Here is a 54,971-nt window from a genome sequence, read left to right on the forward strand (position 1 = left end):
CGCACACCCGGGATCGACGAAAATTCGTGCAATACACCGTCGATCTGGATCGCAGTAACTGCCGAACCCTGGAGCGACGACAGCAGAATGCGACGCAGCGCGTTACCCAGGGTCTGACCAAAACCGCGCTCCAGCGGTTCTGCCACGATCGTACCAATACGGCTGGCATCAGTACCCGGAGTAACATCAAGCTTCGTCGGCTTAATCAGTTCCTGCCAGTTCTTTTGAATCACGAGACCCACCTTCGCAACTGGAGCCTATGGAAATGAGGGCAAACATAGTGCCCCCACGAGAAACGCGAAGAGGCCCGGTCATCCCGGGCCCAAACGCGGGGTCGTCCGCAAGGATCGACGCGATTAGACGCGACGACGTTTACGCGGACGGCAACCGTTATGCGGAATCGGCGTTACGTCTTTGATCGACGTAATGGTGAAACCGACAGCCTGAAGCGCACGCAGTGCAGATTCACGTCCCGAACCCGGGCCTTTAACCTGTACTTCGAGGGTTTTCATGCCGTGTTCAGCAGCTTTTTTACCTGCATCTTCGGCAGCCATCTGTGCAGCATACGGAGTCGATTTACGCGAACCGCGGAAACCCATACCACCAGCGGTCGACCAGGAAATGGTATTCCCCTGAACGTCGGTGATGGTGATCATGGTGTTGTTGAAGGTCGCGTTTACATGCGCGATACCGTTCGTAATGTTCTTGCGCTCGCGGCGACGCACGCGAGTCTGAGGAGCTTTCGCCATTGTCGTTCCCCTACCTTACTTCTTCTTGCCAGCAATCGGCTTAGCCGGGCCCTTACGGGTGCGAGCGTTGGTGTGGGTACGCTGACCGCGTACCGGGAGACCGCGACGATGACGCAGGCCGCGATAGCTGCCCAGGTCCATCAGACGTTTAATGTTCATTGCGGTTTCACGACGGAGGTCGCCTTCGACGGTGTAATCAGCGTCGATAACTTCACGAACCTTCAGAACCTGGTCATCAGAGAGCTGATGAACGCGGGTTGCGGATTCGATTCCGACCTTTGCGCAAATTTCTTTGGCTTTAGCCGGGCCAATACCGGTGATGTAGGTAAGCGCAATCACGACACGCTTCGCGGTCGGGATGTTTACGCCAGCAATACGAGCCACTATGTGAACTCCTGTTTCCTGTTAACAAACCCAGGGGCAGATCCGGTAGGGTAGGACGCTGCAAAAGCGGGCCAGCATTACTGCCAACCCGCCAGCAAAAAAACGCCCTGCCCGGGAAATTACCCCAGGATGGCTTCAATCTCGCGCGTAACTTCGTCGATTTCAGCCATCCCGTCAACTGTTTTCAGCTTACCGACCTTTTCATAGTAAGGAATGATCGGTGCTGTCTGCTTGTGATAAGCTTCCAGTCGCGAGGTGACCGTCTCGGCGGTATCGTCCGCACGGCGTTTAAATTCGGTGCTGCCACATGCGTCACAGACACCTTCCTTGGCGGGTTTCTGGAACTCGTCATGATAGCCCTGCCCGCATTTCGCACAGGTATAGCGCCCGACAACACGGGCCACCAACGCTGCGTCATCGACACGCAGTTCAATCACATAATCAAGTGCCAGTCCCTTGGATTCCAGCATGTCGTCCAGCGCTTCTGCCTGAGCGGTCGTGCGTGGGAACCCGTCCAGAATGAAACCACCCTTGGTGTCATCCTGGTCAAGTCTTTCAGAAATCAGACCGATCATCAGATCGTCAGATACGAGCTGCCCCGCATCCATGACTTCTTTTGCCTTCTGCCCCAGTTCCGTGCCGGCAGCAACCGCTGCGCGGAGCATGTCGCCCGTCGAGAGCTGGATCATGCCGCGTCCTGTTTCAAGACGCTTGGCCTGGGTACCTTTCCCTGCGCCGGGAGGGCCAAGAAGGATAATGTTCATCGTCTTCCCCCTGAATGCGGTGGTCGCTCGTTAGCGGCGGCGACCACGCAGTTTGGATTTCTTGATCAGGCCTTCATACTGATGAGCCAGCATATGAGACTGAATCTGCGCAACGGTATCCATGGTTACCGTGACAACGATCAGGAGGCTAGTCCCACCAAAGTAGAAGGGAACAGACCATTCCGCGATCAGAAGTTCCGGCAGGATACAGACAAATGCGAGATAAGCTGCACCGATAACCGTCAGACGGGTCAAAATGAAATCCAGATAGTTGGCTGTATTTTTACCCGGACGGATGCCCGGAATAAAGCCACCATGTTTCTTCAGGTTGTCTGCCGTATCTTCCGGGTTGAAGACAACCGCGGTGTAGAAGAAGGCAAAGAAGACAATCAGGCCGATATAAAGCGCAATATAGAGCGGCTGGCCACGCCCCAGCAGTGCGGTCGCAGTGGTCAACCATGCCGGGGCATCAACACCGGTGGTGAACTGGGCAACCGACAGCGGCATGAGCAGCAGCGAGCTTGCGAAGATCGGCGGAATAACACCGGCGGTGTTGATCTTGAGCGGCAGGTGCGAGCTCTGACCTTCCATGACCTTCATGCCGACCTGGCGTTTCGGGTACTGGATCAGAACACGGCGCTGTGCGCGTTCAACAAAGACGATGAAGGCAATAACGGCGATCGCCAGAACGATGATTGCAACGATAACCAGGGCAGAAATCGCACCGGTACGCCCCAGTTCAAGGGTGCCTGCAATCGCGCTTGGCAGGCCGGCAACAATACCGGCAAAGATGATCAGCGAAATACCGTTACCGATGCCGCGCTGGGTGATCTGTTCACCAAGCCACATCAGGAACATGGTGCCACCAACCAAGGTGATCACGGCAGTAATGCGGAAGAACATGCCCGGATCCGGAACCGCAGCACCGGTTGAACCGGTCATGCTTTCAAGACCAACAGCAATGCCCCACGCCTGCACGGTCGCAATCAGCACCGTCAGATAGCGGGTATATTGATTAATCTTTTTACGACCCTGCTCGCCTTCTTTCTTGAGCTGCTCAAGCGTTGGCGAAACGGTCGTCATCAACTGAATAATAATCGAGGCCGAGATGTACGGCATGATATTGAGCGCGAAGATCGTCATACGACCCAGCGCACCACCGGCGAACATGTCAAACATGCCCAGAACGCCGCCCGCATTCTGACGGAAAATGTCAGCAAGAATGGACGGGTCGACACCCGGAACCGGAATATAGGTTCCAAGACGGTAAACAATAAGCGCGCCCAAAGTGAACCAGATACGCTTTTTAAGCTCGGTCGACTTTGAAAAAGCGGACCAATTCAGGTTCGCGGCAAGCTGCTCGGCGGCCGATGCCATGCACTCATCTCCCAATACACATAAACTGGAGGGTCCGGTCCCGTCTAATGGAACCGGACCCTCTCGAAGTCAATCTAGGCTTATTCTGCGGATTCTGCAGCAGTGACCGGTGCAAGAACCTTGACCGAACCACCGGCTTTCTCAACAGCTTCGACAGCTGCTTTGGAAGCACCGGAGATCTCGATGTTCAGTTTCGCTTTCAGTTCGCCTTTAGCAAGAAGACGCAGACCGTCTTTCTGCGGACGGGCCAGACCTTTTTCCGCAAGAACAGCGACAGTGACATTCGCACCATCTTCAAGAACACCGTTATCAACGGCGGTCTGAAGGGTACCAAGGTTCACAACACCGAACTGTTTCTTGAACGGGTTTTTGAAGCCGCGTTTCGGAAGACGGCGATAGACCGGCATCTGCCCGCCTTCGAAGCCATTGATGGCTACACCTGAACGGGACTTCTGACCCTTCTGACCTGCGCCAGAAGTTTTGCCTTTGCCCGAACCGATGCCGCGACCGACGCGGGTGCGCGCCTTGCGGGCACCCGGGTTATCGGCGAGTTCGTTGAGTTTCATCGTTCAACACCTTTTCGATCTGGGGTCAATCAAGCCTCGTCCACACGGACGAGGTGCTTGACCTTTGCGATCATACCGCGAACAGCCGGAGTATCTTCCAGCTCACGAGTCCGGTGCAGTTTGTTCAGGCCAAGACCAACAAGGGTCTGGCGCTGATCAGCCGGACGTCCGATCGGCGAACCCGTCTGGGTAACGCGAACGGTCGCTTTTTTCTTAGCAGCCATATCGAATTACTCCTTTTCGAGAACGGCGGCAGCAGCCGAACCGCTATCGCGACGGGCAACGACGTCACCGACTTTCAGGCCACGCTTTGCAGCGACCTGACGCGGGGAAGCACCGTTGACCAGAGCGTCAAGGGTTGCGCGGATCACGTTGTGCGGGTTGTTCGAACCGGTGCATTTGGACACAACGTCCTGAACGCCCATGGTTTCGAAAACCGCACGCATCGCACCGCCTGCGATGATACCGGTACCAGCCGGAGCAGAACGAAGGACAACCTTGCCTGCACCGAAATGGCCCTGCGTATCATGGTGAAGGGTACGGCCTTCACGCAGCGGAACGCGGATCATGTTACGTTTAGCAGCTTCGGTAGCCTTACGAATCGCTTCCGGAACTTCACGGGCTTTACCCGTTCCGTATCCGACGCGACCGCGCTGGTCACCGACAACTACCATTGCGGAGAAAGCAAAGCGACGGCCGCCCTTAACGACTTTCGCGACGCGGTTGATACCAACCAGCTTGTCGACGAGTTCGTTTTCTTCACGGGCTTTCGGCGCCTGCTGCTGTTGATTCTGGTTACGTGCCATGGTCGTGCTCCTTAGAAGTCCAGACCGCCCTCACGGGCGGCATCGGCCAGAGCTTTCACCCGGCCATGGAACAGATACCCGCCACGATCGAAAACGACCGTTTTCACACCAGCTTTGACTGCGCGTTCGGCAATTGCCTTGCCAACGAGTGCAGCGGCGTCGGCATTGCTGCCTTTCGCCTTCAGATCTTTCTCGGCGGTCGAAGCAGCCACCAGGGTGGTGCCTTTTACGTCGTCGATGATCTGAGCATAGATGTGGGCGTTCGAACGGTGCACGCTGAGGCGCGGGCGACCGGCCGCTTTCTGGCGGATCGCAAAACGAACGCGACGCTTGCGGCGTTCGAAAAGGCTTCTCACGTTTTTCATCGTGCCTGTCCTTACTTCTTCTTGCCTTCTTTGCGCAAGATATACTCGCCTTCGTAGCGGACACCCTTGCCTTTGTAAGGCTCCGGACCGCGCCAGCCGCGTGCATTTGCAGCGAACTGACCGACGACTTGTTTATCTGCGCCAGAAATGGCGACGAGGGTCGGCTTTTCAGCAACGACGGTAAGACCCTCAGGGATCTCCATTTCTACGTCGTGTGAGAAGCCAAGCTGCAGAACAAGTTTCTTGCCCTGAACCTGTGCACGGTAACCAACACCGGTGATTTCCAGCTTTTTGGTGAACCCTTCCGAAACCCCGGTGACGAGGTTCGCGATGTTTGCACGGGTGGTACCCCAAAGGGCACGGGCGCGCTTGCCATCGTTTTTCGGTTTCACGAAGATCTGGTTATCTTCCTGGGTGACGGATACGTCAGCACTGTTCAGCGGAAGGTTAAGCTCACCGAGCTTGCCTTTTGCACTGATCTGCTCTTCGGTCAAGGTGATGGTAACGCCGCTAGGCACGACCACCGGATTTTTTCCTACTCGCGACATCGTTGGCCCTCCTTAGAATACCTTGCAGAGGATTTCGCCGCCGACATTCTGCTCGCGAGCCTCCTGATCCGAAAGAACTCCTCGCGGAGTGGACAGGACTGCGATGCCCAGACCGTTATATACCTTCGGAAGATCTTTGATCTTCGAGTATACACGACGACCCGGGGTCGAGACGCGGTCGATCTGCTTGATCACGGCATCGCCCTCAAAATATTTGAGTTCGATGGTGATTTCGCTGACGCCCTTGCGAATTTCATTAATGTTGTAACCGCGGATATAACCTTCGCGCTGGAGAACATCCAGCACACCGGTACGCAGTTTCGAAGCCGGCGAAACGACGCTGGATTTACCAACGCGCTGGCCGTTACGGATACGCGTAAGCATATCCCCGACTGGATCAGTCATTGACATGTGATGTCCTCCTTACCAGCTCGACTTCACCATGCCCGGGATCTGACCACGCGAAGCAAGTTCACGAAGCGCGATACGGGACAGGCGGAATTTGCGATAGACACCACGCGGACGACCGGATACCTGGCAGCGAATACGCTGACGGATACGGGCCGAGTTACGCGGCAGCTGGGCGAGTTTCATCACAGCAACGATACGATCCTCAGGGGTCGTTTCGCGATTTGCGATAACCGCTTTAAGGGCGGCACGCTTGGCAGCATATTTTTTTGCCAGGCGTTCACGTTTGAGTTCACGCTCTACAGCGCTTTTCTTGGCCATGGGCCAACCTCCGTTAGTTTCCGAACGGAAGATCAAAACCCTTAAGAAGGGCAAGAGCTTCATCGTCGGACTTAGCCGTGGTACAAATGATGATATCCATCCCGCGGACAGAATCGACTTTGTCGTATTCTACCTCAGGAAAGACGAACTGTTCTTTCAAGCCCATGGCGAAGTTGCCACGACCATCGAAAGATTTTTTGTTCAGGCCGCGGAAGTCACGAACGCGCGGAAGCGCGATGGTGACCAGGCGGTCCAGGAACTCAAACATACGGTCGCGACGCAGGGTCACTTTACAACCGATGTTCATACCTTCACGCAGCTTGAAAGCCGCAACCGACTTTTTCGCTTTGGTGAAGACAGGCTTCTGACCGGTGATGGCAGCGAGATCCGCAGCCGCACCTTCCAGCTTTTTACGATCCTGGGTGGCGTCGCCGACACCCATGTTGATCACGATTTTCTCGAGGCGCGGAATCTCCATGGTGTTCTCGTAGGAGAACTCCTTCAGGAGTGCGTCACGCACCACTTCTTTGTAATGTTCGCGCAGGCGCGTCATTTTTCCGTCCCTCAGTTGTCGATGACTTCGCCGCTGAGCTTCGCTACGCGAACCTTGCGACCATCATCGAGGGTCTTGAAACCGACGCGGGTCGGCTTGTTTTCTTTCGGGTCAACAATCGCGACGTTGGAAACAGCAATTTTTGCTTCCTTTTCGACGATGCCACCAGCATCAGCACCGGTCGGGCGCTGGTGACGTTTCACCAGATTGATGCCCGAAACCAGAACTTTGTTCTCGGTCGGGAAAGCGGCGAGAACTTCGCCGGTCTTCCCTTTGTCTTTACCCGTCAGAACAACGACGCGATCGCCCTTTTTAATCTTGGCAGCCATTACAGCACCTCCGGAGCGAGCGAAATGATCTTCATGTAACCCTTCGAACGAAGTTCACGGGTTACCGGGCCAAAAATACGCGTGCCGATCGGCTCGCCATTCGCATTAATGAGAACGGCAGCGTTACGGTCAAAGCGGATCGCCGAGCCATCGGCACGACGAATTTCCTTTGCGGTGCGAACGATGACAGCTTTGTGAACTGCACCCTTCTTAACGCGGCCGCGCGGAATGGCTTCCTTGACGGAAACCACGATAACATCACCAACGTGAGCGGTTTTGCGCTTCGAGCCGCCCAGCACCTTGATGCACTGGACGCGGCGAGCGCCGCTGTTGTCGGCGACGTCCAGATTGGACTGCATCTGGATCATGGGTTTACCCCTTGACTATGATTGGGCTGAGGACTCACTCCTCGACCACTACTTCCCAAGACTTCAACTTCGAGATCGGCTTGCATTCGCGAATGCGAACTACGTCACCCGTTTTGAAGCGGTTCTCTTCATCGTGCGCGTGGAATTTCTTCGACTTACGCACGTACTTTTTATACAGCGGGTGCATGACCTGGCGCTCCACTCGGACCACCACGGTCTTGTCGTTTTTGGTCGAAACGACTGTCCCCTGCAATACACGCCTCGGCATGTGTATATACTCCTCTGCGTGTCCAGTTAGGCCGCGGTTGCACCCTTCTCGTTACCGAGAAGGGTTTTAATGCGGGCAATATCACGACGGACCTGGCGGACCCGCGCAGTGTTCTCGAACTGCCCGGAAGCCTGCTGGAATCGCATATTGAACGATTCTTTACGCAGGTCCAGAAGCAGCTGCTTCAGTTCGTCAGCGCTTTTAGCGCGGAGATCAGCAATTTTCATCACTAATTACTCCCCTTCACCAAGACGGGTGACAAACTTGGTCTTGATCGGCAGTTTTGCCGACGCCAGCTCGAAAGCGCGGCGTGCAAGATCCAACGGAACACCGTCGAGTTCAAACATGATCCGACCCGGTTTAACGCGTGCCGCCCAATATTCAGGCGAGCCTTTACCTTTACCCTGACGGACTTCGGCAGGCTTCTGCGAGACCGGGAGATCCGGGAAAACGCGAATCCACACACGACCTTGACGGCGGATGTGGCGGGTGATCGCACGGCGTGCCGCTTCGATCTGACGCGCCGTTATACGCTCAGGCTCCATGGCTTTCAAGCCATAAGCGCCGAAATTAAGATCCGTACCCCCCTTGGCTTCACCTTTAAGGCGGCCTTTGTGGGCTTTACGGAACTTTGTGCGTTTCGGAGAAAGCATATCTGGATCTCCTTACTTGCGGCCTGAACCAGCCGACTCGAGCGCTTTACGCTCGGAAGCCAACGGATCGTGAGCCATGATTTCGCCCTTGAAGATCCAGACCTTCAGACCGCAAACACCGTAGGTGGTGTGTGCTTCCGAAGTGCCATAATCAACGTCCGCACGCAGGGTATGCAGCGGAACGCGACCTTCACGGTACCATTCGGTACGAGCGATTTCAGCGCCACCAAGACGACCAGCAGCATTAATACGAATGCCACCGGCACCGAGACGCATTGCGTTCTGAACCGAGCGCTTCATAGCGCGACGGAACGAAACGCGGCGCTCAAGCTGCTGGGCGATGTTGTCAGCGACCAGCTTGGCATCGAGTTCCGGCTTGCGGATCTCGATGATGTTAACCTGCACTTCGGCATTCGCCAGTTTCTGCAGATCATTCTTGAGCTTCTCGATGTCCTGGCCTTTCTTCCCGATCACAACGCCCGGACGAGCGGTGTGGATCGAGATGCGGGCTTTCTTCGCCGGACGTTCGATAATCACCTTCGAAACACCAGCCTGCTTGAGGCGGTCGAAGATGAAATTGCGGATCGCGAGATCTTCGTGAAGAAGACCAGCGAAATCGGACTTGTTGGCGTACCAGCGGGAATCCCAGGTACGGTTAATGCCAACGCGCAGACCGATTGGATTAATTTTCTGACCCATTACTCGGCCTCCTCACGTTCGCAAACGACGATGCGCATGTTGGAGAACGGCTTCAGGAGTTTACCAACACGACCGCGTGCACGGGCGCGCCAGCGCTTCATTACGAAGGCCTTACCAACAGATGCCTCTTTAACGTAGAGACGGTCGACATCGAGCTGATGGTTGTTTTCGGCATTAGCAATTGCCGATTCCAGCAGCTTTTTGACGTCCTGCGAAATACGTTTATTGGAGAAGGTCAGCTCTGCCAAAGCAGCTTCTGCCTTCTTACCACGAATCGACTCGGCGACGAGGTTGAGCTTACGCGGGGAAATGCGTACTGCCCGGAGCGAAGCCGCAGCCTCGTTATCCGCCAGCCGACGGATGTCAGCTTTCTTACCCATCGTTACTTCCTCTTCGCCTTTTTGTCGGCCGCGTGACCATAGTAGGTACGGGTCGGCGAGAATTCACCGAACTTGTGACCAATCATGTCTTCGGTCACCAGCACCGGCAGGAACTTCTGGCCATTGTAAACCCCAAAGGTGAGGCCTACGAATTGCGGCAAAATCGTCGAGCGCCGCGACCAGGTCTTAATTACCTCATTCCGGCCTGAGGCACGGACAGTATCGGCTTTCTTAAGAAGGTATCCGTCAACAAACGGACCCTTCCAAACGGAACGCGCCATAGTCTAGCCTCCTCCGTTAGCTCTTGTGACGACGGCGCATGATGAGCGCGTCGGTCTTTTTGTTCGAGCGGGTACGTTTGCCCTTGGTCGGCTTGCCCCACGGCGTAACCGGATGGCGACCACCCGACGTACGGCCTTCACCACCACCATGCGGGTGATCGATCGGGTTCATGGCAACGCCACGAACCGAAGGACGCTTGCCAAGCCAGCGATTACGGCCGGCTTTACCAAGGTTCGAGTTCTGATGGTCCGGGTTGGACACGGCACCGATGGTAGCCATGCATTCACCACGAACCAAACGTACCTCACCGGAGGACAGCTTAAGCTGGGCGTAACCCTGGTCCTTACCAACAAGCTGTACATACGAGCCTGCTGAACGTGCGACCTGACCACCTTTACCGGCTTTCAGTTCGACGTTGTGGACAATGGTACCGACCGGAATGTTCTTCAGCGGTGCGGCGTTACCCGGCTTAATGTCTACGCGGTCAGCGGCAACAACGTTGTCGCCAACAGCAAGACGCTGCGGTGCGAGGATGTAGGCCAATTCGTCGTCAGAATAACGAACCAGTGCGATAAACGCGGTACGGTTCGGATCATATTCCAAACGCTCGACGGTACCGACGACATCAAACTTGGTACGTTTGAAGTCAATCATACGGTAACGACGTTTGTGACCACCACCAATACGGCGGGCGGTGATACGACCAGTGTTGTTACGGCCACCTTTCTTGCGAAGACCTTCGGTCAACGCTTTGATCGGCTTGCCCTTGTGGAGATCGGAACGATCCACGAGAACCAGCTGACGGCGACCAGGAGAGGTTGGTTTAAACTTCTTCAAAGCCATTGTCTTAGATTCCCGTAGTCACATCGATGGACTGGCCCTCTTCGAGGGTCACCATCGCTTTCTTGAAATCGCTCCGACGACCGGAAATACCGCGAAAACGCTTGGTTTTTCCTTTTACCACAGAGGTATTGACCGTCTTGACCTTCACCCCGAACAGACCTTCCACAGCAGCCTTGATCTCCGGCTTGGTGGCGTCGATCGCGACTTTGAACGCAACAGCGTTGTGTTCAGAAATCAGAGTCGACTTTTCAGTGATATGCGGGGCGCGGATGACTTCGTACATCCGCTCTTTGCTGATGATCGTCATTTGAGACGTGCCTCCAACGCTTCGACCGCACCCTTGGTCAGCACCAGGGTGTCACGGCGCAGGATGTCATAGACGTTAGCACCAATCTGCGGAAGCACATCAACCTGCGGGATGTTGCGCGCTGCGCGTGCAAAGCCCTCATTGACCTGCGAACCGTCGATGATCAGTGCAGACTTCCAGCCGAGCTTGTTGAAAGCTGCGACCAGATTCTTGGTTTTGGCGTCCGAGAATTCCGCATTATCAAGAACGATAAGCTTACCGTCTTTTGCCTTGGCCGACAGAGCGGTTTTCAGCGCGAGTTTACGGAACTTCTTGGTCAGATCGTGTGCGTGGTCGCGAACGCGCGGACCGTGCACGGTACCACCACCACGGAACTGTGCGGCTTTACGGGAACCGTGACGTGCACCGCCACTACCCTTCTGACGCACGAATTTTTTCGTGGTTGCGGAAATTTCCGACTTTTCCTTTACCTTGTGGGTACCGGCACGGCGTTTTGCCAGCTGCCAGTTCACCATGCGGTGCAGGACGTCGCGACGTACTTCAAGACCGAAGATGTCTTCTGCAAGATCAATCTTGCCGGACTTGGAAGCGTCAAGTTTGAGAATGTCGAGCTTCATGATGCTTATTCCTTATCCTCGGCGACAGCTTCTTCAGCGGCCGGGGCAGCACCCTTGAGCGCGGCCGGGAACGGCAGACCTTCCGGTGCAGCACGCTTCACGGCATCCTTGACAAGGACATAGGCACCCTTGTGACCCGGAACGGCACCATGTACCAGGATCAGACCTTTGTCGGCATCCGAGGATACGACTTTAAGGGACTGAACGGTGACACGTGCGGCACCAAGGTGACCAGCCATCTTCTTACCTTTGAAGACACGGCCCGGGTCCTGGCACTGACCGGTGGAACCATGCGAACGGTGCGAAATCGATACACCGTGCGACGCACGCAGACCACCGAAGTTATGACGCTTCATCGCACCGGCAAAACCTTTACCGATGGACGTGCCGATTACGTCAACGTACTGGCCTTCGATGAAGTGGGTAGCAGCAAGTTCTGCACCAACTTCGATCAGACCGTCGTCGCTGACGCGGAATTCAGCAAGTTTGGCTTTCGGCTCAACCTTGGCTTTGGCGAAGTGGCCACGCATCGGCTTGGATACGTTTTTCACTTTCGCTTTGCCATAACCAAGCTGAACAGCGACGTAGCCGTCGGTGTCGTTGGTACGGTTGGCGACAACCTGAAGATCTTCGACCTTCAGAACGGTTACAGGAAGGTGGGAACCGTCATCGTTAAAGATGCGGGTCATACCGACCTTCTGGGTAATAAGTCCACTACGCATTGCGGCTTACTCCCGATTAAAGTTTGATCTCGACATCGACGCCGGACGCAAGGTCGAGCTTCATAAGAGCATCGACGGTTTGCGGGGTCGGGTCGACAATGTCGAGAAGACGCTTGTGCGTACGGATTTCGAGCTGTTCGCGTGATTTCTTGTTCACGTGCGGAGACCGCAGAACAGTATACTTTTCAATGCGGGTCGGCAGCGGAATCGGGCCGCGGACCTCTGCGCCAGTGCGCTTCGCCGTATTGACGATCTCACGCGTGGACTGATCCAGCACGCGATGGTCAAACGCCTTGAGGCGAATGCGAATGTTCTGACTATCCATGTAATTATGTACCGGAGCCCTCAAAAGGACACCGGCCCCTCAACTGGAGTTGACGATTGCCGCAAAAGTGTTGCGGGCGGCTTAAATAGCCGCCCGCTTCACAAAGATCAAGAGAAAAATTATTCGATGATCTTGGCAACAACGCCCGCGCCGACGGTACGACCGCCTTCACGGATTGCGAAACGCAGACCTTCGTCCATTGCGATCGGTGCAATGAGGGTTGCGGTCATCTGAACGTTGTCGCCCGGCATAACCATTTCCGTGCCTGCCGGAAGCTCGATCGAACCGGTTACGTCAGTCGTACGGAAGTAGAACTGCGGACGGTAGTTCGAGAAGAACGGCGTATGACGGCCACCTTCATCCTTGTTCAGGATGTAGGCTTCTGCTTCGAATTTGGTGTGCGGGGTGATCGAGCCAACGTGTGCCAGAACCTGGCCACGCTCGACGTCTTCACGCTTGGTACCACGCAGCAGCGCGCCAATGTTGTCGCCAGCTTCGCCCTGGTCGAGCAGCTTGCGGAACATTTCAACGCCGGTAACGGTGGTTTTAACGGTGTCTTTGATGCCGACGATTTCGATTTCTTCGCCAACTTTGACAACACCGGTTTCAACACGACCGGTCACAACCGTACCACGACCAGAGATCGAGAACACGTCTTCGATCGGCATCAGGAACGGCTTGTCTTTCGGACGATCCGGAGCCGGGATGTAGTCATCAACAGCAGCCATCAGTTCGAGGATAGCATTTTTGCCGATTTCGTCATCGCGACCTTCCAGAGCAGCAAGAGCCGAGCCCTTGATGATCGGAATATCGTCGCCCGGGAAGTCGTAGGACGACAGAAGTTCACGGATTTCCATTTCGACGAGCTCGAGAAGCTCTTCGTCATCGACCTGGTCAACTTTGTTCATGAAGACGACGAGAGCCGGAACGCCAACCTGACGCGCAAGCAGAATGTGCTCACGGGTCTGCGGCATCGGGCCATCAGCAGCCGAAACGACGAGGATACCGCCGTCCATCTGTGCCGCACCAGTGATCATGTTCTTAACATAGTCAGCGTGGCCCGGGCAGTCGACGTGTGCGTAGTGACGGTTCTCGGTCTCATACTCAACGTGTGCCGTCGAGATTGTGATACCACGAGCTTTCTCTTCCGGTGCTTTGTCGATGTCGTTGTAGTCCTGGAACGAAGCGCCACCGGCTTCTGCCAGAACTTTGGTGATTGCTGCGGTCAGCGTGGTTTTACCGTGGTCAACGTGGCCGACGGTGCCTACGTTAACGTGCGGTTTTGTACGCTCAAACTTTTCTTTAGCCATTTCTAACTCCGTTTATTCTGGCTGGGCCTTAGCCGGCCGACTTGGCTTTGACTTCGTCCGCAACTGCCTGCGGGACGTCTGAATAGTGATCGAACTGCATCACGAACTGGGCACGGCCCTGGGACATGGAGCGCAGGTTGTTGACGTAACCGAACATGTTGGCCAGCGGTACGAACGCGTTAACAACGCGCGCAATACCACGTGAGTCCATGTCTCGGACCTGGCCACGACGGCTGTTCAGGTCGCCAATGATGTCGCCCATGTATTCTTCCGGGGTCACAACCTCGACCTTCATGATCGGCTCGAGCAGCTTCGGAGAAGCTTTCGACAGACCTTCTTTGAATGCTGCGCGGGCAGCGATTTCGAAGGCCATGACGCTCGAGTCAACGTCGTGGTATGCACCATCGGTCAGCTTGATCGAGAAATCGGTTACAGGGAAGCCTGCGATCACGCCGCTCTGCAGCGAGCTTTCCAAGCCTTTCTGTACGCCCGGGATGTATTCCTTCGGAACGTTACCGCCAACAACGGTATCGGAGAAGGAGAAGCCCGAACCCGGTTCACCCGGGGTGAAGGTAAGCTTGATACGTGCGAACTGCCCCGAACCACCCGACTGTTTTTTGTGGGTGTAGTCGATATCGACTTCTTTCGAGATGGTTTCACGATAAGCAACCTGCGGCGCGCCGATGTTTGCTTCGACTTTGAATTCACGCTTCATACGATCAACAAGAATGTCGAGGTGAAGCTCGCCCATACCGGAAATGATGGTCTGGCCGGATTCGTGGTCGGATTTAACACGGAACGACGGATCTTCCTGAGCAAGACGTGCCAGGGCGAGACCCATTTTTTCCTGGTCGGCTTTCGATTTCGGCTCAACAGCGATTTCGATAACCGGATCCGGGAATTCCATGCGCTCGAGGATGATCGGCTTGGCCGGGTCACAAAGGGTATCACCAGTGGTGGTGTCCTTCATGCCAACCAGAGCAACGATGTCGCCCGAGCAAGCGTATTTGATTTCTTCGCGGTTGTTCGAATGCATGAGAAGCATACGGCCGATACGTTCTTTTTTCTCCTTAACGGAGTTCAGAACGTAGGAACCAGCTTCGAGAACACCCGAATAGATACGTGCGAAGGTCAGCGAACCGACAAACGGGTCACTCATGATCTTGAACGCAAGTGCCGAGAACGGTGCTTCGTCGGTCAGCGGGCGCGAATCCGGCTCATCTTCGGTGTTCGGCTTGACGCCACGAACATCTTCGATGTCGTCCGGTGCCGGCATGTAGTCGACAACAGCATCGAGAAGCGGCTGAACGCCTTTGTTCTTGAACGCGGTACCCAGAAGGACCGGAACAAGTTCGCCAGCAATCGTGCCCTTACGGATGCACTCTTTGAGCTTCTCTTCGCTCGGCTGCTCACCTTCGAGGTAAGCTTCCATAGCTTCTTCGTCGCACTCGACGGCCTGCTCGATCAGGGATTCGCGGTATTCTGCGGCCTGGTCAGCAAGGGAATCACGAATGTCGCGATATTCGAATTCTGCACCGAGGCTTTCGTCTTTCCAGACGATTTCCTGGTTGCGAACCAGATCGACAACACCTTCGAAATCACCTTCGGCACCGATCGGCAGCTGCATGACAGCGGCATTGGCACCAAGGCGTTCCTTGATCATTTCGACGCAGCGGAAGAAGTCCGCACCGGTACGGTCCATTTTGTTGACGAAGCACATACGCGGAACGTTGTACTTGTCAGCCTGGCGCCACACGGTTTCGGTCTGCGGCTCAACACCGGAAACGGCATCGAAGACTGCGCAGGCACCATCGAGAACACGGAGCGAACGTTCAACTTCAATGGTGAAGTCAACGTGGCCCGGGGTATCGATGATGTTGACCCGGTGGTCGTTCCAGAAGCAGGTCGTCGCAGCAGACGTAATCGTAATGCCACGTTCCTGTTCCTGTTCCATCCAGTCCATGGTCGCGGCGCCGTCGTGGACTTCGCCGATCTTGTAGGACTTACCGGTGTAGAAAAGGATTCGCTCGGTGGTCGTCGTTTTACCAGCATCAATGTGGGCCATGATGCCGATGTTACGATACCGAGAGATCGGAGTGCGTTTTACCATAATCGACTCTTGATCTTGAGGTCTGGGTTACCAGCGATAATGAGCGAAAGCCTTGTTGGCTTCGGCCATACGGTGGGTGTCTTCACGTTTCTTGACGGCCGAGCCACGGTTGTTGGCTGCGTCCATCAGTTCACCGGCGAGACGACCAACCATGGTGGTTTCGGAACGCTTGCGAGCAGCGTCAACCAGCCAACGAATGGCCAGCGCCTGACGACGCTCGGTACGAACTTCAACCGGAACCTGGTAGGTAGCACCACCAACACGGCGCGAGCGAACTTCGACGTTCGGCTTCACGTTATCCATGGCTTCGTGGAACTGGGCAACCGGGTCTGCACCCTTGCCTTCCATGACTTCCAGTGCACCATAAACGATCTTTTCTGCGGCGGATTTTTTACCGTCGAGCATCAGACCGTTCATGAACTTGGTCAGAACCTTATCGCCATATTTGGCGTCAGGCAGAACTTCGCGCTTTTCAGCAGCGTGACGACGTGACATCTGAGCTGCTCCTTATTTCGGACGCTTGGCGCCGTATTTCGAACGACGCTGTTTACGGTCTTTGACACCCTGCGTATCGAGGGTACCGCGAATGATGTGGTAACGCACACCCGGCAAATCCTTTACACGGCCGCCGCGGATCATGACGACGGAGTGTTCTTGCAGGTTGTGGCCTTCACCCGGAATGTAAGACGTTACTTCGTAGCCGTTGGTCAAACGAACACGAGCAACCTTACGAAGTGCCGAGTTCGGCTTCTTCGGGGTGGTGGTGTAGACACGGGTGCAAACGCCGCGTTTCTGCGGGCATGCTTCCAGTGCCGGAACCATATCGCGCTGGGTGCGCGGAGTCCGCGATTTGCGGATCAACTGGTTAATAGTGGGCATTAACTTTCCCTTTTACTTCAACGGACGCCACGAGGGCGCTGCTCATATCGACGCACGACGAGCGACCACGCGTCTTTGCACTTCGTACAAAAACACGCGCGGACGCCCATAAAAGCAGGAGTTCCTGCCTCGACGGCCATCAGAGTCGCACTCAAGCGATGGGGGGCGAAAACCGCCCGCTACCGCACAAAACGGCACCGGCACAGCTACACCCCCCTAGATTCGGTGGGCGCATACTAGTGACGGCCCCCTTTTGCGTCAAGCAAAACCCTCTGGGCCTTCGAGTTGGCGCTTCAAACGCCGAAACGAGCCGGTGCGTCGATAAGAGTCCGGCTCGTTCCTGATTCTTTTAACTGTCTGGCGCGACGAACTTATTCGCCTGCCGGCAGTGAAGCGGTGTCGGCATCGGCCTGCGGACCGAAGTTGTCGCCGATTTCCTCTTCTGCCTCGATCTGTACCGATTTGTCGCGTTCGGCAGCCAGTGCACGGAAGCGGTTCATCACCGCACCGGTACCAGCCGGGATCAAACGACCCACGATGACGTTCTCTTTCAGACCGATAAGAGTATCGGTTTTGCCCGAAACAGCTGCTTCGGTAAGAACGCGCGTGGTTTCCTGGAACGACGCGGCCGAAATGAAGGAGTGCGTCTGGAGCGAGGCTTTGGTGATCCCCTGGAGGACCGGTGCGCCTTCGGCCAGTTCGCCGCCTTCTTTAAGAGCACGTTCGTTTTCGGTATCAAAATCAACGCGGTCAATGATTTCGCCAACCAGAAGCGTGGTGTCACCCGGTTTGGTGATTTCCACTTTCTGCAGCATCTGACGAACGATGACTTCGATGTGCTTGTCGTTAATCTTCACGCCCTGCAGACGGTAGACTTCCTGGATCTCGTTGACCAGGTAATCTGCCAGCGCCGGAACGCCCATAACACGCAGAATATCGTGCGGAACCGGTGAACCATCGAGAAGCTGATCGCCCTGTTCGACGAAGTCCCCTTCCTGAACGGCAAGATGCTTGCCTTTCGGGATCAGGTATTCGACCGGTTCGGTCAGACCCGAGTCTTCGAGCGGATGAACCACGACGCGACGCTTGTTCTTGTAGTCCTTGCCGAATTCGACGCGCCCCGGAATGTCCGAGATAATTGCGTGTTCTTTCGGTTTACGGGCTTCGAACAGCTCGGCAACACGCGGCAGACCACCGGTAATGTCACGGGTTTTCGAACCTTCACGCGGGATACGTGCGAGCACGTCACCAGCCGCGACCTTCTGACCGTTCTCGACCGAGAGAATAGCATCAACCGACAGGAAGTAACGGGCTTCAAGGCCGTTATCCAGGTTGATGACTTCGCCGGCCTCATTGCGCAGGGTAACGCGCGGCTTGAGGTCGGATGCCTTGGGCATGCTCTTCCAGTCGATAACCGTTTTCGAGGCGATACCGGTCGCTTCGTCATAGACTTCGCGAATGGTTACGTTCTCGAGAAGGTCGACATAGTTCACGTAACCTTCTTTCTCGGTGATGATCGGCAAGGTGTACGGATCCCATTCAGCCAGTTTCTGGCCACGGGTAACCTGGTCACCTTCATCGGTAAGAAGTTTCGCACCATACGGAACGCGGTATTTCGCACGTTCACGACCGGTTTTGTCGATCAGCATGATTTCGAGGTTACGCGCCATGACGATGTTCACGCCCGACGAGTTCTCGACAACCGCGCGGTTCTTCAGCTTCACGGTCGCATCGAAGTTGGCTTCGACACCGGAAACTTCTGCACCACGCTGCGCGGCACCACCAATGTGGAACGTACGCATGGTCAGCTGGGTACCCGGTTCACCGATCGACTGTGCGGCGATAACACCGACAGCTTCACCGATGTTGACCGTGGTACCACGTGCCAGGTCACGACCATAGCAATGGCCGCAAACACCGGTTTCGGCGTCACAGGTCAGAACCGAGCGGATACGCGCCATTTCGACGCCTGCCTTTTCGATCACATCAAGATGATCTTCTTCGACCATCGTGTTTTTCGGCACAATGACTTCGCCGGTCGACGGATTAACAATCTCGTCGGCGGTGAAGCGACCGAGGATACGATCAGACAGGGTTTCGATAACCTCACCGGAGTCGACGACGGCTGCGATGTCGAGGCCACGGTCGGTACCGCAATCATGCTGAGTGATGATGCAGTCCTGGGCCACGTCAACGAGACGACGGGTAAGGTAACCCGAGTTCGCCGTTTTCAGTGCGGTATCAGCAAGACCTTTACGAGCACCGTGAGTGGAGTTGAAGTACTCCTGCACGGTCAGGCCTTCTTTAAAGTTCGAAATAATCGGCGTCTCAATGATCGAGCCATCCGGTTTCGCCATCAGGCCACGCATAGCAGCCAGCTGACGCATCTGGGCGGCAGAACCACGGGCACCGGAGTGCGCCATCATGTAAACCGAGTTCACATTGTCACCTTCTGCCGTCGCCGAGATGACTTTCATCATCGCTTCGGAAACGTCGTCGGTGCACTGTGCCCAGGCGTCAACAACCTTGTTGTATTTCTCACCACGGGTGATGAGACCATCCTGGTACTGCTGCTCGTATTCCTTGACCTTTTCATGGGTCGTGCCAACCAGGGTTTCCTTGGCGTCCGGAATAATCATGTCATCCTTACCAAACGAAATACCGGCTTTACATGCCCAGTTGAAACCGAGGCCCATCATGCGGTCAGCAAAGATAACGGTCTCTTTCTGGCCACAGTGACGATAGACGACGTCGATAACGTTCGAGACGTCTTTCTTGGTGAGCAGCTTGTTGATGGTCGAGAACGGAATGCGCGGATGACGCGGCAGAAGTTCCGACAGCAACATGCGACCCGGGGTCGTGGCAACACGAACGGTGATCGGTTCGTTGTTTTCATCAACCGTGTGGTAACGGGCATTGACCTTGGAATGCAGGTTTACGACACCTTCATCCAGAGCCTGCTCGATCTCGGCGATATTGACAAACGACATGCCCTCGCCCGGCTGACCTTCACGCTCCATGGAGATGTAGTACAGGCCAAGGACAATATCCTGCGACGGCACGATGATCGGTTTACCCGATGCCGGGGACAGGATGTTGTTGGTCGACATCATCAGGGTACGTGCTTCAAGCTGAGCTTCAAGCGACAGCGGTACGTGGACAGCCATCTGGTCACCGTCGAAGTCCGCGTTAAACGCAGTACAAACGAGCGGGTGCAGCTGGATGGCCTTACCTTCGATCAGGGTAGGCTCGAACGCCTGAATGCCAAGACGGTGCAACGTCGGTGCACGGTTGAGCATGACCGGGTGTTCACGGATAACCTGCTCGAGGATATCCCAAACTTCGGCGCGCTCTTTTTCCACCATGCGCTTTGCAGCTTTGATGGTGGTGGCCATCCCGTAGAGTTCCAGTTTCGCGTAAACGAAAGGCTTGAACAGCTCGAGGGCCATTTTCTTTGGCAGACCGCACTGGTGCAGTTTCAGGTTCGGACCCACGGTAATAACCGAACGACCGGAATAGTCGACGCGTTTACCCAGAAGGTTCTGACGGAAACGACCCTGCTTACCTTTAAGCATGTCCGACATCGATTTGAGCGGACGCTTGTTGGCACCGGTGATCGGACGACCGCGACGGCCGTTGTCAAACAGCGCATCAACCGATTCCTGAAGCATACGTTTTTCGTTACGCACGATGATATCAGGCGCACGAAGCTCGATCAGGCGCTTCAGACGGTTGTTACGGTTGATCACACGACGATACAGATCGTTGAGATCCGAGGTCGCGAAACGACCGCCATCCAGCGGAACCAGCGGGCGCAGTTCCGGCGGAATGACCGGGATCACTTCAAGGATCATCCATTCCGGGCGCGCTCCGGATTCCTGGAAGGCCTCAATCAGCTTGAGACGCTTGACCAGCTTCTTGCGCTTGGCTTCGGAATTGGTTTCCTTGAGGTCGAGTTTCGCGGTTTCGCGTTCTTCATCAAGGTCGATCGCCGAAAGCATATCGCGGATGGCTTCTGCACCGATGCCGGCGCGGAAGCTGTCTTCGCCATATTCTTCCTGGGCGGTCATATACTGGTCTTCGGACAGGAGCTCACCCATCTTGAGCGGGGTCAGGCCCGGTTCGATAACCACATAGTTTTCGAAGTACAGAATGCGCTCAAGATCCTTGAGCGTCATGTCCAGCAGCAGACCCAGACGGCTCGGCAGCGACTTCATGAACCAGATATGGGCAACAGGTGCCGCCAGTTCGATATGGCCCATACGTTCGCGACGTACTTTGGCCAGAGTCACTTCTACGCCGCACTTCTCACAGATAATGCCGCGATACTTCATACGCTTGTACTTGCCGCACAAGCATTCGTAATCCTTCACCGGACCAAAAATGCGCGCACAGAACAGGCCGTCGCGCTCCGGTTTGAAGGTCCGGTAGTTGATGGTTTCCGGTTTCTTGATCTCGCCGAAGGACCAGGAGCGGATACGCTCCGGGCTGGCAATCTGAATCCGGATCTGATCGAAGCTCTGGGTGCCCTGCGGCTGCCCGAAGATCTTCATCAACTCGTTCATAAAGGCTCTCCCGCTATGCCCGGTCTCGCCGGGTTTCGCCAATTTCAGGCCGAAAGATGCATATGGCGACCGGGATGCCCGGATGGGCACCCCTGTCAGCCAAACACTTAGTACTCGTTTTGCTCAAGCTCGACATTGAGGCCAAGCGAACGGAGTTCTTTAACGAGAACGTTAAAGGATTCCGGAATGCCAGCTTCAAACGTGTCTTCGCCGCGAACAATGGCTTCGTAGACCTTGGTACGGCCCGAAACGTCGTCCGACTTGACCGTGAGCATTTCCTGAAGGGTGTATGCAGCACCGTAAGCTTCGAGTGCCCACACTTCCATCTCCCCGAAACGCTGGCCACCGAACTGCGCCTTACCACCCAGCGGCTGCTGGGTAACAAGAGAGTACGGACCAATCGAACGTGCGTGGATCTTGTCGTCGACCAAGTGGTGCAGTTTGAGCATGTAGATATAGCCCACTGTCACCTTGCGATGGAATTTCTCACCGGTACGACCGTCATAGAGGTCGACTTGGCCAGAACCATCGAGGCCTGCTTTTTCAAGCATACGAACAACATCCGGCTCACGGGCACCGTCGAAGACCGGGGTGGCCATCGGGACGCCGCGACGCAGGTTGTTACCAAGTTCAATGACATCGCCATCAGAAAGTTCTTTGATGCCAGCAACATATTCGTCGCCTTCATAGACATCATTGAGCTTGCTGCGCAGGTCATCCATCTCGCCACGACCATCGGCAACAGCATCGACGAGATCGCCGATCTGTTCGCCCAGACCACGTGATGCCCAACCGAGGTGGGTTTCAAGGATCTGGCCGACGTTCATACGCGACGGAACACCCAGCGGGTTCAAAACGATATCGACCGGCGTACCGTCATCAAGGTGCGGCATGTCTTCGACCGGCATAATGCGCGATACGACACCCTTGTTCCCGTGACGGCCGGCCATTTTATCACCCGGCTGCATTTTACGTTTAACTGCGACAAAGACTTTGACCATCTTCATCACGCCCGGCGGCAGTTCGTCGCCGGCCTGCAGTTTGTCGACCTTGTCATCGAAGCGGGCCTGAAGAACAGCAATCGATTCTTCGAACTGTTTTTTCAGAGCTTCGATGTCGGACATGACATTGTCATCTGCGACAGCGATCTGGCGCCAAAGACCGCGGGCAACACCCGACAGGCTTTCTTCGGTCAGTTCACCGCTCAGGCCCTTCGGACCATCAACCAGTTTCTGACCGACCAGAAGGTTCTGCAGACGACCATAGAAGTTACGCTCAAGGATCGCGCGTTCGTCATCGCGGTCCTGTGCGAGACGTTCGATCTCGGCGCGTTCGATCGCCAGGGCACGTTCGTCCTTGTCAACGCCACGACGTGAGAACACGCGGACTTCAACAATGGTACCGAACTGTCCCGGCGGGACACGAAGCGACGTATCGCGAACGTCAGATGCCTTTTCACCGAAGATGGCGCGCAGAAGTTTTTCTTCCGGCGTCATCGGGCTTTCGCCCTTCGGCGTTACCTTACCGACAAGGATATCGCCCGGCTTGATTTCCGCACCGATGTAGACAATGCCCGCCTCGTCGAGGTTTTTGAGCGCTTCTTCACCGACGTTCGGAATATCACGGGTGATTTCTTCCTGACCGAGCTTGGTATCGCGGGCCATGACTTCGAATTCCTCGATGTGGATCGAGGTGTAAACGTCATCACGGGCAATACGTTCGGACAGAAGGATGGAATCCTCGAAGTTGTAACCGTTCCAAGGCATGAACGCGACGAGCACGTTACGGCCGAGAGCCAGTTCACCCATATCGGTACACGGACCATCCGAGATGATGTCACCCTTCTCGACGACATCGCCAACTTTCACCAGCGGACGCTGGTTGATGCAGCTGCCCTGGTTGGAACGCTGATATTTCAGCAGGGTGTAGATATCGACACCCGATTCCGAAGCGGCAATGTCACCGGTTGCGCGGATAACCATACGGGTCGCGTCAACGGATTCAACAACACCATCACGGCGTGCGATCAGGGTTGCACCCGAATCACGTGCCACCGGAACTTCCATACCGGTCCCGACATACGGTGCTTCAGAGCGGATCAGCGGAACCGCCTGACGCTGCATGTTCGAGCCCATCAGTGCGCGGTTCGCGTCATCGTTCTCAAGGAACGGAATGAGCGCGGATGCGACCGATACCAGCTGCTTCGGCGAGACGTCCATCAGGTCGATCTCTTCGGAGCGGGCCATGTAGTGGTCACCGGCTTTACGGGTGTTGATCAGTTCGTTCGTGAAGCTGAAGTCATCGTTAAGCGGTTCGTTCGCCTGTGCGATGACATAACGGCCTTCTTCGATCGCCGAGAGGTAAACAACCTCTGCGGTGACGTTGCCGTCGACAACCTTACGATACGGGCTTTCGATGAAGCCGTACTGGTTGACGCGGGCAAAGGTCGCCAGCGAGTTGATCAGACCAATGTTCGGACCTTCCGGCGTTTCAACCGGGCAGATACGACCATAGTGGGTCGGATGCACGTCACGGACTTCAAAGCCGGCACGCTCACGGGTCAAACCACCCGGGCCAAGCGCCGACAGACGACGTTTGTGGGTAATTTCCGAAAGCGGGTTGGTCTGGTCCATGAACTGTGACAGCTGCGAAGAGCCGAAGAATTCACGCACAGCAGCCGCAACCGGCTTGGCATTGATCAGGTCATGCGGCATGACGTTGTCGATCTCGACCGAGCTCATACGCTCACGGATCGCACGTTCCATACGCAGCAGACCAACGCGGAACTGGTTTTCCATCAGCTCGCCAACCGAACGCAGACGACGGTTACCGAGGTGGTCAATATCGTCAATCTCGCCCCGACCGTCTTTCAGGTCGATCAGAACACGGACGACTTCCAGAATGTCTTCGCGACGCAGGATACGAACGGTGTCTTCGCATTCCAGGTTCAGACGCGCATTCATCTTCACGCGACCAACCGCGGAAAGATCGTAACGCTCTGCATCGAAGAACAGGCCCTTGAACATGGCTTCCGCACCCTCGAGGGTCGGCGGTTCGCCCGGGCGCATCACGCGATAGATGTCCACAAGGGCTTCTTCGCGGTTGCTGTTCTTGTCCAGCGCCATGGTGTTACGCAGATACGGACCAACCTGGTTGTGGTCGATCATCAGCAGACGAACGGAATCAACACCCCATTCTTTAAGCTGCTCGAACACTTCCTCGGTCAGTTCGTGACCAGCTTCTGCCAGGATCTCGCCGGTTTCGCCGTCAATGAGGTCATCGGCCATGAACCAGCCATTGAGCTGGTCTTCCGGTACGAGGATCTCGGTGACGCCTTTTTCGGTGATCTTGTTGGCGGAACGCTTGGTGATCTTCGAGCCGGCAGCAGCAACAACTTCGCCGCTTTTGGCATCAATCAGATCAAAGACAAGTTTCTGGCCGATATAACGGTCTGCGGTGAAATCGGTAACCCAACCATCCTTGGTGCGGCGGTATTCAGCCGACTCATAGTAATAGTTGAGGATTTCTTCCGGGGTCAGACCTTCGATTTCCGACGGATCGACAGAGCGGCCTTCTTCGGCACGCTGTGCACGCAGTTCCTGGGACTCTGCATTTTCCAGAGCCATAAGCAGCGTGGTCGCCGGCAGTTTGCGGCGACGGTCGATACGGACATAGAGAATGTCTTTTGCATCGAATTCGAAATCGAGCCAGGAACCACGATACGGAATGACACGTGCGGCAAACAGATATTTGCCCGAGCTGTGGCTCTTGCCCTTGTCATGATCGAAGAAGACACCCGGCGAGCGGTGCATCTGGGAAACAATCACACGCTCGGTGCCGTTCACGATAAAGGTACCGTGTTCGGTCATGAGCGGCATGTCGCCCATATAGACGTCCTGCTCTTTGATATCGCGGATCGAGCGTGCGCCCGTGTCCTCGTCGATATCCCAGACAACCAGGCGCAGAGTTACACGCAGCGGTGCGGCAAAGGTCATGCCACGCTGGCGACACTCTTCGGTATCGTATTTGGGCTGCTCAAGCTCATACGAAACGAATTCAAGAGTTGCGCGTTCCGAAAAATCTTTAATCGGAAAGACGCTCTTGAATACTTCCTGAAGACCTGCATCGTCCCGCTGCTCCTGCGAGATTCCGGTCTGCAAAAACTTATCGTAGGAATTCTTTTGAACCTCGATGAGGTTCGGGAGCGGAGCGACTTCGCTGATCCGTCCAAAGCTTTTGCGGATGCGCTTTCGACCAGTAAAGGACTTATCCATCATCGTTCCTTTAATCGCGCCTCCCCACACCGTCCGAACTCGTTCGTCCCTGCTCTGCCACGCCTGCGAGTCGCACAAAACGCGTACAGCACAACGACGCCCGAGCCCCGTACGGGGCGGGCGTTCACTTGATTATGACCGTGGATGTTATTTGACATCCAACTTGATTGAGATCACTGATCCCTCGGCTGTCGACGCCGTCAAAGATAACCTCTGACCTAAACGGCCTTACGTTATGTACGATTACCTTTGGCAGCGTCAACCGTTAAATTCCTGTTCGCGCCGCTGTACCCACCTGACCCGATTGCCGGGAAGCACAGAGACGGAAGGGTCGGCGCCCAGAGGACGCCGACCCAGACCTTGGCAAGAAGCCGTCGATTACTTGAGTTCGACGGTTGCGCCGGCTTCTTCCAGCTTCTTCTTGATTTCTTCGGCTTCGTCCTTAGCAGCGCCTTCTTTGACGGCTTTCGGAGCGCCTTCAACCAGTTCTTTGGCTTCTTTGAGGCCAAGACCGGTGATGCCGCGGACTTCTTTGATGACGTTGATTTTCTTGTCACCAGCAGAGGTCAGAACGACGTCAAATTCGGTTTTTTCTTCAGCGGCATCGCCACCGGCAGCAGCGCCACCAGCAGCAGCAACAGCTACCGGAGCAGCGGCGGAAACGCCCCACTCTTCTTCGAGAAGTTTGGAAAGTTCTGCAGCTTCAAGAACGGTGAGCTTCGAAAGCTCTTCAACGAGTGCCTTAAGATCGGCCATTTTACTATACTCCTAGGCTTGAACTTAGATATCTGGGATATCTGATTAGTTTGGTTTACGCGGCTTCGCCTTTGTCGGCATATGCCTTCAGCACCTGGGCGATCTGGCCCGCCGGCTTGGAGGTCAGCGTAGCGATACGCTGTGCCGGGGTCTGGATCATACCCACCAGCTTGCCACGAAGTTCGTCCAGCGACGGCAGTTCTGCCAGAGCTTTAACGCCCTGCTCATCCAGAACCTGTTCGCCGATAGCACCAGCGACAAGCACGAGCTTCTCGTTGGATTTTGCGAACTTCGAAGCTACTTTCGCGACCGAAGCCGGATCGGCGGAATAGCCAATCGCGGTCGGGCCAGTGAAGTAGTCTGCAAGACCAGCAAATTTGGTGCCTTCCAGAGCAAGTCGCGTAAGCCGGTTTTTGGTGACCTTGAAGCCCGCACCAGCTTCACGCATCTGTGCACGAAGAGCGGTAATTTCAGCAACCGTCAGACCCTTATACTGGGTGATGACGACGCCTTCCGCACCTTCGAACACTTCGCGCATTTCTGCTACGAACTGTTGTTTTTCATCGCGGTTCACTTTTAGTCTCCGACATTGCTTATTGCCCTGAACCCCACAAGGAGGTTCACAGACGCGACCAGTCCTTTCGAACCGGTCTGTTACGCCCGTCCGTTTGCCAGATGTTCAAGCCTTGTGTGAATCCCCGATGGGGAAAACCTAAGAACCGGAACCTCTGCCTATGCAGGGAATTAAGAGTGGCAAATCCCACTCACCTGCAGTCTGGGACAGACAGGTAGAGAGGGCACGGTGCCCTCTCCGGTCCTGACCGATCCGAAGACCGGTCAGAATTCGAAAATTCTTACTTCGAAGCGATGTCTGCAATCGACAGCTTGACGCCAGCACCCATGGTGGAGCTCAGCGCTGCACGCTCAAGGTAGGTCCCTTTTGCGCCAGTCGGTTTTGCTTTAACGATCGCGTTTACGAATGCTTTTGCATTCTCAAGGATCTGCTCTTCGCTGAACGATGCCTTGCCGATACCTGCATGAACGATACCGTTTTTCTCGGCGCGGAACTGGACCTGGCCAGCTTTGGCATCGGAAACGGCGGTCGCAACATCCATGGTGACGGTGCCGAGTTTCGGGTTCGGCATCAGGCCGCGCGGGCCGAGTACCTTACCGAGACGGCCGACAACAGCCATCATGTCCGGGGTTGCAATAACGCGATCATAGTTCAGATCGCCTTTCTGCATTGCTTCCATCAGGTCTTCGGCACCAACAGCGTCTGCACCAGCTTTCTGGGCTTCTTCTGCTTTGGCGTCTTTTGCGAAGACAGCAACGCGCATGGTTTTACCGGTACCATGCGGCAGGGAAACAACACCACGGACCATCTGGTCAGCGTGACGCGGATCAACACCAAGGTTCATGGCCATTTCGATGGTTTCATCGAATTTGGCTTTCGCACCTTCTTTGACGAGCTTCACAGCAGCTGCGAGTTCGTACTGGGTGTTACGGTCGATGCCCTCATAGGCCTGGGCAAGGCGTTTACCAGTCTTGGCCATCGTCTTACTCCACAACCTCGAGACCCATCGCACGGGCAGAGCCCTCGATCATTGCCATCGCGCCATCAACGTCAAATGCGTTGAGGTCAGCCATCTTGGCTTCTGCGATTTCTTTGACCTGTGCTTTGGTTACTTTACCAACATAGCCTTTACCGGTGGTACCGGAACCCTTGGCGATGCCTGCTGCCTTTTTCAGGAAGTAGGATGCCGGCGGGGTCTTGTGGATAAAGGAGAAGGAACGGTCGGAATAAACGGTGATGACGACCGGAATCGGCATACCAGGTTCCATCTGCTGGGTCGCTGCGTTGAACGCCTTGCAGAATTCCATGATATTCACGCCGCGCTGACCAAGAGCCGGGCCGACAGGCGGCGACGGATTGGCTTTGCCGGCGGGAATCTGCAGCTTAAGATAGCCGTCGATTTTCTTCGCCATTAGAGTACCTCTTAAAGAAGCGCGCGGTCCGGCCATGACTGACCTCCCGCGCCTTGATTGCTGCCTGCGTATACAGGCAGCGACTTAAATTTTCAAGATCGCTTTTTAAAGCTTCTCGACCTGGGTGTATTCCAGCTCGACCGGAGTTGAACGACCGAAGATCGAAACAGACACCTTCAGGCGTGCACGTTCTTCATCAACCCCTTCGACGATACCGTTAAACGATGCAAACGGACCGTCGGAAACGCGAACTTCCTCGCCAATATCGAATGCGATGGTCGGCTTCGGACGATCAACACCTTCCTGCACCTGATGCAGAATGTGCTGAGCTTCCTTTTCGGAAATCGGCATCGGCTTGCCACGGCTGCCGAGGAAATCGGTAACCTTGGCGGTGTTCTTGACCAGATGCCAGCTTTCGTCGGTGAGATCCATCTTCAGCAGGACATAGCCCGGGAAAAACTTCCGCTCGGCATTGACCTTGGTGCCGCGACGCATCTCGACAGTTTCTTCGGTCGGAACCAGGACCTCTTCGATTTCGCCCTCAAGACCTTTCTTGATGGACTGCTCGCGGATCGACTGGGCGACCTTTTTCTCAAAACCGGAGTGAACGTGCAAAACGTACCAGCGATGCGCCATGACTTAACCCCCAACACCAAAGACCAGCTTAACACCCCATGCGAGGAGCTGATCGACAACAAAGAAGAAAACAGACGCAAGAGCAACCATTACGAATACCATAATGGTCGAAACAGTCGTTTCCTTACGGGACGGCCACGAGACTTTTTTCGCCTCGGTGCGAACCTGCTGTACGAATTGTGCTGGCGACGTTTTAGCCATTGTCGGGGTTACACCGCTTTCTAATGCTTTATTTCACAACCCGGAAAAAGTGGCAGGAGAGGAGGGACTCGAACCCCCGACACTCGGTTTTGGAGACCGATGCTCTACCAACTGAGCTACACTCCTACAAGGCATCAGAAAGTTGAAAAGCTTATCTTCTTTCTGACTAAATCCCGCCCGGGTGGCGGGGTGTGCGGGCGGGTTATAGCCGCCCGCACATCCAAGATCAAGCACTCAATCGTGCAAAATCTCAAAAATTATTCGATGATTTTCGCAACAACGCCCGCGCCGACGGTACGACCGCCTTCACGGATTGCGAAACGCAGACCTTCGTCCATTGCGATCGGTGCAATGAGGGTTGCGGTCATCTGAACGTTGTCGCCCGGCATAACCATTTCCGTGCCTGCCGGAAGCTCGATCGAACCGGTTACGTCAGTCGTACGGAAGTAGAACTGCGGACGGTAGTTCGAGAAGAACGGCGTATGACGGCCACCTTCATCCTTGTTCAGGATGTAGGCTTCTGCTTCGAATTTGGTGTGCGGGGTGATCGAGCCAACGTGTGCCAGAACCTGGCCACGCTCGACGTCTTCACGCTTGGTACCACGCAGCAGCGCGCCAATGTTGTCGCCAGCTTCGCCCTGGTCGAGCAGCTTGCGGAACATTTCAACGCCGGTAACGGTGGTTTTAACGGTGTCTTTGATGCCGACGATTTCGATTTCTTCGCCAACTTTGACAACACCGGTTTCAACACGACCGGTCACAACCGTACCACGACCAGAGATCGAGAACACGTCTTCGATCGGCATCAGGAACGGCTTGTCTTTCGGACGATCCGGAGCCGGGATGTAGTCATCAACAGCAGCCATCAGTTCGAGGATAGCATTTTTGCCGATTTCGTCATCGCGACCTTCCAGAGCAGCAAGAGCCGAGCCCTTGATGATCGGAATATCGTCACCCGGGAAGTCGTAGGACGACAGAAGTTCACGGATTTCCATTTCGACGAGCTCGAGAAGCTCTTCGTCATCGACCTGGTCAACTTTGTTCATGAAGACGACGAGAGCCGGAACGCCAACCTGACGCGCAAGCAGAATGTGCTCACGGGTCTGCGGCATCGGGCCATCAGCAGCCGAAACGACGAGGATACCGCCGTCCATCTGTGCCGCACCAGTGATCATGTTCTTAACATAGTCAGCGTGGCCCGGGCAGTCGACGTGTGCGTAGTGACGGTTCTCGGTCTCATACTCAACGTGCGCCGTCGAGATCGTGATACCACGAGCTTTCTCTTCCGGTGCTTTGTCGATGTCGTTGTAGTCCTGGAACGAAGCGCCACCGGCTTCTGCCAGAACTTTGGTGATTGCTGCGGTCAGCGTGGTTTTACCGTGGTCAACGTGGCCGACGGTGCCTACGTTAACGTGCGGTTTTGTACGCTCAAACTTTTCCTTGGCCATTGCCCTCAGATCCTAATTATCCGAACCAAAAAAACACGTAGAAACCCACCGCACGAGCCGACGGGTTGCATCATAATAATATTGGAGCGGGTGAAGGGAATCGAACCCTCGTCGTAAGCTTGGAAGGCTTCTGCTCTACCATTGAGCTACACCCGCATATTTCTAGTGCGAGCTCTCGCGAGGGCGAGAGAATGGTGGAGGGGGCAGGATTCGAACCTGCGTAGACTAAGTCGGCGGATTTACAGTCCGCTGCATTTGACCGCTCTGCCACCCCTCCATCAGGGTCGTAACGCCATCCGGGTTTGACCCCGGCCTCGTTGCGGCGAGGGAGGGAATACGGCGAAGGCCCCTCCCCTGTCAACAGCAAAAAAAGCACGAAATCGTATTTCCTTTCCTATATGTTCCCCAAGTTTCGCAGATCAGGCGAAGCAAACTGCATTAGGTCCCCTACGTATTCCCCAAGGCCCGGAGGTTTCCGCCATTATGTCGCGTCGCAATAAATCCCGTTCAGGAAATCGTCATCACGGCGATGGTGCGCCCGATGCGCTCCCGCAAGGCGATGAAAACCGCGAAGGCAATTCGCGCCGCGGACGAAAACGCGGTCGTGACGGTGGGGGATCGGGGGGCAATTCGCGCCTGATTCTTTTCGGGCGTCACCCGGTGATGATGGCAATTGCCAATCCGCAGCGCACGATTCACAAAATCTGGGCCACCGAAAACACCCGCGATGAGGTCATGGCCGCCCTCGCCGATGCCGATCGCAGCGACATCGCCGTAGATTCGGCCGGACGCACCGACCTTGATGAAATGCTGCCACCGGGCACCGTGCATCAGGGCATGGCGATGCATTGCGCGCCCCTGCCCCAGCTTTCGGTCGAGGAACTGATTGCCGATCATCGCGATTCTGAGCAATGCACGGTCTTGATCCTTGATCAGGTGACCGACCCGCACAATGTCGGCGCGATCCTGCGCAGTGCGGCCGCCTTTGGCGCATCCGCCGTTATTGTGCCGGATCGTCACGCGCCGCCGGAAACCGGTGTTCTGGCCAAATCGGCCAGTGGCGCGCTTGAGACCGTGCCCTATATCCATGCCGGGAACCTCAACCAAACGCTTGATAAGCTTAAGGGCGCGCATTTCTGGCTGGCGGGGATGGATGGTTATGCCACACAAACACTGGCCGAGGCCAAGCTTGGCGGACGTGTGGGCATTGTCATGGGATCGGAGGGCGAAGGATTGCGGCGTTTGACGCGTGAAAGCTGTGACTTTCTGGTCAAGCTTCCGATGTCGGATCGCATCGAAAGCCTCAATGTTTCCAATGCGGCTGCGGTCGCGCTTTACGAGCTCTATCGCAAGTAGGTCGCAGCCCGCAAACACGGGCGTTTAAGGGGTTTTCACGGGATGTAAATTTCCCTGCTGCAAACTCTTGCATTCATGGGCAGCCCGGATTATGTTTCGCGCCGCTCACGCCGGCATAGCTATAATTGGTAGAGCAGCTGATTTGTAATCAGAAGGTTGGGAGTTCGAGTCTCTCTGCCGGCACCATTAAAGAAAACCCCGCAGCCCATGGCTTGCGGGGTTTTCTTTTGGCTGTTTGGCGGTCTTCGCCCTACCCGTCGCGGCGCGAGGAGGCATAGCGTTCCGACACCTCGTAATAGTCATCAAAGCCGATGCGTTGGCGCAGGTCCGCCCAGCTCATCAGTTTGTCGTCACGCGGCTGGCCGTGCTTCATGGTTTGCAAGCATTCGACCATTGCCTTCATGGCTGCTGCCATGAGCGAGAGCGGATAAGCCGCGATCTGATAGCCGATTCCCTTGAGTTCTTCGGGCGAAAGATCGGGGGTTTCGCCGCCCTCGACGATGTTGGCCATCTTGGGGCCGGGCAGTTCGGCACAAACCGTGCGCATTTCATCGACCGATTTCGGGGCTTCGACAAACAGGATGTCGGCACCGAGTTCCTTGAATTTTGCCGCACGTTCAATTGCCTCGGACAGGCCATGCTGATGCCGCGCATCGGTGCGGGCGAGTATCAGGATATCTGCCCCGGCTTCACGGGCATCGACCGCGGCCTTGATGCGGTCAAAGGCCTCATCACGACCAACGACTTCCTTGCCCTTGGTATGGCCGCAGCGTTTGGGGGCCAGCTGATCTTCGATCATGACAGCCGAACAGCCCGCCTTGGCAAAGCCGGTGACGGTACGCCTTACATTCATGGCGTTGCCATAGCCGGTATCGCCATCGCCGATCACAGGGATGGAGACAGCATCGGTAATGTTGCTGGCCTGATCAAGGACCTCGCCATAGGACATCAGGCCGAGATCAGGTTCGCCAATCCGCGCGGCTGAGGTGGCAAATCCCGACATGAAGGTCAGGCCGAATCCCTCCTGCTCGATCAGTTTGGCGGAAAGCGCATCAAAGCAGCAGGGCATGGTAATCAGATCCCCCGTGGCAAGCAGGGCACGCAGGGCATCGGCAGGTGATTTTGCGTTGGTCATCGGTCTTTACAGCTTGAAGGGAATATAAAGGGCGAGATCGTGCCACAGATACAAAATCGCGGCACAAACAAACATCAGGGTCAGGAACGGCGCAACACCGCGGGCCACTTCGCCCAGCCGGGCCTTGGCGACCGATTGAATGACATAGAGGTTAAGCCCGACAGGCGGCGTGATCAGGGCACATTCGACCATGATCACCATATAGACGCCAAACCAGATCGGATCGAATCCAAGGGCAAGGGCGGCAGGCAAGAGTACCGGCGTCATGATGAGCACCATGGAAAGCGCTTCGAACACCAATCCCATGACCAGAAGCACGGCGGTCACGATCAGGATAAAGCCAAGTTCGGTATCGACCCCTTGCGTGATCATCACCGAAATATCCTGTGGGATGCGATAAAGCGTGATCGCCTTGCCGAACACCTTGGCCCCGGCAATGATCAGAATGATCGCAACCGTGGTCGCCATACTGTCAAACACCGCCTTTTTCAGCGCGTCCCATGTCAGGACCCGCATGATCGGGCCGGTAATAAGCAGCGCTGCGGCAAAGCCGATGGCGGCGGCCTCGGTCGGGGTGAAGGCCCCGGAATAGATGCCGGAAATAATCAAAACCGCCAGCACAACCGATGGCAGGGCGCGGATGGTAGCGTGTTTGCGTTCTGTCCAGCCCTTTTTGGGTTCCAGCTCCTGCCCGCCCATGCGGGCATAGATCATCGAGAAGATGATAAAGAACAGCAAAAGCGCGATGCCCGGGCCAATCCCGGCCAGGAACAGCGCGATCACGGATTCTTCGGTGACAAAGCCGTAAATGATCATCGGGATCGACGGCGGGATCAGGATACCAAGCGTTCCGCCTGCGGCCAGCAAGCCATAGACAAACCGCTTGTTATAGCCGCGATTGATCATTTCCGGGATGGCTACCGTGCCAATGGTCGCGGCTGTTGCGACCGAGGATCCGGAAATGGCGGCGAACACACCACATGACAGGATGGTCGCCACCGCAAGCCCGCCCGGCCAATGACCGACCCAGGCACTGACCGCAGCAAACAGGTCATTGCCGACACCCGCACGCAGCAGGATGTTGGACATCAAAAGGAAAAGCGGCACGGCCAGAAGAATAAAGCCATCAAGCGTAGACAGGACCGCCTGCGGGGCCATCAGTGGTGAAAATCCGCCAAGCAACAGCATAGCAAGCCCAAGCCCGCCAAGGGCAAAGGCGACCGGCACACGCATCAAAAGCAGCGAGAACATCGCAGCCAGAGTCAGGACAATCGTCATTCGTGTGCCCCTTTCGGAATATCCTTGCCACGCGCAAGACCGATGATTTCAATCACCGCCTGAATGGCAAGCAGGGCAAAGCCGATGGCAACCGGCAGTTCAGCAATCCATGCCGGAAGATCAAGCATGGTGCCGCTGGTGCGCCCGCGTTCGAAACTTTCATAGAAAATTTCCCAGCCCTTGATGGTCACCATCACCGAAAAGGCCAGAATGCAGGCCATGGCGATGATTTCGACAAGGCGCTGGACCTTGGGGGCGAGAAGCCGGGTCACCGCATCCACCGAAATATGGCGACGCGCCGACAGCGCCCAGGGCATGCCCAAAAGCGATCCCCAGATCAGACACAGCTGTGAAAGCTCCGCCGCCCAGATGGTCGGTCGCACGAAGAAATAGCGTGCCAGCACTTCGTAGGTCAGCATGCAGCCCGCCAGTACGAACAGGATGGCCGCGACCCACGCAAGAATAAGCGTTAATCGATCAAACATGTTTTAAACAGTGCATGTTGGAAGACGGAAAGCCATCACCGCGACGGGACAAATACACACGCAGTCCGCGGTGATGACGACAGATCAAATCAGGATAAAGTACCTATGACGCCCCGGTCGGCGTCCATGCGCTTTCGCGGCACATGGCACCCGACCGATGAACATCAAACGATCTAGAATTTCTGGGCGGCGTCGAAGACCTGTTTGCCAAGATCACCGGCTTCTTCCAGGAAGGAGTCATAAACCGGCTGGGCTACGGCACGCCATTTGACCAGTTCTTCGTCTGTCGGTTTATAGACAGTCATGCCTGCTTCTTCAGAGGCGGCGTAGGCCGCTGCCTCGATCTCGGTCATGCGATTGCGTACATCAGCCTCGGCATTCATCGCTGCGGTGTTGATGATGTCGCGCTGTTCATCGGTCAACCCGTTCCAGAAGTCAGTGTTGACGACAACAATGAACTCGATATCGGCATGGTTGGTCACGGTGATGTTGTCCATGACTTCCCAAAGCTGGCGGGATTTGACACCGGAAACACCGGTCATGCCGATATCAACCGTACCACGCTGATAGGCGATATACTGTTCGGAACCGGAAATCAGTGTTGGTGCCCCACCCGCGGCGACCGTGAAGTCCCCCAGCGTCTTGCCAAACACGCGTACCTTTTTGCCTTCCATGTCGGCCGGGCCGTGCAACGGGGCGTCCTTGGACAGCATGATCGCCCCACCATAAGCCTGCCACCAGAGAACCGTGGATCCGGTTTCGGAAATTGCGGCATCAAGCGGACCGCGTACCGGGGAATCCTTGGCCACAGCCTTGCGAACCTTTTCTTCGGAATCAAAGACAAACGGCTGATAGAAAATATCGACTGCCGGGACATCACCAACATAACGGGTCAGCGACGCGACACCCATTTCAATCGCACCAGATCCCACCGCTGCCGGGACTTCCTTGTCCTTGTAGAGCTGGGCTGAGTCGTATATCTCGACTTCGATATCGCCGTTTGATTTTTCCTCGACCTCGTTCTTGAACATCAACAGGTTCTGACCGAGGTGGCTTTTCATCGGCAATTGCAGGGAAATACGCAATGTCAGGTCTGCGGCCTGAACGGTGCCGGAAAATCCGACAGCTGCCATCAATGCGGCAGCAAGGGCAAATTTCTTCATGATGGACGTCCTCCGAGAATTTTTATTCTGTTTCTTGCGTCAGGACGGCAAGGATGCGCCCATTTTTCGGCGCGGTTCAACATGTTTTGACTACGGCGAAACCCTGATCCCCCATATCTTGATGCGGCGCACATAGAGGCCGAACACTAGGGTAAAAAGACATTGCGAATACCAGCGTCCATATGATTACGGCACTGCAATAATTAAATTTAATTGAGCAAGAGTCAGTCAAAGACCGATTCTGGCATGCCAGAACGCCCACTCTGAATACAACTCCGAGAATCGTACAAGGTTTCAAACCACTATCTGATGATGCGCTTATACATCACGGTCGTGGCACTAAGCTTTTCTGAGTCCGGATCGCGGGCGAAATCGGGAATGACGCCCGTCGTCTCGAACCCAAGCGCGGTGTAAAGCACCTCGGCACTGTCGCCGGTGCGGGTATCAAGGGTCAGAAGAGTTCGACCAAGATCACGCGCACGGGTTTCGGCAGCTTGCATCAGCAATCTGGCAATGCCGCGCCGGCGGCAATCCGGGCGGACCATCAGTTTGCTGATATCGCCGCGATGGGCCTGATTGGGCATGGTATCGTAATCAAGCTGCACCGTGCCGACCACCCGGTCCCCATCAAGGGCGGCAAACAGGATGCGCTTTCCCCCCTTAAGCGCCGGGATGGTTTTATCGCGCCAGAAGGCCGCCGCCTCGCTTAGCGGGAAAGGGGCGACAAAGCCGATGCTCGCACCATCATGGACGCAGGCATGAAGCATGTCGGCGAACTGATCCAGACGGGCTGTAAGCTCATTAGCATCAAGGGTGACAATTTCGAGATCGGGTTTTGCGTGCGGGTTCGACGTCATGAGGGTTCTTTCGGTTAGTCGATGATAAACAGATGGTACTTCGCCCCCTGATCCGGTGGTGTCTGAAAAACGTTGCCACCGCGCAATTGATAGCGCAGGCAATCGCCTGCCCGCAGGTGATGGGTTCGGCCATCGATCTGCATGGCAAGCGCGCCTTCGAGCATCACCAGATGATGTTCCAGCCCATCGCGCGGCGATCCGTCATATTCAATGCGCTGACCCGGACCAATTTCGACTTCGATCACCTCGCCCGATAGCTGCTTTGATGTCGGGGAAACCAGCCGCCTTTGATAGCCGGTGCCGGGATCGGTCCAGATTTCCTGATCATCGCGTGCGACCAGCGGAGCAAAATCATCTTCGACCATTTGCATCAGACGCGACAGGGTCACGCCAAAGGCAACACAGAGTTTGCCCAGCACGCTTGCCGTCGGGCTGACTTCACCCTTTTCGATGCGCGACAGGCTGGCGCGACTGACCGCACTTTTCTGTGCCAGTTCATCGAGTGACCAGCCGCGTTCTGCACGCAGATCGGCCAGGCGATGGGCCAGTCGGGTTTCTATTTCGTCCATTGCAAACTCCACGAATCTCTTATTTGGGATAATTTCCCGTTTATGAGAATTCGTCAAGATGGAAAAACCGGCCCCGTGGTCTGCACAGGCCGGTTCCCCGTTTAATCAAGGCATTATCCCCCGAAGGATACCGTCCCAGGCGTTGCCTGCCGGGATTCGGGCAACGACTTTGATCTCGAAATCGAAGCCGGGAAGCCAATTGACGCCAACGGCTGTCCAGTTGGGATAAGGCGCCTGATCAAAGACAGCCCCCTTCACCGCCATGATGTCGTCGAACTGGTTTTCCGGGTCGGTGTGAAAGGTGGTGACGTCAATGATGTCATCAAAGCTGCTATCCGCAGCCTTGAGGATCGCGTCGAGGTTCTCAAAGGCAAGCGCGACCTGCTTTTTGAAATCCGGTTCGGGGGAGCCATCTTCGCGGCTGCCGACCTGGCCTGAGACAAACAGCAGGTCGCCGGATCGAATGGCCGGGGAATAACCATGCGCCTCATACAGCGCATGGCGGTTGGGCGGGTAAACGGGTTGGTTTGCGAGGGCCATGAAGACCTCCTTGTTTGGGGAAAATCAGCGGAGTGGTGTTTTGAGCTCAATTCAGATACGCTGCGTATGTGAAGACAGATATATTTACATACGTCTCGTATGTCAATTCGCATACATGACGTATGTTAAATTCGGAGTGCCTGATGGCTGCCAAGACGCGCGCTGAAAAAATGGAACAAACCCGCCTCAAACTGATCTCAGCAGGCCGCAAGGCCTTTGCCGAGAAGGGTTATGCGGATGCCTCGATGGATGAGTTGACCGCCACAGCCGATCTGACGCGCGGCGCGCTGTATCACAATTTCGGGGACAAGCGCGGCTTGCTGGCGGCTGTGGTGGATGAGGTTGATTCGGCCATGGCGCAAAAGGCCAAGGATGCCGGGGATGCTGCGGGGGGTGGCTGGAACGGATTGATGGCCGAGGGCCGGACCTATGTCGAACTGGCCCTTGATCCAGAAATCCAGCGGATCGTGCTGCGGGATGGTCCGGCCTTTCTCGGGGATCCATCGCAATGGCCCAGTCAGAACCGCTGTTTGCAGGCAACGATCAAAACACTGACAGAACTGGCCGATCAAGGGGCGATCAAACCGGTCGATATCGAGGCGCTGGCAAGGTTGCTAAATGGTGTTGCGATGAATGCCGCCCTTTGGGTCGCGGCAAGTGACGATCCGCAAGACACGCTTCGCAAGGCGATCGCCGCGTTTGAAATTCTTGCCGCCGGTGTGTTGGTGACACCTGATGACAAATGATGTCTGCTTAACTGTGTGCTGAATGCGTGGGTGCCGGGATCACATTCCGACCCCTGCCCCGTCATCAAAATAGGTCAGGCTTCATCAGTACCTTCAAGATCAAAACCAGCACGGGTCCAGCTTTGAATGCCGCCCTTAAGGTTGCTGACGGCGCAATCGACATGTTGCACAACGGCGTTGGCCGCGCCAAAGGAGCGCTGACCGACCGAACAGACAAAGACCAGTTCGGTGTCACTTTCATCGGTGAGATCGACAAGAGCCGGGATATCGAAGTTCGAAGTCGGGATATTGATCGCGGTTTCGATATGGCCGGTTGCGAATTCTTCGGCCTCGCGGACATCAATGACGGTGACGGCTTCTTCGCCGATCAGACGATCAAGTTCATGCGGTTCGATAAACTGTACGGTTTCGTCGCTCATTACGATGTCCTTTGGGTGCCGTTTTGGGCCCGATCCTGTTTGCCCGTGATAGCGCCGAGCCCGCCTATTACGCAAATGCAAAATAATTTTGATCCAGCACTCTGACCAAAAAGCGGCACCAACACTGGACTGGCGGTCACTTAGATGTGATCGAGGCCACATAATTTTCGGCTCTTCGACTTAAGCATCGTCTTGCGAAATCAGTTCCTTATTCCCACGTCTGAAGAACAGGGCAATTTGCCTTGGCAGGCTCAAAGGTCATTTTGATTTTCATTCGACAGAAGCCTGCCCCGACATATTCAATGTCGACTTATTGGTCGCCGCAACGGGACCCCAAAAAGTCTGATCAAGACTGCAAAACGGCATACAGGCCGCAACTGCACAATCGAATTTTCACACGTTTGGCACGATCTGCCAGAGATTAATCGTGAACGCCTTTTGTTAATGCATGACCGTCTGGCAACGTCCCACCGCAGGAGACATGCCGACGTCGCCGAAACAAGGTCGGGCATTTCGCGCCCCGTAAAAGACAGAACGCATCATTGCGCAAGAACAGGAATGAAACAGGAAACACAAGTTTGACAGTGCGATAACGTTTGAAAGGAGACCGCGCCATGGCTGAGAAGGATATCTTCGAGCTGTATGCGGAAGGCTATGACGGAAAGCAGGAAACTGAACTGACCATCCGCGACTACCTTAATCTGTGTCGCGAAGACCCGACTGCCTATGCCTCTGCTGCTGAACGCATGATTACTGCGATTGGTGAACCGGAACTGATCGACACCTCGACAGATTCCCGACTTGGCCGCATCTTCCTGAACCGGACCATCAAACGTTATCCCGCCTTTGCCGATTTCTTTGGCATGGAAGAAACCATCGAGCGCATTGTCGGCTTCTTCAAATACGCCGCCCAAGGTCTTGAGGAACGCAAACAGGTTCTTTATCTGCTGGGTCCGGTTGGCGGCGGTAAAAGTTCGCTTGCCGAACGGCTCAAGGAATTGATGGAACGTGAACCGATTTATGTCCTTAAGGCCGGTGATGAAATCAGCCCGGTCTTTGAAAGTCCGCTTGGTCTGTTTAACCCGGCCAAGATGGGGGACGCGATTGAAGACAAATACCGCATTCCCAAACGCCGTCTGACCGGGCTTATGTCGCCCTGGGCGGTCAAGCGCCTTGACGAGTTTGGCGGGGATTTGACCAAGTTTTCGGTCGTCAAATTGATCCCGTCGCGCCTGCGTCAGATCGCAATTGCCAAAACCGAACCCGGGGATGAAAACAATCAGGATATCTCGTCGCTGGTTGGTAAGGTAGATATCCGCAAGCTCGAATATTTCAGCCAGAATGATCCGGATGCCTATAGCTATTCTGGGGGGCTGAACCGGGCCAATCAGGGGCTTCTTGAATTTGTCGAGATGTTCAAGGCGCCGATCAAGATGCTGCATCCGTTGCTGACCGCGACACAGGAAAGCAACTATATTGGCACGGAAAACCTTGGCGCCATTCCGTTCCAGGGTCTGATCCTGGCCCACTCCAACGAAGCCGAGTGGCAAAGCTTCAAGGCCAACAAGAATAACGAGGCCTTCATTGACCGCATTTCCGTGATCAAGGTGCCCTATTGTCTGCGGGTGACGGAAGAAACCATGATCTACGACAAGCTGTTGCAGGGATCGGAGCTTGAACACGGGTCGTGTGCGCCCGGCACGCTCAAGATGCTGGCACAATTTTCGGTTTTGTCACGCCTGCAGGAACATGAAAACTCCAATCTTTATTCCAAGATGCGGGTCTATGACGGCGAGACATTGAAGGATGTCGATCCCAAGGCGAAATCCATGCAGGAATACCGCGACACCGCCGGTGTCGACGAAGGCATGGATGGCATTTCGACCCGCTTTGCCTTCAAGGTTCTCTCGGAAACCTTTAACCATGACACGCATGAAGTTGCCGCCGATCCGGTGCATCTGATGTATGTGATGGAACAGGCCATCCGGCGTGAGCAATACCCCGAAGAACGTGAAAAGGCCTATATGGACTTTATCAAGTCCGAACTGGCCCCGCGCTATGCCGAGTTTATCGGGGCGGAAATCCAGAAGGCTTATCTCGAAAGCTATTCCGATTACGGTCAGAACCTGTTTGATCGGTATGTCGCCTATGCCGATGCCTGGATCGAGGATCAGGATTTCAAGGATCCCGATACCGGTCAACTTCTTGATCGCAAGATCATTGATCAGGAACTTTCGAAAATCGAGAAGCCGGCGGGCATCGCCAATCCCAAGGATTTCCGCAACGAGGTCGTCAAATTTGCCCTGCGGGCGCGTGCCAATAACAAGGGCAAGAACCCGGCATGGACATCCTATGAGAAACTGCGCGATGTGATCGAAAAACGCATGTTCAGTCAGGTCGAGGACCTGCTGCCGGTGATTTCGTTCGGCTCGAAAAAGGACAGCGAGACCGAGAAGAAACACAACGAGTTCGTCAAACGCATGATCGATCGCAAATATACCGAACGTCAGACCCGCCGTCTGGTCGAATGGTACATGCGTGTCAACAAGGCCGGTTAAGCCTCCCCCTGTCTTTCCCGGCCCGACCGGGCGGCTTCGTCCCTTGTCCGCCCGGTTACTTCTTCGCCGCTGGATGTGGCTTTGGTCCATCACCCAATGTCACATCCAGCGGGCATTCAAGGCGCAAGCGACCTGCACAACGCGCTTTTGAACCGTGCAAGGATGTGACTGCCCATGCTTTATATTGTGGATCGCCGCAAGAACCCGACCGGCAAAAGTCTTGGCAACCGGCAACGTTTCATGCGCCGCGCCAAGGCCCAGATAAAAAAGGCGGTTGAAAACACCATCCGGTCGCGCGGCATTACCGATATCTCCAGCGGCGATCAGATCACCATTCCCGGCAAGACGTTAAAGGAACCGGGTTTCCACCACCAAGGTCGTGGCGGCAACCGCAACTATGTCCTGCCCGGCAACAAGAAGTTTGTTCAGGGTGATCGCATTGCCCGCCCGCAAGGCGGCGATAATGGGTCGGGCGGATCACAGGCCAGCCCCGACGGTGAAGGTGAAGATGAATTCCAGTTCACCCTGACCCGTGACGAGTTTCTGGATGTCTTCTTTGAAGATCTGGAATTGCCCGACCTTTTGAAAAAAAGCCTGAAGCAGACCACCGCCTTTCGCACAGCACGTGCAGGCTTTTCGGTTGAGGGCACACCATCCAACCTCAGCCTTGTGCGCACCATGCGCAATTCATTGGCACGGCGCATCGGGCTCAGGCGCCCGAAAACGGCCGAGGTCCGTGAACTTGAAGAAACGATATCCGCCCTGCAGTCCAAGGCGGAAAAGCGCCCGAATGGCAAACTGACCAAAGCCGATGATGAAACCCTTCATACCCTGCTGGCCGATCTCGAAGAAGCCAAACGTCGGATGAAGGCGATCCCGTTCATTGATCCGATTGATACCCGCTATAACCAGTTTCAACAGATCCCCGATCCCAACACACAGGCGGTGATGTTCTGTCTGATGGATGTATCGGGATCGATGTCTGAACAGATGAAGGAACTGGCCAAGCGGTTCTTCATGCTGCTGCATCTTTTCCTGCATCGCAAATACGAGCATGTCGAGGTGGTGTTTATCCGCCATACATCGCGCGCGGCCGAGGTCGATGAGGAAACCTTTTTCTATTCGCGCGAAACCGGCGGCACGATTGTTTCCACCGCGTTAGAGGAAATGAAAAAGGTGCTGGCGGATCGCTATCCCACTGATCAGTGGAACATTTATGCCGCCCAGGCATCGGACGGGGATAACTATTCCAATGACGGTGCGACATGCACAGCCCTTCTGGCCGAGGACCTTTTGCCGAAATGCCAGTATTACGCCTATATCGAAATCACTGATGAGCGCGAGGCCGAGATCTTCGCCGCCGCCGAAGGCGAAACCGCCCTTTGGAAGGCTTATGCCCCGATTGCCCGTGACAATCCGCAATTCGCCCTGAAACGGGTGACAAAGGCCGCGGATATTTTCCCGGTCTTCAGGGAACTGTTTGCCAAAAACCGTGCGGAGGCCAAGCTATGAGCAGCAAGACCAAATCCGCCGAGAAACTGCTTTTCACCAGTGCCGATTGGGATTTCGAGACGTTGAAAGCGACCTATGACGCGATTGAGAATATTGCGATCAACGAGCTCAAGCTTGATGTCTATCCCAACCAGGTCGAGGTGATCACATCCGAGCAGATGCTGGATGCCTATTCATCGATTGGCATGCCGCTGATGTATCATCATTGGTCGTTTGGCAAACGCTTCGTGCGGGACGATGTCATGTATCGCAAGGGCTATCAGGGATTGGCCTATGAGATCGTGATCAATTCCAACCCATGCATTTCCTATGTGATGGAAGAAAACACCATCGTCATGCAGGCCTTGGTGATGGCCCATGCGGCATTCGGCCATAATCACTTTTTCAAGAATAACTATCTGTTTAAGCAATGGACGGATGCCGACGGTATTCTTGATTACCTGCAATTTGCCAAACGCTATATCGCCAAGTGCGAGGACAGATATGGCTTTGATGCGGTTGAACGCATTCTGGATGCCGCGCACGCCCTGATGGATCAGGGGGTTAATCGCTATTCCCGACCAGAAAAACCCAATCTTGCTGCGGAGCTGGAGCGCGAACGCGAACGCGCCAAGTATGAAGACGAGACCTATAACGATCTGTGGCGCACCCTGCCCCAGCCCGATCCCGGTGATCAGGACATGGATGAGCTCAAACGCAAAATGCGGGTGGAGGAACGCCGCGTGCAGTTTGGCCTGCCCGAAGAAAACCTGCTTTATTTCCTCGAAAAGAACGCCCCGTCGCTTCAGGCGTGGGAGCGCGAAATTCTGCGCATCGTGCGTAATGTCGGACAGTATTTCTATCCGCAGAAACAGACAAAGGTGATGAATGAAGGCTGCGCGTGCTATGTGCATTACGCCATCATGAACAGCCTGTATGACAAGGGCCTGATTTCCGAGGGCGCTATGATGGAATTCATCGATTACCATTCCCGCGTGGTGTTTCAGGCCGAATATGACGATCAACGCTATTCGGGCTTTAATCCCTATGCGCTTGGCTTTGCCATGATGCAGGACATCCACCGCATCTGTGTTGATCCGACCGAGGAAGACCATAAATGGTTCCCCGATATCGCGGGCAACAATGAACCGGCTGAAACGCTTAAGGAAGCGTGGGCGCATTACCGCGATGAAAGCTTCATCCTGCAGTTCCTGTCACCCAAACTGATGCGCGATATGCGGATGTTCATGATCAATGATCACAGCACGACCCCGCATCTCGAAGTGGCGGCCATCCATGACGATAACGGTTATCGCAAGGTGCGCCGGTCCCTGGCCCGGATGCATGACATTTCAGTGCGCGAACCCGACATGCAGGTGGTTGATGTGGATATCCGTGGCAACCGCCAACTTTACATCCAGCATACCGAGCATGAAGGCATCCGCCTAGAGAAGTCCGAGGCGGAAATGACGCTGGGCTATATCGGGCAATTGTGGGGGTATGGCGTGACATTGCAGGCCGTCGATTACGAAAGCGGCGAAATCCTGCATGAAATGAATTACCAGCCCGAAGACCTGGCCGGGAATTGATCACCTTCACCAGCACATTCTGGCAATACCGAACGGCCTAGCGGCAAGCGTGCAATCAGCGCGCGAATCCCGGCTCGATTCCACCCCTTTTGCACAGTTCGCTCCCTCTTTTGCGCGCAAAAATACAACCAGCGCGTGCTTAAGACAAATCTTCAGCATGCCATGGTGGGCGAATTTCATGCTGAACCCTCTATTGTGAAATTAAGAACTAAAATCAGTTGCATGGATGAAATAGGAATGATTATTACTTTCGAATGCCATGACACATCGCAACTGATCCCTTCCGGTTCAAACCGGAATGAAAGACCGTTTTATGGTTTCGCGCGTGACTGCACGCATAACCCATGCCCTGATCTTGCTGTTCATCGTTTCGGTGATCGGCTTTGCGCTGTTGCGGCTCATGCCCGGCGACTTTGCCGAGATCCTTCTGATGGCACAGATGGATGGCACCCTGCCCGATGCCGATCAGGTGGCGCGCTATGCCGATCAGAACGGTCTGAATGATCCCCTGCCCCAACAATACCTGCGTTGGCTTTTTGCCCTTTTGCAGGGGGACCTTGGCACGTCCTTTATCACCGATGAGCCGATCATAAGCGACATTACGCTCCGTATGGGGCAGTCGCTTTTGCTGGCTGTGCTGTCGATGTCACTGGCTCTGATCATTGCTGTGCCGATCGGTATCGTCTGTGCGCGCTATCCCGGCAGCCGGATTGATCGCATTGCCGGCATGATCAGTGTCATTGGCATGTCGATCCCGAATTTCTGGTACTCGCTGCTTCTCGCCCTTCTGTTTTCGCTTGTGCTGGGTTGGCTTCCGACCGGCGGGCATGGCACATGGGCACATGCGGTCCTGCCGACATTGGTGATTGCGACCTCGATCGCAGGCGTCCTGTCGCGTTATGTGCGGGGCAGCCTGCTTGAAGAACTTTCCAAACCCTATATCCGCACCGCCAAGGCCAAGGGGCTGAGCCGCCTGCGCACCGTTCTGCGCCATGCGGTGCCCAATACCGCGCCCGGCATCCTGACCTTTTCGGGCATGCAGTTCGCCCGGATTTTCGATGGCATGATTATTGTTGAAACCCTGTTTGCCTGGCCGGGGCTGGGTCGGTTTCTGGTGGAATCACTTTTGAACCGGGATTACCCGGCCATTCAGGCCTGCTTCCTGTTGATTGCGGGCAGTTACATTCTGGTCAATCTGATCGTTGATTTGAGCATTGCCTTTTACGATCCCCGCACCCGGGAGATCGTGTGATGCAGATGGAAAAAATGTCATTTACCGGGGGTAAGCTGTTTCATGCCGGACGCCGGGTTTTCCGTGGTTATGTTCTGGTGATGGCGCTGGTGATCCTTGCGGTTTTGATCCTGCCGTTCTTTGCGCCCAATGATCCCTACAAGACGCAGTTCCTGTTCCGACTTCAGCCGCCAAGTTTTGATTATCCGCTTGGCACCGATGCGCTGGGACGGTGTGTTTTATCGCGCCTGATGTATGGCGCGCGCCTGACCACTGCCGCGGCCCTTGCGGTTGTGATTTCGGCATCTGTAATCGGCAGTCTGATCGGCACCCTTGCCGGGATGGTCGGCGGCATTATTGACCGGGCCATCATGCGGTTTTGCGAAGGCATATCGGTTTTCCCGGCCCTTGCCATTTGCATGATTATTGCCGGGACATTGGGGCTTGGTCTTCAGGCGGTGATCATTGCGCTCATTACCGTGCACTGGACCGACTATGCCCGGGTTGTACGCAATGCGGTGATTGTCGAGCGGACCAAACCCTATGTGATGGCGGCCGAGGCCCTTGGTGCCCGCCACCACCGCATCGCACATCGTCATATTTTTCCGAACATCATCGGCCCGCTTCTCACCCTTGCGGCCTATTCCATGTCCTGGGCGATCCTGGCTTTTGCAGGATTGAGCTTTTTGGGACTGGGTGTCGAACCCGGCACGCCGGAATGGGGCCTGATGATTGCTGAATCGCGCAATTACCTGCGCGATCACCCTCGCCTGGTGCTTGCACCGGGCCTGACCATTGCGACGTTTGTCGTCGCGGTCAATCTGCTCGGAGACATGTTGGGAGACCGTTTCCGGCTTCGTCAGATCAACTACCTTCACTAGATGGACAGAGACAGTAAGATGATCAAAAAGACACTTCTGGGTGCTGCCTTCGCAGCGATTGCCATGGGCAGCTTTGCCATGGCCCCGCAACCTGCACAGGCAACCGAGGACAACACGCTTGTCATCGGTACCATGTGGGAATCCATGCCGCTTGCCATGAAGCCGCGTCGCTCGCGCTTCTTTAATGAAAGTGAAATCCTCGATACCCTGGTCAAGCTTGACTATGACCTGAAACCCATCCCCGGTCTTGCCACAAGCTGGAGCCGCGTTTCCCCGACCGTCTGGCAGTTCAAGCTGCGTGAAAATGTCGTTTTCCATGACGGCACCAAGCTGGACGCCGAAGCGGTCAAATTCTCGCTCGAACGGGTAATTGATCTGCTGCCGTATGCGGCAGACCTTCTCAACATCAAATCGATCACGGCGGTTTCGCCGCTGGTGCTTGAGATCGAAAACACTGAACCGTTTGCTGCCCTGCCCAACCAGCTTTCCGATGCGATCACGGTTGTGTACGCCAAGGCATCGTTTAATGAGGCTGGCGAGTTCGTCAAACCGGTCGGCACCGGCCCATGGGTATTCGAAGAATATAAAAAGCAGGATCGCACCATTGTGACCCGCTTTGACGCGTATTGGGGCGAAAAACCGGCGCTTGAGAAAGTCGTTTATCGTTACATCCCGGATCACAACTCGCGCACGCTGGCGCTTGAAGCGGGCGAGATTGATTTTGTGACCAACATGCTGCCATCCGACGTCAAGCGTCTGTCTGAAGACGATGACTTCAAGGTCTATGCCGAACCGACCTCGGGCCTTTATTACGGTGCGTTCAATGCCGGTGAGAAAAGCGTTCTGTCGGATGTGCGCATCCGTCGTGCGGTCAATGCGCTGGTGGATCGTGACCTGATTGTCAAAGGCGCGCTTGATGGTATTGGCGAGCCGGCCTGGGAATTCTTTGCCCCGACCTTTGACTGGGTCCCGCAGGCGGACGAGAAATACACCCTTGATCCGGAACTGGCGGCATCCCTTCTGAGCGATGCAGGCTATGAGAAAACCGATGGCAAATGGATGAAGGACGGCGAACAGCTGACCCTGCGTATCCTGAGCTATTCTTCGCGCACCGAAATGCCGATGATCACGGAGGCCATGGCTGCCCTTCTCAATGAACAGGGCATTGCCACCGAAGTTGGCATGTATACTTGGGGCGGGATGCTCGATCTGGTCAAGCAGGGTGAATATGACGTTTCGGTCGTCTTCTGGACCCCGGAAATGACCGGTCATCCGGACCTGCATCTGAAATCGCAGTTCCATTCCAAGGCAGGCCTGAACTATCAGTTCTGGGCAAACGAGGCATTCGATGCCGCTGTCGACAAGGGCCGTACCCTTGATCCGGGTGCCGAGCAGGTCGCGACCTATACCGAAGCGATGAACATCCTGCATGACGAAGCACCGATCATTCCACTGGTGCACAAGGTGTTTGTTGTTGCCTCGACCAAGGATCTCAAGAACTACCGCATCCATCCGTCGGGCTTCTTCTTTGACTTCAAGAGCGTGTCGAAATAACCCTCGCGCACTTTGACCAGGCATAACGACCAAGAGCCGCCCTTATCGGGCGGCTCTTGTGTTTTTGGCAGAAATAATGAGCTTTTCACCTGATACTGCAGATGTTGATTTTTCATTCCGGCTCCGCAATGCACCTATTACGGTCAATTAACAGACCTTAATTTGATTAATTGCTGAACCAGTAGCGGTAAAGATCCGAGCTCGTCTGGCTTGTCATTTCGGGATTATCGAGGTCGATAATGTGCAAGCCTGGATGTTCCCGGAGGAAGCTGATGGCTGCTGATATTGTCGGATGTTCGCGAAAATAGCGGTCTATCGCCCCGTCCTTTTCCGCAGCCTGAAAACCCTGTTCGATCAGGCCATGCAAAGCTTGGCTGTCCTTGCGCACATAAAAATAAAAGTCATAGGGATAGCGCAGCAGCAATTTTTCGTAGACGGCAAGATCGTGCTTTTTGATGAGCGCCGAGATATTGTTTGTTTTGACCTCGTGGATCGCAAGATGCATCGCGTCAAACCGCTTGTTTTCAAGCATGCTATACAGGCTTTGCCCCGGCCCGCCGGTGACACAAAGCCCAGCATGTTTGAGAATGACGGTATCGACCCATGAATTGCCCGACCCGATACAAACGCTTTTGAGGTGTTCTTGATCATCGACGAAATCGAGAGTCTTGAGATTATCGGCCTTCGTGATCAGCAACCGGTATCCTTGCAGTCCCTTGGTCAGGGGGAAGGCAATCTGTAACAAGTCACGTTCGGCAGTGCGACTATACCCGGCAAGAGCAACATTCACCTCCCCGTCATCGAGCATCTTGAACACCCGCCTTTGCGACAGGCCTTCAACAGGAACGATTTCGAGGCGATGGCGCCCCGGCGCATATTCAAGAGCCAATTCAAGCAAGCCGGTCTGAGCCGCATAATGGGCTTCGCGCCCGGCGGGCAACGGCACCTTGAGTGTTTCGGCATATAGCGGTTTGGCCATCATCAAGGCGATCAGAACCAAACCCCAAAAACATCTGAGCACTGACACCATCCCGTTCCTGATTAATCCGACCTGTTTTGCAAATCGACCTACACTGATTTAGGTGGGGATTATCCGTACGGGAAACAGCCCTATCGACACGCAACGGGTAAAAAATCACGCCCCAGGGTCCAAACAGCATCGAAATCCTGCGCGGATAGAAAATTGACGACTTTCAGCTTGACGCTACGTTATGTTATATCATAACAAATAAAGTCGAATGAAAAACCCACTTCAGACCGGATGAATCATATGCCTTCCTTGCGCCACTCGCTCCGCCGATTTTTGCTTGCCGCCCCGCTTTTTGTAGCAGCCCCGCTGAGTGCAGCTGCCCATGGCGATGATGCCCTGAAGGTCGTGACATCCATCAAACCAGTGCACGGAATTACCAGTGCCATCATGAAGGGTATCGGTGAGCCGGTCCTGTTGATTGATGGCGCGTCTTCGCCGCACACCTATTCGCTGCGCCCCAGCGAAGCGCGCGCCTTGAATGACGCCGATCTGGTGATTTACGTGTCGCACGCCCTTGAAGGTTTCCTTGAAAAACCGCTTGAGAGTCTGTCGGACCATAGCCATCAGCTGGAACTCGTTTCACTCACGGAATTGGCGCTGCGTGACATGCGTGAAGGCGGCACATGGGAAGCGCACATGCATGATCATGAAGGTCATAACCATGATGATCATGAGGACCATGACGAACATGCCCATGATGATGATCACGACCACGACCACGACCATGACGCCGAACATGATCATGAGGAACATGAAGACCATGATCATGACCACGCGGCAGAACATGATGATCACGAAGATCACCATGACGAGGCCCACAACCATGAAGACCACGATGGTGTCGACCCGCATATCTGGATGGATCCGGCCAATGGGGCGACGATTGCGATTGCCATTGCCGACGAGCTGGCCGAGATTGATCCGGAACATGCCGAAGACTATCGCGCTAACCTGCAGACACTGCTTGCAAGCCTAACCAACCTTGGTAATGATCTTCGGGCAAAAGTTGCGCCGATCCAGGACAAACCCTATGTCGTATTCCATGATGCCTATCAGTATCTCGAAGCCGGCTTTGGTTTGAATGCGGTCGGATCGATTACGGTATCACCTGATCAGAAGCCCGGAGCCAAACGCCTTCATGAAATCGAAGACAAAATCCATGATACAGGCGCTGTCTGCATTTTTGCCGAACCGCAATTCCGCCCGGCAATCGTTCAGGCCGTGGTCGCGGACACGGGTATTCGCACCGGCACGCTTGATCCGCTCGGCTCTGACATTGCGGCTGGTCCAAACGCCTATCAGGAAATTCTGGAACAGAATGTCGACGCCCTTGTCGATTGCCTTGGTTCCGGCTCGTAAAACAGCTTCGATGACTTTGGTTGCCAGCGCTTGTGTGCTGGCAACCGCCCCGTCGGCATTTGCGCATCCTCATGTCTGGATCGACGCAAATGCCGAATTTGTTTTTGAAGACGACAAGATTACGGCTGTGCATGTGCACTGGGTCTTTGACGATCTGTTTAGCATGACCATGATCGACGAGTTCGATAAGAACTATGACACCCGGTTCTTTGGCGATGAAAATACGGCCGTGCATGACAATGCCTTTGCCGCCCTTTCCCAATTTTCGTGGCTGACACATCTGCGCAAGGACGAAGAACTGGTTGCCTTTAGCGGTGCGCGTGATTTTGTCGCCGATATTACCGATGACCGTCGGGTAACCTATGATTTCACCCTGATGCTGGAAACCCCGCTGGACCCGACGCAGGATGCCATCAGCCTGTCGGTCTATGACGCGGAATACTATATTGATGTTGCCTACACGCAGGTCGATCCCGTCCTGTTTGCCGGGGCCAGCAACCTGTCCTGCCATTTCGAGATGAGCGAAGATGAAAAGAACCGCATCTATTTTGACCTTGTCGCTCCGGTTCGTGCCGATGTTATTTGCGCGGCCAAGGTGGCAGATGGCAGCAATTCTCGCGGCCTTGCTCCTGGCGATTTCGTTCTCGTCGAGTAATCCGGCAGCAGCACAGTCTTCAAACCTTCTGGGCCGTGGGGCGGCGGATAGCAGCGAAAACACGCCTGCGACCGCGCTGGACACCAACGCCCCCGAAGACAGCTTCTTGTCCTTGCCCGACTGGCTCTCCGACATCATTGGTCAGACAGTCATCATTCAGACCAAGCTTAACCGTGAAATCACAGCCACCCTGCGCGAGGCCAAAAACGGCGACAGTTTCTGGCCGGGGCTTGTGATTATTGCCCTGTCTTTTGGCTATGGCGTTTTTCACGCGGCGGGTCCCGGCCATGGCAAGATGATCACCACCACCTATTTCCTGTCCCGCGATGCCGGCTGGAAACAGGGTGTGGCGATGGGCAGTTTGATTGCCGCAGTTCAGGCCGTGTCAGCCATCATCATGGTGGGTGGTCTGACCCTGATCCTTAATCTGGGCCCGGCGGCTGTCACCAAGAACGGCCTGATCATGGAGGCGGTGTCATATGCCCTGATTGCTGTGCTCGGCGCTGTGATGGCGCTTCGGATTTTGCAGGGCCGCGATGACTGCTGTGATCACCATGGGCCAGGTGATCATCACCACCATCATCATGATCACGATCACGCGCATGATCATGATCATCACGGGCATCATCACGATCATCATGCCCCTGCCGCACAGTCCAACTGGCAGATGATCTCGACCGGCATTATCGCAGGCTTGCGTCCCTGTACGGGATCGATCCTTGTGCTGCTGTTTACGCTGGCCAATGGCATGTTCCTGATCGGGATTGGTGCCGCCTTTGCCATGGCGCTTGGCGTTGCGATTACGGTCAGTCTGATCGGGTTGGCCGCGATTGGCATCCGCACCGGAACCCAACACATCTTCAGCCTGTCGGAAACATCATCGGGCATCCTTCGCCGCACAGTCGGTTTTACCGGAGCTGCGATCATTACCCTGTTCGGGGTGATGCTGTTGCTGGCCTCGGCCCGACAACTGGGCTGGCTATAATCATGATTTGTAGGCGGCCGGGATGCTGTCTGTTGATCAGACCTGATATTCCTCGGCGATGTTATCGGCGGCCTTGACCAGGGCATCCATCACTAGGCGCACACCCGGTGAACGGCGCATATCGGGGTGAACGACCATCCAGACACTTTCGCGGCTGCGCCCGTCGACATCGGCGTGGATCAGTTCCAGTTCCTCGTCCTGATCACCAAAGTAACGTGGCAAGACACCTACCCCGTGCCCGGCGGCAATGAACTGTCGCACGGTTTCGGTATCATCGGCCCGGAAACGGCAAGGCAATTCACGATCCAGCACCGTTCGTACCCATTCGCGCTTGGACGCGCCATAGGTGGTGTCTTCGTAGCCGCAGAATTCCCAATGCATTTCCGGCACGCGTTCCTGATACCCGACCGCGCCATACAGCCCGACCCCCAGCTCTACCAGTTTTCGGGTAATCAGGCCCGGTTCACGGGGCGTGATCATACGCACCGCAATATCGGCCTCGCGCCGAGCAAGGTTAACGATGTTGGCCGCCCCGACGATTTCAAATTCGAGTCCCTGATGCGCCTTGAGCAAGCGGGCCAGACGCGGGGCAAACAACACGCGCCCGGCCACCGGTGGCACGGAAATGCGCACAACCCCGTGGGCGGCCTCATCGCCCTTTGCCTGTCGCTCGAATGTCAGGGCTTCTTCTTCGACTCGTTCTGCGACAGGAACAAGATTTCGACCCGCCGAGGTCAGCTGCCAGCCACGTGGAAGGCGGTCAAAAAGTTTGGTTCCAAGATCACCTTCGAGCGCCTCTATCCTTCTTGCAACGGTGGTATGCTCTTTACGCAGACGTCGCGCCGCACCCGATAGGCTATTTTCTTCTGCAAGAACAAGGAAGTAGCGCAAATCGTTCCAATTCATAGCCGCTATTTCACCCCTTGGAATCACTTCAAATTTCCGTGCATTTTTGCACACTAACTATGCAAAACAAAGTAATTCCCGTTTTATTTCGCATATGACATTTTCCGCTCATCGAAAGGCAATCAACCGTAGATCAAAGGAGGCCATTATGGCACACACGGTTTCCGCTGCACCGCAGTTCAACGTCTCTGCAGACCCGTTCACCAAACGCATGCCGTTCGGGTCGCTCCTGAGCCAGATCGCCGCCAAAATTGGCCCGGCACGTGCTCATAAAGCCGCCAGCTACGGTTGGGATTCGCTTAGCCACGCAGAACTTGCCGACCTCGGTCTGCAGCGCAAGTTCAACGGTTCGACCTGGTATGTCGACCGTATCCAGGGCTAAGCCTTGACCCGGTTGCGACACCGATAACGTCGCATGGACTACCCTGATGAAAAAAGGGACCCTTTCGGGTCCCTTTTTTTGTGTCTGAGCATTGAGCGTTTGATCAAAAACGATCAGCTGCGCAGTGCCTTGACCTTGTCAGTGGCTTCTTGTGCAAGCTTTGTAATCTTGCCCCAGTCACCGGCCTTGACGGCATCCTTGGGTGCGACCCAGGAACCGCCCACCGTAATGATATTTGGCAGGGCCATGTAGTCAGCCAGGTTGGACAGCGACACACCACCGGTCGGGCAGAAGGATACCTGCGGCAACGGACCGGAAATGGCTTTGAGCATCGAAACCCCACCCTGCTGTTCGGCCGGGAAGAATTTCAGGATGTCATAGCCATGATCAATCAGGTTCATGATTTCAGACGGCGTCCCCGCCCCCGGAAGCAGCGGGCATCCGGTATCCTTCGCTGCTTTCAGCAGGGCTTCGGTATGGCCCGGCGAGACGGCAAAGGCACAGCCGATTTCGGCCATGCGTTCCATCTGCTTGGCATTGACGACCGTCCCGGCACCGGTAATCGCATCGGGCACTTCGGCGATGATGCGCTTGATGCTTTCTTCAGCCGCCGCACTTCGCAGGGTGATTTCAAGCACCGGCAGACCACCGGCAACCAGTGCCTTGGCAAGCGGCACGGCATCGTTGGCATCTTCGATCACCAGAACCGGCACCACCGGGGCCTTGGACAGAATTTCACGCGATGAAAGGCTCATAAACTTTCCTCCAGTTTTCGATTACGCCGTTAAAATCTTGGCGCAACCGATCAGGGCCGGGTATTTCGCCGTCATCAGGCGCACCGGCACATCATTCATCAAATCACGGAACCGCCCCTTGGCGATCATGCGCTCCTTGAGCGCGCTTTTCTTCATGTAATCGGTAATGCGCGGACCAATGCCGCCACCAATAAACACCCCGTCAAAGGCACCGAGTGTTAAGACCAGATCCCCGGCAACACCGCCAA

63 protein-coding genes and 4 tRNA genes (2 of these 67 only partly in view) are annotated in these 54,971 nt (G+C 55.3%); 13 read left to right on the plus strand and 54 right to left on the minus strand.

The window, feature by feature from the left end:
* The 42 genes from ACXAF0_RS14065 to ACXAF0_RS14270 form a co-directional block, all read right to left on the minus strand.
* A protein-coding gene (locus ACXAF0_RS14065) for a DNA-directed RNA polymerase subunit alpha (RefSeq protein WP_475346506.1) crosses the window boundary here: on the minus strand, nt 1-233 show its start. It extends 784 nt beyond the left edge of the window; only the first 233 of its 1,017 coding nucleotides appear in the window; the start codon lies at nt 231-233; the stop codon falls past the left edge of the window.
* 123 nt (nt 234-356) lie between these two features.
* A complete protein-coding gene (rpsK, locus tag ACXAF0_RS14070) occupies nt 357-749 on the minus strand; it encodes a 30S ribosomal protein S11 (protein WP_044828432.1) in 393 nt (130 codons plus the stop codon).
* A gap of 15 nt (nt 750-764) precedes the next feature.
* Complete coding sequence (gene rpsM / locus ACXAF0_RS14075; RefSeq protein ID WP_008892195.1) at nt 765-1,133, minus strand: 30S ribosomal protein S13; 369 nt, start codon at nt 1,131-1,133, stop codon at nt 765-767.
* Nucleotides 1,134-1,252: 119 nt separating this feature from the next.
* Nucleotides 1,253-1,897, minus strand: a complete 645-nt coding sequence (locus tag ACXAF0_RS14080) for an adenylate kinase (protein WP_475346507.1) — start codon at nt 1,895-1,897, stop codon at nt 1,253-1,255.
* Between the two features lie 30 nt (nt 1,898-1,927).
* Entirely contained in the window at nt 1,928-3,274 is a 1,347-nt protein-coding gene (gene secY / locus ACXAF0_RS14085) for a preprotein translocase subunit SecY (protein ID WP_475346508.1), read from the minus strand.
* An 80-nt stretch (nt 3,275-3,354) separates the two neighbouring features.
* The gene (gene rplO / locus ACXAF0_RS14090; RefSeq protein WP_475346509.1) at nt 3,355-3,840 is read right to left on the minus strand and encodes a 50S ribosomal protein L15; all 486 of its coding nucleotides are present in this window, start codon (nt 3,838-3,840) and stop codon (nt 3,355-3,357) included.
* A 29-nt stretch (nt 3,841-3,869) separates the two neighbouring features.
* Nucleotides 3,870-4,064, minus strand: a complete 195-nt coding sequence (gene rpmD / locus ACXAF0_RS14095) for a 50S ribosomal protein L30 (protein ID WP_007091489.1) — start codon at nt 4,062-4,064, stop codon at nt 3,870-3,872.
* A 6-nt stretch (nt 4,065-4,070) separates the two neighbouring features.
* Complete coding sequence (gene rpsE / locus ACXAF0_RS14100) at nt 4,071-4,646, minus strand: 30S ribosomal protein S5 (RefSeq protein WP_033067174.1); 576 nt, start codon at nt 4,644-4,646, stop codon at nt 4,071-4,073.
* A gap of 11 nt (nt 4,647-4,657) precedes the next feature.
* A complete protein-coding gene (gene rplR / locus ACXAF0_RS14105; RefSeq protein WP_213472376.1) occupies nt 4,658-5,011 on the minus strand; it encodes a 50S ribosomal protein L18 in 354 nt (117 codons plus the stop codon).
* Between the two features lie 11 nt (nt 5,012-5,022).
* Entirely contained in the window at nt 5,023-5,559 is a 537-nt protein-coding gene (gene rplF, locus ACXAF0_RS14110; RefSeq protein ID WP_475346510.1) for a 50S ribosomal protein L6, read from the minus strand.
* A gap of 12 nt (nt 5,560-5,571) precedes the next feature.
* The gene (rpsH, locus tag ACXAF0_RS14115) at nt 5,572-5,970 is read right to left on the minus strand and encodes a 30S ribosomal protein S8 (protein WP_062953735.1); all 399 of its coding nucleotides are present in this window, start codon (nt 5,968-5,970) and stop codon (nt 5,572-5,574) included.
* Between the two features lie 12 nt (nt 5,971-5,982).
* A complete protein-coding gene (gene rpsN / locus ACXAF0_RS14120) occupies nt 5,983-6,288 on the minus strand; it encodes a 30S ribosomal protein S14 (RefSeq protein ID WP_033067178.1) in 306 nt (101 codons plus the stop codon).
* Nucleotides 6,289-6,301: 13 nt separating this feature from the next.
* The gene (rplE, locus tag ACXAF0_RS14125) at nt 6,302-6,841 is read right to left on the minus strand and encodes a 50S ribosomal protein L5 (protein ID WP_475346511.1); all 540 of its coding nucleotides are present in this window, start codon (nt 6,839-6,841) and stop codon (nt 6,302-6,304) included.
* A gap of 11 nt (nt 6,842-6,852) precedes the next feature.
* Nucleotides 6,853-7,170 carry a 50S ribosomal protein L24 gene (rplX, locus tag ACXAF0_RS14130; RefSeq protein WP_008892185.1) on the minus strand — a complete coding sequence of 106 codons (318 nt, stop codon included), beginning with the start codon at nt 7,168-7,170 and terminating at the stop codon, nt 6,853-6,855.
* Nucleotides 7,170-7,538 carry a 50S ribosomal protein L14 gene (gene rplN / locus ACXAF0_RS14135; RefSeq protein WP_033067181.1) on the minus strand — a complete coding sequence of 123 codons (369 nt, stop codon included), beginning with the start codon at nt 7,536-7,538 and terminating at the stop codon, nt 7,170-7,172. The genes rplX and rplN overlap by 1 nt, the downstream gene beginning before the upstream one ends.
* Before the next feature lie 34 nt (nt 7,539-7,572).
* Nucleotides 7,573-7,806 carry a 30S ribosomal protein S17 gene (rpsQ, locus tag ACXAF0_RS14140; protein ID WP_008892183.1) on the minus strand — a complete coding sequence of 78 codons (234 nt, stop codon included), beginning with the start codon at nt 7,804-7,806 and terminating at the stop codon, nt 7,573-7,575.
* 26 nt (nt 7,807-7,832) lie between these two features.
* On the minus strand, nt 7,833-8,033 hold the full coding sequence (gene rpmC, locus ACXAF0_RS14145; RefSeq protein ID WP_008892182.1) for a 50S ribosomal protein L29: 201 nt from the start codon (nt 8,031-8,033) through the stop codon (nt 7,833-7,835).
* Between the two features lie 6 nt (nt 8,034-8,039).
* A complete protein-coding gene (gene rplP, locus ACXAF0_RS14150; RefSeq protein WP_033067183.1) occupies nt 8,040-8,459 on the minus strand; it encodes a 50S ribosomal protein L16 in 420 nt (139 codons plus the stop codon).
* Nucleotides 8,460-8,471: 12 nt separating this feature from the next.
* Nucleotides 8,472-9,158: a 30S ribosomal protein S3 gene (rpsC, locus tag ACXAF0_RS14155; RefSeq protein ID WP_167722012.1), complete on the minus strand. Its 687-nt coding sequence runs from the start codon at nt 9,156-9,158 to the stop codon at nt 8,472-8,474.
* Nucleotides 9,158-9,538 (minus strand): 50S ribosomal protein L22, encoded by a 381-nt coding sequence (rplV, locus tag ACXAF0_RS14160; protein WP_475346512.1) that lies wholly within the window; start codon nt 9,536-9,538, stop codon nt 9,158-9,160. Before rplV ends, rpsC begins: the two co-directional genes overlap by 1 nt.
* A gap of 2 nt (nt 9,539-9,540) precedes the next feature.
* Nucleotides 9,541-9,819, minus strand: a complete 279-nt coding sequence (gene rpsS / locus ACXAF0_RS14165; protein WP_008892178.1) for a 30S ribosomal protein S19 — start codon at nt 9,817-9,819, stop codon at nt 9,541-9,543.
* Nucleotides 9,820-9,835: 16 nt separating this feature from the next.
* A complete protein-coding gene (gene rplB, locus ACXAF0_RS14170; RefSeq protein ID WP_033067186.1) occupies nt 9,836-10,663 on the minus strand; it encodes a 50S ribosomal protein L2 in 828 nt (275 codons plus the stop codon).
* A gap of 4 nt (nt 10,664-10,667) precedes the next feature.
* Nucleotides 10,668-10,970, minus strand: coding sequence for a 50S ribosomal protein L23 (locus ACXAF0_RS14175; protein ID WP_062953730.1), 303 nt, complete (start codon nt 10,968-10,970; stop codon nt 10,668-10,670).
* Nucleotides 10,967-11,587, minus strand: a complete 621-nt coding sequence (gene rplD / locus ACXAF0_RS14180) for a 50S ribosomal protein L4 (protein ID WP_475346513.1) — start codon at nt 11,585-11,587, stop codon at nt 10,967-10,969. The genes ACXAF0_RS14175 and rplD overlap by 4 nt, the downstream gene beginning before the upstream one ends.
* 5 nt (nt 11,588-11,592) lie before the next feature.
* Nucleotides 11,593-12,309 (minus strand): 50S ribosomal protein L3, encoded by a 717-nt coding sequence (rplC, locus tag ACXAF0_RS14185; RefSeq protein WP_475346514.1) that lies wholly within the window; start codon nt 12,307-12,309, stop codon nt 11,593-11,595.
* A gap of 16 nt (nt 12,310-12,325) precedes the next feature.
* The gene (rpsJ, locus tag ACXAF0_RS14190) at nt 12,326-12,634 is read right to left on the minus strand and encodes a 30S ribosomal protein S10 (RefSeq protein ID WP_008892173.1); all 309 of its coding nucleotides are present in this window, start codon (nt 12,632-12,634) and stop codon (nt 12,326-12,328) included.
* Nucleotides 12,635-12,753: 119 nt separating this feature from the next.
* Entirely contained in the window at nt 12,754-13,944 is a 1,191-nt protein-coding gene (gene tuf, locus ACXAF0_RS14195; protein WP_475346515.1) for an elongation factor Tu, read from the minus strand.
* Nucleotides 13,945-13,972: 28 nt separating this feature from the next.
* Nucleotides 13,973-16,054 carry an elongation factor G gene (gene fusA, locus ACXAF0_RS14200; RefSeq protein ID WP_475346516.1) on the minus strand — a complete coding sequence of 694 codons (2,082 nt, stop codon included), beginning with the start codon at nt 16,052-16,054 and terminating at the stop codon, nt 13,973-13,975.
* Between the two features lie 27 nt (nt 16,055-16,081).
* Nucleotides 16,082-16,549: a 30S ribosomal protein S7 gene (gene rpsG, locus ACXAF0_RS14205; protein WP_062955413.1), complete on the minus strand. Its 468-nt coding sequence runs from the start codon at nt 16,547-16,549 to the stop codon at nt 16,082-16,084.
* A gap of 12 nt (nt 16,550-16,561) precedes the next feature.
* Nucleotides 16,562-16,933: a 30S ribosomal protein S12 gene (rpsL, locus tag ACXAF0_RS14210; RefSeq protein ID WP_007092427.1), complete on the minus strand. Its 372-nt coding sequence runs from the start codon at nt 16,931-16,933 to the stop codon at nt 16,562-16,564.
* Nucleotides 16,934-17,304: 371 nt separating this feature from the next.
* On the minus strand, nt 17,305-21,498 hold the full coding sequence (gene rpoC / locus ACXAF0_RS14215) for a DNA-directed RNA polymerase subunit beta' (protein WP_475346517.1): 4,194 nt from the start codon (nt 21,496-21,498) through the stop codon (nt 17,305-17,307).
* Nucleotides 21,499-21,605: 107 nt separating this feature from the next.
* Entirely contained in the window at nt 21,606-25,772 is a 4,167-nt protein-coding gene (rpoB, locus tag ACXAF0_RS14220) for a DNA-directed RNA polymerase subunit beta (RefSeq protein WP_475346518.1), read from the minus strand.
* 378 nt (nt 25,773-26,150) lie between these two features.
* Nucleotides 26,151-26,528 carry a 50S ribosomal protein L7/L12 gene (rplL, locus tag ACXAF0_RS14225; protein ID WP_475346519.1) on the minus strand — a complete coding sequence of 126 codons (378 nt, stop codon included), beginning with the start codon at nt 26,526-26,528 and terminating at the stop codon, nt 26,151-26,153.
* Between the two features lie 55 nt (nt 26,529-26,583).
* Nucleotides 26,584-27,102, minus strand: coding sequence for a 50S ribosomal protein L10 (gene rplJ / locus ACXAF0_RS14230; protein ID WP_475346520.1), 519 nt, complete (start codon nt 27,100-27,102; stop codon nt 26,584-26,586).
* Between the two features lie 280 nt (nt 27,103-27,382).
* Nucleotides 27,383-28,081: a 50S ribosomal protein L1 gene (rplA, locus tag ACXAF0_RS14235; RefSeq protein ID WP_475346521.1), complete on the minus strand. Its 699-nt coding sequence runs from the start codon at nt 28,079-28,081 to the stop codon at nt 27,383-27,385.
* Between the two features lie 4 nt (nt 28,082-28,085).
* On the minus strand, nt 28,086-28,514 hold the full coding sequence (gene rplK / locus ACXAF0_RS14240; protein ID WP_475346522.1) for a 50S ribosomal protein L11: 429 nt from the start codon (nt 28,512-28,514) through the stop codon (nt 28,086-28,088).
* A gap of 105 nt (nt 28,515-28,619) precedes the next feature.
* Nucleotides 28,620-29,150: a transcription termination/antitermination protein NusG gene (gene nusG, locus ACXAF0_RS14245; protein ID WP_033068684.1), complete on the minus strand. Its 531-nt coding sequence runs from the start codon at nt 29,148-29,150 to the stop codon at nt 28,620-28,622.
* Nucleotides 29,151-29,153: 3 nt separating this feature from the next.
* On the minus strand, nt 29,154-29,351 hold the full coding sequence (gene secE, locus ACXAF0_RS14250) for a preprotein translocase subunit SecE (protein ID WP_022734396.1): 198 nt from the start codon (nt 29,349-29,351) through the stop codon (nt 29,154-29,156).
* Between the two features lie 50 nt (nt 29,352-29,401).
* Nucleotides 29,402-29,477, minus strand: a tRNA-Trp gene (locus ACXAF0_RS14255).
* Between the two features lie 131 nt (nt 29,478-29,608).
* On the minus strand, nt 29,609-30,799 hold the full coding sequence (tuf, locus tag ACXAF0_RS14260) for an elongation factor Tu (RefSeq protein ID WP_475346515.1): 1,191 nt from the start codon (nt 30,797-30,799) through the stop codon (nt 29,609-29,611).
* Nucleotides 30,800-30,881: 82 nt separating this feature from the next.
* A tRNA-Gly gene (locus ACXAF0_RS14265) sits at nt 30,882-30,955 on the minus strand.
* A gap of 36 nt (nt 30,956-30,991) precedes the next feature.
* Nucleotides 30,992-31,076: transfer RNA gene (locus ACXAF0_RS14270), tRNA-Tyr, on the minus strand.
* Between the two features lie 206 nt (nt 31,077-31,282).
* Between ACXAF0_RS14270 and rlmB the strand changes: the two genes are divergently transcribed.
* Together rlmB and ACXAF0_RS14280 are read left to right on the plus strand one after the other, a co-directional pair.
* Nucleotides 31,283-32,155, plus strand: a complete 873-nt coding sequence (gene rlmB / locus ACXAF0_RS14275; protein ID WP_475346523.1) for a 23S rRNA (guanosine(2251)-2'-O)-methyltransferase RlmB — start codon at nt 31,283-31,285, stop codon at nt 32,153-32,155.
* Nucleotides 32,156-32,264: 109 nt separating this feature from the next.
* Nucleotides 32,265-32,341: transfer RNA gene (locus tag ACXAF0_RS14280), tRNA-Thr, on the plus strand.
* A 64-nt stretch (nt 32,342-32,405) separates the two neighbouring features.
* Here the strand turns inward: ACXAF0_RS14280 and ACXAF0_RS14285 are convergent.
* The 7 genes from ACXAF0_RS14285 to ACXAF0_RS14315 form a co-directional block, all read right to left on the minus strand.
* Nucleotides 32,406-33,290 carry an isocitrate lyase/PEP mutase family protein gene (locus tag ACXAF0_RS14285; protein ID WP_475346524.1) on the minus strand — a complete coding sequence of 295 codons (885 nt, stop codon included), beginning with the start codon at nt 33,288-33,290 and terminating at the stop codon, nt 32,406-32,408.
* A 6-nt stretch (nt 33,291-33,296) separates the two neighbouring features.
* Nucleotides 33,297-34,568, minus strand: coding sequence for a TRAP transporter large permease (locus tag ACXAF0_RS14290; protein ID WP_475346525.1), 1,272 nt, complete (start codon nt 34,566-34,568; stop codon nt 33,297-33,299).
* Nucleotides 34,565-35,053 carry a TRAP transporter small permease gene (locus ACXAF0_RS14295; RefSeq protein WP_475346526.1) on the minus strand — a complete coding sequence of 163 codons (489 nt, stop codon included), beginning with the start codon at nt 35,051-35,053 and terminating at the stop codon, nt 34,565-34,567. The genes ACXAF0_RS14290 and ACXAF0_RS14295 overlap by 4 nt, the downstream gene beginning before the upstream one ends.
* Nucleotides 35,054-35,226: 173 nt before the next feature.
* Complete coding sequence (locus ACXAF0_RS14300) at nt 35,227-36,216, minus strand: TRAP transporter substrate-binding protein (RefSeq protein WP_475346527.1); 990 nt, start codon at nt 36,214-36,216, stop codon at nt 35,227-35,229.
* 302 nt (nt 36,217-36,518) lie between these two features.
* Entirely contained in the window at nt 36,519-37,073 is a 555-nt protein-coding gene (locus tag ACXAF0_RS14305) for an N-acetyltransferase family protein (protein WP_475346528.1), read from the minus strand.
* Nucleotides 37,074-37,087: 14 nt separating this feature from the next.
* Complete coding sequence (locus ACXAF0_RS14310; protein WP_475346529.1) at nt 37,088-37,642, minus strand: helix-turn-helix domain-containing protein; 555 nt, start codon at nt 37,640-37,642, stop codon at nt 37,088-37,090.
* Nucleotides 37,643-37,747: 105 nt separating this feature from the next.
* Nucleotides 37,748-38,182: a RidA family protein gene (locus tag ACXAF0_RS14315; RefSeq protein ID WP_475346530.1), complete on the minus strand. Its 435-nt coding sequence runs from the start codon at nt 38,180-38,182 to the stop codon at nt 37,748-37,750.
* 143 nt (nt 38,183-38,325) lie between these two features.
* On the opposite strand from ACXAF0_RS14315, the gene ACXAF0_RS14320 reads away from it, so the two are divergent.
* Nucleotides 38,326-38,928, plus strand: a complete 603-nt coding sequence (locus tag ACXAF0_RS14320) for a TetR/AcrR family transcriptional regulator (protein ID WP_475346531.1) — start codon at nt 38,326-38,328, stop codon at nt 38,926-38,928.
* A gap of 74 nt (nt 38,929-39,002) precedes the next feature.
* Here ACXAF0_RS14320 and ACXAF0_RS14325 read toward each other — a convergent pair whose 3' ends face one another.
* Nucleotides 39,003-39,347 (minus strand): rhodanese-like domain-containing protein, encoded by a 345-nt coding sequence (locus ACXAF0_RS14325; protein ID WP_475346532.1) that lies wholly within the window; start codon nt 39,345-39,347, stop codon nt 39,003-39,005.
* Between the two features lie 614 nt (nt 39,348-39,961).
* Between ACXAF0_RS14325 and ACXAF0_RS14330 the strand changes: the two genes are divergently transcribed.
* The 6 genes from ACXAF0_RS14330 (at nt 39,962) to ACXAF0_RS14355 (ending at nt 48,651) form a co-directional block, all read left to right on the plus strand.
* Nucleotides 39,962-41,905 (plus strand): PrkA family serine protein kinase, encoded by a 1,944-nt coding sequence (locus tag ACXAF0_RS14330; RefSeq protein WP_475346533.1) that lies wholly within the window; start codon nt 39,962-39,964, stop codon nt 41,903-41,905.
* 174 nt (nt 41,906-42,079) lie between these two features.
* Nucleotides 42,080-43,417, plus strand: coding sequence for a YeaH/YhbH family protein (locus tag ACXAF0_RS14335; protein ID WP_475346534.1), 1,338 nt, complete (start codon nt 42,080-42,082; stop codon nt 43,415-43,417).
* Nucleotides 43,414-44,985 (plus strand): SpoVR family protein, encoded by a 1,572-nt coding sequence (locus ACXAF0_RS14340; RefSeq protein ID WP_475346535.1) that lies wholly within the window; start codon nt 43,414-43,416, stop codon nt 44,983-44,985. The genes ACXAF0_RS14335 and ACXAF0_RS14340 overlap by 4 nt, the downstream gene beginning before the upstream one ends.
* A gap of 298 nt (nt 44,986-45,283) precedes the next feature.
* Nucleotides 45,284-46,237: an ABC transporter permease gene (locus ACXAF0_RS14345; protein ID WP_475346536.1), complete on the plus strand. Its 954-nt coding sequence runs from the start codon at nt 45,284-45,286 to the stop codon at nt 46,235-46,237.
* The gene (locus ACXAF0_RS14350; protein ID WP_475346537.1) at nt 46,237-47,097 is read left to right on the plus strand and encodes an ABC transporter permease; all 861 of its coding nucleotides are present in this window, start codon (nt 46,237-46,239) and stop codon (nt 47,095-47,097) included. The genes ACXAF0_RS14345 and ACXAF0_RS14350 overlap by 1 nt, the downstream gene beginning before the upstream one ends.
* A gap of 18 nt (nt 47,098-47,115) precedes the next feature.
* Nucleotides 47,116-48,651, plus strand: coding sequence for an ABC transporter substrate-binding protein (locus ACXAF0_RS14355; RefSeq protein WP_475346538.1), 1,536 nt, complete (start codon nt 47,116-47,118; stop codon nt 48,649-48,651).
* A 166-nt stretch (nt 48,652-48,817) separates the two neighbouring features.
* On the opposite strand, the gene ACXAF0_RS14360 is transcribed toward ACXAF0_RS14355, so the two are convergent.
* The gene (locus ACXAF0_RS14360; RefSeq protein ID WP_475346539.1) at nt 48,818-49,672 is read right to left on the minus strand and encodes a hypothetical protein; all 855 of its coding nucleotides are present in this window, start codon (nt 49,670-49,672) and stop codon (nt 48,818-48,820) included.
* 249 nt (nt 49,673-49,921) lie between these two features.
* Between ACXAF0_RS14360 and ACXAF0_RS14365 the strand changes: the two genes are divergently transcribed.
* The 3 genes from ACXAF0_RS14365 to ACXAF0_RS14375 are packed head-to-tail and all read left to right on the plus strand — an operon-like array spanning nt 49,922 to nt 52,680.
* On the plus strand, nt 49,922-51,040 hold the full coding sequence (locus ACXAF0_RS14365) for a zinc ABC transporter substrate-binding protein (protein WP_475346540.1): 1,119 nt from the start codon (nt 49,922-49,924) through the stop codon (nt 51,038-51,040).
* Nucleotides 51,000-51,695, plus strand: a complete 696-nt coding sequence (locus tag ACXAF0_RS14370) for a DUF1007 family protein (RefSeq protein WP_475346541.1) — start codon at nt 51,000-51,002, stop codon at nt 51,693-51,695. The genes ACXAF0_RS14365 and ACXAF0_RS14370 overlap by 41 nt, the downstream gene beginning before the upstream one ends.
* On the plus strand, nt 51,643-52,680 hold the full coding sequence (locus ACXAF0_RS14375) for a nickel/cobalt transporter (RefSeq protein ID WP_475346542.1): 1,038 nt from the start codon (nt 51,643-51,645) through the stop codon (nt 52,678-52,680). The genes ACXAF0_RS14370 and ACXAF0_RS14375 overlap by 53 nt, the downstream gene beginning before the upstream one ends.
* Nucleotides 52,681-52,716: 36 nt before the next feature.
* Here the strand turns inward: ACXAF0_RS14375 and ACXAF0_RS14380 are convergent, their stop codons facing one another.
* Nucleotides 52,717-53,586 carry a LysR family transcriptional regulator gene (locus ACXAF0_RS14380; RefSeq protein ID WP_475346543.1) on the minus strand — a complete coding sequence of 290 codons (870 nt, stop codon included), beginning with the start codon at nt 53,584-53,586 and terminating at the stop codon, nt 52,717-52,719.
* A 148-nt stretch (nt 53,587-53,734) separates the two neighbouring features.
* On the opposite strand from ACXAF0_RS14380, the gene ACXAF0_RS14385 reads away from it, so the two are divergent.
* The gene (locus ACXAF0_RS14385) at nt 53,735-53,968 is read left to right on the plus strand and encodes a hypothetical protein (RefSeq protein WP_475346544.1); all 234 of its coding nucleotides are present in this window, start codon (nt 53,735-53,737) and stop codon (nt 53,966-53,968) included.
* Between the two features lie 113 nt (nt 53,969-54,081).
* Here ACXAF0_RS14385 and ACXAF0_RS14390 read toward each other — a convergent pair whose 3' ends face one another.
* Together ACXAF0_RS14390 and glk are read right to left on the minus strand one after the other, a co-directional pair.
* The gene (locus tag ACXAF0_RS14390; protein ID WP_475346545.1) at nt 54,082-54,723 is read right to left on the minus strand and encodes a bifunctional 4-hydroxy-2-oxoglutarate aldolase/2-dehydro-3-deoxy-phosphogluconate aldolase; all 642 of its coding nucleotides are present in this window, start codon (nt 54,721-54,723) and stop codon (nt 54,082-54,084) included.
* Between the two features lie 21 nt (nt 54,724-54,744).
* On the minus strand, nt 54,745-54,971 hold the end of the coding sequence (glk, locus tag ACXAF0_RS14395; protein WP_475346546.1) for a glucokinase. Its footprint extends 712 nt past the window's final position; 227 of the gene's 939 nt are visible here — the last part of the coding sequence; its start codon lies beyond the right edge, outside the window — the gene reads right to left on this strand; the stop codon is at nt 54,745-54,747.

This window comes from Thalassospira sp. ABD4_177 (genome assembly GCF_056160125.1).

Excerpts from the sequence above, each read along its gene's own strand:
- ACXAF0_RS14285 (WP_475346524.1), bottom strand. The coding sequence starts at position 33,290 with ATGACCAACGCAAAATCACCTGCCGATGCCCTGCGTGCCCTGCTTGCC.
- ACXAF0_RS14315 (WP_475346530.1), bottom strand. The coding sequence starts at position 38,182 with ATGGCCCTCGCAAACCAACCCGTTTACCCGCCCAACCGCCATGCGCTG.
- rpsK (WP_044828432.1), bottom strand. The coding sequence starts at position 749 with ATGGCGAAAGCTCCTCAGACTCGCGTGCGTCGCCGCGAGCGCAAGAAC.
- rlmB (WP_475346523.1), top strand. The coding sequence starts at position 31,283 with ATGTCGCGTCGCAATAAATCCCGTTCAGGAAATCGTCATCACGGCGAT.
- rpmD (WP_007091489.1), bottom strand. The coding sequence starts at position 4,064 with ATGGCTGCTAAGAAAAAAGCGACCGTTCGCGTTACCCAGACGGGTTCG.
- rplR (WP_213472376.1), bottom strand. The coding sequence starts at position 5,011 with ATGAAAAACGTGAGAAGCCTTTTCGAACGCCGCAAGCGTCGCGTTCGT.
- rpoC (WP_475346517.1), bottom strand. The coding sequence starts at position 21,498 with ATGAACGAGTTGATGAAGATCTTCGGGCAGCCGCAGGGCACCCAGAGC.
- rpmC (WP_008892182.1), bottom strand. The coding sequence starts at position 8,033 with ATGAAAATTGCTGATCTCCGCGCTAAAAGCGCTGACGAACTGAAGCAG.
- secY (WP_475346508.1), bottom strand. The coding sequence starts at position 3,274 with ATGGCATCGGCCGCCGAGCAGCTTGCCGCGAACCTGAATTGGTCCGCT.
- rpsL (WP_007092427.1), bottom strand. The coding sequence starts at position 16,933 with ATGCCCACTATTAACCAGTTGATCCGCAAATCGCGGACTCCGCGCACC.
- rpoB (WP_475346518.1), bottom strand. The coding sequence starts at position 25,772 with ATGGATAAGTCCTTTACTGGTCGAAAGCGCATCCGCAAAAGCTTTGGA.
- ACXAF0_RS14365 (WP_475346540.1), top strand. The coding sequence starts at position 49,922 with ATGCCTTCCTTGCGCCACTCGCTCCGCCGATTTTTGCTTGCCGCCCCG.
- rplB (WP_033067186.1), bottom strand. The coding sequence starts at position 10,663 with ATGGCTTTGAAGAAGTTTAAACCAACCTCTCCTGGTCGCCGTCAGCTG.
- ACXAF0_RS14320 (WP_475346531.1), top strand. The coding sequence starts at position 38,326 with ATGGCTGCCAAGACGCGCGCTGAAAAAATGGAACAAACCCGCCTCAAA.
- ACXAF0_RS14345 (WP_475346536.1), top strand. The coding sequence starts at position 45,284 with ATGAAAGACCGTTTTATGGTTTCGCGCGTGACTGCACGCATAACCCAT.
- secE (WP_022734396.1), bottom strand. The coding sequence starts at position 29,351 with ATGGCTAAAACGTCGCCAGCACAATTCGTACAGCAGGTTCGCACCGAG.
- rplV (WP_475346512.1), bottom strand. The coding sequence starts at position 9,538 with ATGGGTAAGAAAGCTGACATCCGTCGGCTGGCGGATAACGAGGCTGCG.
- ACXAF0_RS14390 (WP_475346545.1), bottom strand. The coding sequence starts at position 54,723 with ATGAGCCTTTCATCGCGTGAAATTCTGTCCAAGGCCCCGGTGGTGCCG.
- rplC (WP_475346514.1), bottom strand. The coding sequence starts at position 12,309 with ATGCGTAGTGGACTTATTACCCAGAAGGTCGGTATGACCCGCATCTTT.
- ACXAF0_RS14295 (WP_475346526.1), bottom strand. The coding sequence starts at position 35,053 with ATGTTTGATCGATTAACGCTTATTCTTGCGTGGGTCGCGGCCATCCTG.
- rpsG (WP_062955413.1), bottom strand. The coding sequence starts at position 16,549 with ATGTCACGTCGTCACGCTGCTGAAAAGCGCGAAGTTCTGCCTGACGCC.
- rpsN (WP_033067178.1), bottom strand. The coding sequence starts at position 6,288 with ATGGCCAAGAAAAGCGCTGTAGAGCGTGAACTCAAACGTGAACGCCTG.
- ACXAF0_RS14370 (WP_475346541.1), top strand. The coding sequence starts at position 51,000 with ATGTCGACGCCCTTGTCGATTGCCTTGGTTCCGGCTCGTAAAACAGCT.
- rplD (WP_475346513.1), bottom strand. The coding sequence starts at position 11,587 with ATGAAGCTCGACATTCTCAAACTTGACGCTTCCAAGTCCGGCAAGATT.
- rplK (WP_475346522.1), bottom strand. The coding sequence starts at position 28,514 with ATGGCGAAGAAAATCGACGGCTATCTTAAGCTGCAGATTCCCGCCGGC.
- ACXAF0_RS14375 (WP_475346542.1), top strand. The coding sequence starts at position 51,643 with ATGGCAGCAATTCTCGCGGCCTTGCTCCTGGCGATTTCGTTCTCGTCG.
- rplX (WP_008892185.1), bottom strand. The coding sequence starts at position 7,170 with ATGGCTGCCAAGATTAAAAAGGGCGATCGCGTCGTTGTTCTGACGGGT.
- tuf (WP_475346515.1), bottom strand. The coding sequence starts at position 13,944 with ATGGCTAAAGAAAAGTTTGAGCGTACAAAACCGCACGTTAACGTAGGC.
- ACXAF0_RS14335 (WP_475346534.1), top strand. The coding sequence starts at position 42,080 with ATGCTTTATATTGTGGATCGCCGCAAGAACCCGACCGGCAAAAGTCTT.
- ACXAF0_RS14080 (WP_475346507.1), bottom strand. The coding sequence starts at position 1,897 with ATGAACATTATCCTTCTTGGCCCTCCCGGCGCAGGGAAAGGTACCCAG.
- ACXAF0_RS14175 (WP_062953730.1), bottom strand. The coding sequence starts at position 10,970 with ATGACGATCATCAGCAAAGAGCGGATGTACGAAGTCATCCGCGCCCCG.
- ACXAF0_RS14290 (WP_475346525.1), bottom strand. The coding sequence starts at position 34,568 with ATGACGATTGTCCTGACTCTGGCTGCGATGTTCTCGCTGCTTTTGATG.
- rpsH (WP_062953735.1), bottom strand. The coding sequence starts at position 5,970 with ATGTCAATGACTGATCCAGTCGGGGATATGCTTACGCGTATCCGTAAC.
- rplO (WP_475346509.1), bottom strand. The coding sequence starts at position 3,840 with ATGAAACTCAACGAACTCGCCGATAACCCGGGTGCCCGCAAGGCGCGC.
- ACXAF0_RS14330 (WP_475346533.1), top strand. The coding sequence starts at position 39,962 with ATGGCTGAGAAGGATATCTTCGAGCTGTATGCGGAAGGCTATGACGGA.
- ACXAF0_RS14355 (WP_475346538.1), top strand. The coding sequence starts at position 47,116 with ATGATCAAAAAGACACTTCTGGGTGCTGCCTTCGCAGCGATTGCCATG.
- rplE (WP_475346511.1), bottom strand. The coding sequence starts at position 6,841 with ATGACGCGCCTGCGCGAACATTACAAAGAAGTGGTGCGTGACGCACTC.
- ACXAF0_RS14380 (WP_475346543.1), bottom strand. The coding sequence starts at position 53,586 with ATGAATTGGAACGATTTGCGCTACTTCCTTGTTCTTGCAGAAGAAAAT.
- ACXAF0_RS14385 (WP_475346544.1), top strand. The coding sequence starts at position 53,735 with ATGGCACACACGGTTTCCGCTGCACCGCAGTTCAACGTCTCTGCAGAC.
- rplP (WP_033067183.1), bottom strand. The coding sequence starts at position 8,459 with ATGCTTTCTCCGAAACGCACAAAGTTCCGTAAAGCCCACAAAGGCCGC.
- ACXAF0_RS14305 (WP_475346528.1), bottom strand. The coding sequence starts at position 37,073 with ATGACGTCGAACCCGCACGCAAAACCCGATCTCGAAATTGTCACCCTT.
- rpsE (WP_033067174.1), bottom strand. The coding sequence starts at position 4,646 with ATGGCACGTAACCAGAATCAACAGCAGCAGGCGCCGAAAGCCCGTGAA.
- ACXAF0_RS14340 (WP_475346535.1), top strand. The coding sequence starts at position 43,414 with ATGAGCAGCAAGACCAAATCCGCCGAGAAACTGCTTTTCACCAGTGCC.
- nusG (WP_033068684.1), bottom strand. The coding sequence starts at position 29,150 with ATGGCGCATCGCTGGTACGTTTTGCACGTTCACTCCGGTTTTGAGAAA.
- rpsQ (WP_008892183.1), bottom strand. The coding sequence starts at position 7,806 with ATGCCGAGGCGTGTATTGCAGGGGACAGTCGTTTCGACCAAAAACGAC.
- rpsC (WP_167722012.1), bottom strand. The coding sequence starts at position 9,158 with ATGGGTCAGAAAATTAATCCAATCGGTCTGCGCGTTGGCATTAACCGT.
- rpsJ (WP_008892173.1), bottom strand. The coding sequence starts at position 12,634 with ATGGATAGTCAGAACATTCGCATTCGCCTCAAGGCGTTTGACCATCGC.
- fusA (WP_475346516.1), bottom strand. The coding sequence starts at position 16,054 with ATGGTAAAACGCACTCCGATCTCTCGGTATCGTAACATCGGCATCATG.
- ACXAF0_RS14325 (WP_475346532.1), bottom strand. The coding sequence starts at position 39,347 with ATGAGCGACGAAACCGTACAGTTTATCGAACCGCATGAACTTGATCGT.
- tuf (WP_475346515.1), bottom strand. The coding sequence starts at position 30,799 with ATGGCCAAGGAAAAGTTTGAGCGTACAAAACCGCACGTTAACGTAGGC.
- rpsS (WP_008892178.1), bottom strand. The coding sequence starts at position 9,819 with ATGGCGCGTTCCGTTTGGAAGGGTCCGTTTGTTGACGGATACCTTCTT.
- rplA (WP_475346521.1), bottom strand. The coding sequence starts at position 28,081 with ATGGCCAAGACTGGTAAACGCCTTGCCCAGGCCTATGAGGGCATCGAC.
- ACXAF0_RS14350 (WP_475346537.1), top strand. The coding sequence starts at position 46,237 with ATGCAGATGGAAAAAATGTCATTTACCGGGGGTAAGCTGTTTCATGCC.
- rplN (WP_033067181.1), bottom strand. The coding sequence starts at position 7,538 with ATGATCCAGATGCAGTCCAATCTGGACGTCGCCGACAACAGCGGCGCT.
- rplF (WP_475346510.1), bottom strand. The coding sequence starts at position 5,559 with ATGTCGCGAGTAGGAAAAAATCCGGTGGTCGTGCCTAGCGGCGTTACC.
- rplL (WP_475346519.1), bottom strand. The coding sequence starts at position 26,528 with ATGGCCGATCTTAAGGCACTCGTTGAAGAGCTTTCGAAGCTCACCGTT.
- ACXAF0_RS14310 (WP_475346529.1), bottom strand. The coding sequence starts at position 37,642 with ATGGACGAAATAGAAACCCGACTGGCCCATCGCCTGGCCGATCTGCGT.
- ACXAF0_RS14300 (WP_475346527.1), bottom strand. The coding sequence starts at position 36,216 with ATGAAGAAATTTGCCCTTGCTGCCGCATTGATGGCAGCTGTCGGATTT.